Origin of the sequence: Pseudomonas sp. NPDC085632, assembly GCF_044541255.1 — a bacterium.
Classification (GTDB): domain Bacteria; phylum Pseudomonadota; class Gammaproteobacteria; order Pseudomonadales; family Pseudomonadaceae; genus Aquipseudomonas.
In genome coordinates this window covers 1-56673 of sequence record NZ_JBITSX010000027.1, presented here as the reverse complement: position 1 = coordinate 56673, position 56673 = coordinate 1, and the positions used below count along the sequence as shown (strand labels likewise).

Sequence of the window (56673 nt, the reverse complement as noted above, 5' to 3'; positions counted from 1 at the left end):
ACGCGCCAAGGCGCCGATGATTTCGGTGAACTGCGCGGCCATTCCGGAAAGCCTGATCGAGTCCGAACTGTTCGGCCACGAGAAAGGCGCGTTCACTGGCGCCAGCGCCGGGCGTGCCGGCCTGGTCGAAGCGGCGGACGGCGGCACCTTGTTCCTCGACGAAATCGGCGAACTGCCACTGGAAGCTCAGGCTCGCCTGCTGCGTGTTTTGCAGGAAGGTGAAATTCGCCGGGTTGGCTCGGTGCAGTCGCAGAAGGTCGATGTACGCTTGATCGCGGCGACTCACCGGGACCTGAAGAGCCTGGCGAAAATCGGCCAGTTCCGTGAAGACCTTTATTACCGCCTGCACGTCATCGCACTGAAACTGCCGGCCCTGCGCGAGCGTGGCGCTGACGTCAACGAAATCGCCACTGCTTTTCTCGCTCGCCAGAGTGCGCGCATCAACCGTACCGACCTGAAATTTGCTGCGGATGCCGAACAGGCGATCCGTCATTATTCCTGGCCGGGTAACGTGCGTGAGCTGGAAAACGCGGTCGAGCGCGCAGTGATTCTGAGCGAAAGCCCGGAAATCTCCGCCGATCTGCTGGGCATCGACATCGAGTTGAGCGATCTGGAAGACGACGAGTTCATCGGACTGCCGCCACAGGCGGGTAACGCCAGCAACAGCAGCCATGAGCCGACCGAAGACCTGTCACTGGAAGACTACTTCCAGCACTTCGTCCTCGAGCATCAGGACCACATGACCGAGACCGAACTGGCGCGCAAACTGGGCGTCAGCCGTAAATGCCTGTGGGAACGCCGTCAGCGTCTGGGCATTCCACGGCGCAAGACCGGGGTCGCCAGCGAGAGCTGAACGTTACCTGTCGAGTGTGCGGGTAACGCTTGAAGATGTGAAAAAACTGTTACCTCAGTCCTTTCACGTAACAGAAGCCGGGGTTATCGGTAACGAAACCCCGGCTTTTTTTCGTCCCAAGAAAACGGTTATATCGACCTAACCCTTTGTTTTACTGGGTTTCGCAAAAGTTGGCACGCCCCCTGCTATATGTTTGGTACAAGAACAATAACAAGCAATGCACAAGACAATAAAAATAAGACGAATCGACTCACGCACAATAAAAACAAGACGGCGAGAGGCGCAGCTAACTGATTCTTTTGGAGAGGCGTTGTATTTGGGGCTTGCCCCACGACCAGGCCGAGAACAACAAAAACTGTCCTAAGACAGAGCCTGTACTGGTTGGATCGAGAGATCACTGCAATTCAGCGACCAAAGCAATCCGTTTGCTCTTGGCTCCCGATTGGGAGGGTCACGAAGGAAACACTTCGTGGCGAGGGCACTCAACAAAAACAAGAAGCCCGAATCAATAATAAAAAGAGCACGCAACTACTTCTTGGGGAGCTTCGGCTCCCCTTGTAGTTTCTCCTCCGCTGCAAAATCCCCCATTTTTATCGCGCGCGATGCCTGTAGCCTGCGGCTTGCAGCTCAAATCGGCCGTGTCCTACACCATCCCCCGACTAAATGCTAGAATCTGCGCCCATCATGCGGTCATTCTTTGGTATGGCCGAACATTCCTTCAAACAGTGCATCCCATGCTGAAGAAGTTGTTCCAGTCATTCCGAACTCCCGTGCGTCGTACGCAACACATCCGCAGCACCCCTGAAGTGCTCAACAGCGGCCAACATTCGCTGCAGAAAACGCAATTCAGCCGCTATGCGGTGAATATCGTCGAACGCCTGCAAGGTGCCGGTTACCAGGCTTATCTGGTCGGCGGTTGCGTGCGTGACATGCTGCTGGGTATCACGCCCAAGGACTTCGACGTCGCCACCAGCGCCACCCCCGAGCAAGTCCGTGCCGAATTCCGCAATGCGCGGATCATCGGCCGTCGCTTCAAGCTGGTGCACATCCATTTCGGCCGCGAAATCATTGAAGTCGCGACCTTCCGCGCCAATCACCCGCAAAACGAAGACGACGAAGACAGCAATCAGTCTTCGCGTAACGAGAGCGGGCGGATTCTGCGCGACAACGTTTACGGCACTCTGGAAGAAGACGCGCAACGCCGCGACTTCACCATCAACGCCCTGTATTACGATCCGGTCAGCGAGCGCATCCTCGATTACGCCAATGGCGTACACGACATCCGCAATCACCTGATCCGCCTGATCGGCGATCCGAAGCAGCGTTATCAGGAAGACCCGGTACGCATGCTGCGGGCCGTACGTTTCGCCGCCAAGCTCAACTTCGGCATCGAAAAGCACACCGTGCAACCGATCCGTGAACTGGCACCGATGCTGCGCGAGATCCCGTCGGCGCGTCTGTTTGAAGAAGTGCTCAAACTGTTCCTCTCGGGGCACGGCGCGATCACCTTCGAAATGCTCGTCGATCTGCAACTGTTCGCCCCGTTGTTCCCGGCCAGTGCCGATGCGCTGGAACACAACCCGGAGTACACCCACACGCTGATCAGCGAAGCGCTGACCAACACCGACCTGCGCATCAAGCAGAACAAACCGGTGACCCCGGCGTTCCTGTTTGCCGCGCTGTTGTGGCCTGCTTTGCCGGCTCGCGTGCTGCGCCTGCAAGAACGTGGCATGCCGCCGATTCCGGCCATGCAGGAAGGTGCCCACGAACTGATCGCCGAACAGTGCCAGCGCATTGCGATTCCAAAACGTTTCACCATGCCGATCCGCGAGATCTGGGACATGCAGGAACGCCTGCCACGCCGCAGCGGCAAACGCGCCGACCTGTTGCTCGACAACCCGCGTTTCCGCGCCGGTTACGACTTCCTGTTGCTGCGTGAAAGCGCTGGCGAAGAGACCGATGGCCTGGGCGAATGGTGGACGGACTATCAGGACGCCAACGACAGCGAACGTCGCGACATGATCCGCGACCTCAGCGGCAAGGGCGATGACGCCAGCGGCGCACCACGCAAACGTCGCCGTAGCGGCGGTTCCAAGCGCAAACGCGCCGGCGCGCCGAGCGCTACAGGCGAATAAAGACATGGAACGCATCTACATCGGCATGGGCAGCAACCTCGCAGACCCCGCCGAACAACTGCGCAGCGCCGTCGAGGCGCTGGGGCAATTGCCGCAGACCACGCTGGTTGGCGTTTCGGCCTTCTACCAAAGCGATTCCCTGTTGCCGGGCCAGCCGCGTTACACCAACGCGGTGGCCGCGCTGGACAGCTCGCTCGCCCCGCTGGAATTGCTTGATGCGTTGCAAGCGATCGAGAATGATCAGGGCCGCGAACGCCTTGAGCGCTGGGGCCCGCGCACACTGGATCTGGATATTCTGCTGTTCGGTGATCGCTTGATCGACGAGCCACGCCTGAAAGTCCCGCATTACCAGATTCAGGAACGCGCGTTTGTGCTGTATCCGCTCGCCGAACTGGCCCCACAGGACCTGCGCCTGGCCGATGGCCGCAACCTCTCCGATCTGCTGGCAGCCTGCCCGTTCGTCGGCCTGGAACGCCTCCCGACAGATTGATTGCAATCCCCTGTGGGAGCGAGCTTGCTCGCGAAATCGGTGTGTCATTCAACACTGTGTTGGCTGATCCACCGCTTTCGCGAGCAAGCTCGCTCCCACATTGGTCTATTGCATACGCTGGATTTTGTCGGACAAAAAGTCCTCGAATCAGCCCCACCGCGCCGCTGAATCGCATCAGTAACGCCGGTAACACTCTCCTCGTAACAATGCGGTAACACACGCAATTGACTTCCTGTTGGCTCATCACGACTATAGGCGTCCCGCTGCCGCCAACCCGGCACATACGGGCGCAATCCAGGCCTTATAAGCACGACAAAAGAGCGTGCGCCTGAGTAGATGACGAATCACGCGCGTTACTCGCAGTAGTTTCCAGAGCGCCTGAACGAGGATTTTTTACATGCCAGCCATCACCCTGACCACGCTCCAGAGCCTCAAGCAGAAAGGTGAAAAGATCACCATGCTGACCTGCTATGACGCGACCTTCGCCCACGCCTGCAACGAGGCCGGTGTCGAAGTGCTGCTGGTGGGCGACTCCCTCGGCATGGTCCTGCAAGGTCACGACAGCACCTTGCCGGTGACCACCGCAGAAATGGCCTACCACACTGCTTGCGTCAAACGCGGCAACACCGATGCCCTGATCCTCGCCGACTTGCCGTTCATGGCCAACGCCACCCTCGAACAAACCATGAGCAACAGCGCCATGCTGATGCAGGCCGGCGCGCACATGATCAAAGTCGAAGGTCAGTTGTGGCTGGCCGAGTCGATCCGTCTACTCGCCGAACGCGGTGTGCCGGTGTGCGCCCACATGGGCCTGACCCCGCAAGCGGTGAACATTCTCGGCGGCTATAAAGTGCAGGGTCGCAACGAGAACCAGGCGCGGCAGATGCGTGCCGATGCGATCTCGCTGGAACAGGCCGGTGCGGCGATGCTGCTGCTCGAATGCGTACCGAGCGAACTGGCCGCTGAAATCAGCCAAGCGGTGAAGATTCCGGTGATCGGGATCGGTGCCGGTAACGCCACCGACGGTCAGGTATTGGTGCTGCACGACATGCTCGGCCTGTCGATCACGGGTCGCGTGCCGAAGTTCGTGAAGAACTTCATGCACGGTCAGGACAGCATCCAGTCTGCGCTGAAGGCTTACGTCAATGAAGTCAAAGCCACCACGTTCCCAGGCATCGAACACGGATTCTCTGCATGAACACCGTTAAAACCGTACGCGAACTGCGCGCCGCTATCGCACGCGCCCGCAGCGAAGGCAAGCGCATCGGCTTCGTGCCGACCATGGGCAATCTGCACAGCGGTCACGTTGCACTGATCACCAAAGCCACCCAACGGGTGGATTTCGTAGTCGCGAGCATTTTCGTCAACCCACTGCAATTCGGCGCCGGCGAAGACCTCGACAAGTACCCGCGCACCTTGGCGGCGGACCAGGAAAAACTACTGGAGGCGGGCTGCTCTCTACTGTTCGCACCAACTGTCGAGGAAATGTACCCCGACGGCATGGCCGGACAGACGCGGGTCAGCGTGCCGCAGTTGTCCGAAGGACTGTGCGGCGCCAGCCGTCCGGGGCACTTCGAAGGTGTCGCGACCGTCGTCAGCAAACTGTTCAACATGGTCCAGCCGGATCTGGCGATTTTCGGCCAGAAGGATTACCAGCAACTGGCGGTGATCCGCGCGCTGGTGCACGACTTGAACATGCCGATCCAGATCATCGGCGAGCCAACCGTGCGTGCCGCCGACGGCCTGGCGCTGTCGTCGCGCAATGGCTTCCTCAGCGAAGAACAACGTGCGGTGGCTCCGGTGGTTTATCGCTCGCTGAGCAACATTGCCGAATCGATCAAAACAGGCGAACGGGACTTCCCGGCGCTGATCGCGGCCCAGTTGCAGCAGCTGGAAGCGGCGGGCCTGCGTCCGGATTATCTGGAAATCCGTCATGCGCTGACCTTACGTCCGGCAACGGCGCAAGACCGTGATCTGGTGATTCTGGTGGCCGCGTTCCTCGGCGCCACACGGTTGATCGACAACCTGCACCTGAATCTCGATAGCCCGGTTTAACCAACACCGCAATATCCCTGTGGGAGCGAGCTTGCTCGCGAATGCAATCTGTCAAATGACCAAGTTGTCACTGACATGACGCTTTCGCGAGCAAGCTCGCTCCCACAGTGGTTTTCGGTGTTATGAACATTGCATTTCAAGGCGTATTGCCGCCTTAAAAGCCTTCGGGCACACTGCCCGCCGTTCGATTCCAACCCGGGAAAAACCTCATGCACGCGATCATGCTCAAGGCCAAACTGCACCGCGCCGAAGTCACCCATGCGGTGCTCGATTACGAAGGTTCGTGCGCCATCGATGGCGAGTGGCTGGACTTGTCCGGCATCCGCGAATACGAGCAGATCCAGATTTATAACGTCGACAACGGCGAGCGCTTCACCACCTACGCGATTCGTGGCGAAGAAGGCTCGCGAATGATCTCGGTCAACGGCGCCGCTGCGCACAAGGCCAAGGTTGGCGACCGCGTGATCATTTGTGCCTACGCCCATTACAGCGAAGCCGAGCTGGTCAATTTCAAGCCGCGCATGCTTTACATGGCGCCGGGCAATGAGCTGAGCCACACCAGCAACGCCATCCCGGTTCAGCTCGCCTGATCGCGAAATCGCCCCGCTCCCCCTCCGTTTGTCGGCCAGTTCCGGTCTCGATGTTAAAAAAGTACAGGGATCTGGTCAGACAAAGTCAAGACAGAACGCAGCGCGAGGTTTACTGTATTCGCCCTGTGTCCAGAAATCGTGTCGACGCAGTTGATCCCATGCCCAAACATGGCGTGCCGGGTCTGTTCAGTGTTCAAAAGGCCGTTCAAGTAAAAAGGAAAACCGCAGCGATGGCGTACTACCGCACTCCTCATGACGTTACCGCTCTGCCTGCCTGGCAAGCGTTGAAAGATCACCGCCAAGCCATGCAGGATTTCAGCATGCGCGAAGCCTTCAACGCCGATCCGCAGCGCTTCAATCAGTTCACCCTCAGCAGCTGCGGACTGTTTCTCGATTATTCGAAGAATTTGATCAACGCCCAGACCCGCAACCTGCTGGTGGGTCTGGCCAATGAAGTCGATCTGAAAGGCGCAATCAAGGCGCTGTTCGACGGCGAAATCGTCAACTCCTCCGAAGGCCGCCCGGCGCTGCACACTGCCCTGCGCCGCCCGGTAGGCGACAAGTTGTCGGTCAATGGCGTCAACGTGATGCCGGAAGTGCACAAGGTACTGAACCAGATCACCGATCTGGTCGGCCGCATCCACGACGGTCTGTGGCGTGGCTACACCGAGAAGCCGATCACCGACGTGGTCAACATCGGCATCGGTGGCTCGTTCCTCGGCCCTGAGCTGGTGTCCGAAGCGTTGCTGTCCTACGCGCAGAAAGGCGTGCGCTGCCACTATCTGGCGAACATCGACGGCAGTGAATTCCACGAGCTGACGCAAAAGCTGCGCGCAGAGACCACGTTGTTCATCGTTTCGTCGAAGTCGTTCAACACCCTCGAAACTTTGAAGAATGCCCAGGCTGCGCGCGCCTGGTACCTGGCGCAGGGCGGTTCCGAGGCCGAACTGTATCGTCACTTCATCGCCGTATCGAGCAACAACGCCGCGGCCGTGGCGTTCGGTATTCGCGAAGAGAACATCTTCCCGATGTGGGACTGGGTCGGCGGTCGTTACTCGCTGTGGTCGGCCATCGGTTTGCCGATCGCCCTGGCCATCGGCATGTCCAACTTCAAGGAATTGCTGTCCGGTGCCTACACCATGGACCAGCATTTCCAGACCGCGCCGTTCGAACAGAACATGCCGGTACTGCTGGCCCTGCTCGGCGTGTGGTACGGCAACTTCTGGGGCGCGCAAAGCCACGCGATCCTGCCGTACGACCACTACCTGCGCAACATCACCAAGCACTTGCAACAGCTGGACATGGAATCCAACGGCAAGAGCGTACGTCAGGATGGCACGCCGGTGTCGACCGATACCGGTCCGGTGATCTGGGGCGGCGTCGGCTGCAACGGTCAGCACGCTTACCACCAGTTGCTGCACCAAGGCACCCAACTGATTCCGGCCGATTTCATTGTGCCGATCGTCAGTTTCAATCCGGTCTCCGACCACCATCAGTGGCTTTACGCCAACTGTTTGTCGCAGAGCCAGGCGCTGATGCTCGGCAAGACCCTGCCGGAAGCCGAGCAGGAACTGCGCGACAAGGGCATGAGCGAAGAGCAGGTGCACAAACTCGCGCCGCACAAGGTGATCCCGGGCAACCGTCCGAGCAACACCCTTGTGGTTGAACGCATCAGCCCGCGTCGTCTTGGCGCATTGGTTGCCATGTATGAACACAAAGTGTTCGTGCAGAGCGTGGTCTGGGGCATCAACGCCTTCGACCAGTGGGGCGTTGAGTTGGGCAAGGAACTGGGCAAAGGCGTCTACAACCGCCTGGTCGGCAGCGATGAAACCACTGCTGATGACCCTTCCACCCAGGGCCTGATCAACTATTTCCGCGGACGTCACCGCGGTTGATGTGAACGGGTTGCCCACAATTCCAGTGGGCAACCCATCTCCAATGTGGGAACGAGCCTGCTCGCGAATGCGGTGTGTCATTCAGCATCTTTGTTGACTGACACACCGCATTCGCGAGCAGGCTCGCTCCCACAGTTGTTTTACACATGACTTGAACCTCTGCATCGCTCGGCGCATCTTTATTCCTGTCGCACCACAAGAATAAGGAACCGTCATGTTCGATATCAGCACGTTCCCCAAAGCCGATGCCGTCCGCCGGGCTGCGCAATTGAGTCAGGAAGACTATCGGCGCCTGTACCGCGAATCGATTGAACACCCCACTGCCTTCTGGGCCGAGCAGGCCACGCGTTTCCTCGACTGGAGCACACCGTGGCAGACCGTCCAGCGCTACGACCTGAAAACCGGTGAAGCTGTCTGGTTTGGCGGCGCCAAACTGAACGTCAGTTACAACTGCATCGACCGCCACTTGGAAAAACGCGGCGAACAGACTGCCCTGCTCTGGGAAGGCGACGACCCGGCCGAATCGGCGCAAATCACTTACAAAAAACTCCACCACCATGTCTGCCGCCTGGCCAACGTGCTGAAAAGCCGTGGCGTGAAAAAAGGCGACCGGGTGTGCATCTACATGCCGATGATCCCCGAAGCCGCGTACGCCATGCTCGCGTGTTCGCGAATTGGCGCGATTCACTCGGTGGTATTTGGCGGCTTCTCCCCAGACTCCCTGCGTGACCGCATTCTCGACGCCGACTGCCGCACGGTGATCACCGCCGACGAAGGCGTACGCGGCGGCAAGTTCGTGCCGCTCAAGCAGAACGTCGACAAAGCCCTGCAAAGTTGCCCGGACGTCAGCACCGTCGTGGTGGTCGAACGCACCCAAGGCAACGTCGATTGGCTCGAAGGCCGCGACCTCTGGTATCACCAGGCCGTGCGCGATGTCAGCGACGATTGCCCACCGGAACCGATGGACGCCGAAGATCCGCTGTTCATCCTCTACACCTCTGGCAGCACCGGCAAACCCAAAGGCGTGCTGCACACCACTGGCGGCTACCTGCTGCAAGCGGCGATGACCTTCAAGTACGTGCTCGATTATCGCGACGGCGAAGTGTTCTGGTGCACCGCTGACGTCGGTTGGGTCACCGGCCACAGCTACATCGTCTATGGGCCGCTGGCCAACGGCGCGACCACGCTGATGTTCGAAGGCGTGCCGAGCTACCCGAGCAGTTCACGATTTTGGCAGGTCATCGATAAACACAAGGTCAACATCTTCTATACCGCACCGACGGCTCTGCGCGCGTTGATGCGCGAAGGTGCCGAACCGCTGAAGGAAACCTCGCGCGCCAGCCTAAGATTACTCGGCAGCGTCGGTGAGCCGATCAACCCGGAAGCGTGGGAATGGTATTTCAACGTCGTAGGAGAACAGCGCTGCCCCATCGTCGATACCTGGTGGCAGACCGAAACCGGCGGCATCATGCTCAGCCCGCTGGTCAGCGCACAACGGATCAAACCCGGTTGCGCCACGCAACCGATGTTCGGCGTGCAACCGGTGTTGCTTGATGAGCACGGCAAGGAAATCAAAGGTGCCGGCAGCGGCGTGCTGGCAATAAAGTCGAGCTGGCCGGCACAGATCCGCAGCGTCTACGGCGACCCACAGCGGATGGTCGACACCTATTTCAAACCCTACCCCGGTTACTACTTCACCGGCGACGGCGCGCGTCGCGATGAGGACGGTGATTACTGGATCACCGGGCGCATCGATGACGTGATCAATGTCTCCGGCCACCGCATCGGCACGGCTGAAGTGGAAAGCGCATTGGTGCTGCACGACAGCATCGCCGAAGCCGCCGTGGTCGGTTACCCGCACGACGTCAAAGGTCAGGGCATCTACGCCTTCGTCACGCCCATGAACGGTGCCGAACCCAATGACGAGTTGAAGAAAGAACTATTGGCCCACGTCAGCAAGGAAATCGGCAGTTTCGCCAAACCGGACCTGATCCAGTGGGCGCCGGCCTTGCCGAAAACCCGCTCAGGCAAGATCATGCGGCGCATCTTGCGCAAGATCGCCTGCAACGAACTCGACAGCCTCGGTGACACCTCGACCCTGGCTGATCCTAGTGTGGTGCAAGGCCTGATCGACAAGCGCCTCAATCAGTAACACCCCGGGCGCGTTCAACCGGCCGCGCCCGCCCTTCTTCACTGAGTGGTCATGGAATTCATCCGCAGTCGTATTGAACACCAACTCATGAGCCTGACCGGGCTGTCCCTCGGTCAACTCGATCTGGAAAACCCCAAGGGCGATCCCGGTCTGTTTGGCCCCGACTCGATCAGTTGGCAGGTGCACGGTGATTTCAGCAGCATGTTGATCGGTGGTATCAGCGCGCTGTTGCTGCAAGCTTTGCATCCACTGGCGTTGGCCGGAGTTTGGGATCATTCGAATTTCCGTGAAGACATGCTCGGGCGCTTGCGGCGTACCAGTCAGTTTGTTTCCGGCACTACGTTCGGCTCGCGAAAGGACGCCGACTGGCTGATCGAGAAAGTGCGCACCATTCACCTGCAAGTGGTCGGCACTGCACCGGATGGTCGGCCCTATGCGGCGAGCGATCCGGACTTGCTGACGTGGGTGCATGTGGCCGAGGTCAGCAATTTTCTCGCGGCACATCTGCGCTATCGCAATCCGCAGTTGTCGGGGGCGGATCAGGATCGTTACTACGCGGAAATCGCGTTGATTGCCGAGCGCCTGGGTGCGCGGGATGTGCCGAAATCGCGGCAAGCGGTGGCGGCTTATCTGCAACGCATGCGCCCGCAGTTGCTGTGCGACGAGCGCAGCCGTGAAGTCTTGCGCCTGCTGCTCGACGCGCCGGCGCCCAGTGTTCTGGCGCGGCCGTTGGGCGATCTGATGATGAAGGCCGGCATCGACCTGCTACCGGACTGGGCCAGCGACATGTTCGATGTCCGCCAGAGTTCGCTGCAACGCCAGTTGATTCGCGCCAGCGTCAGACGCAGCGCACCGATGCTGCGCTGGGCGATGCGCAATGGCTCAGTGCAAAGAGCTAAACGCCGGATGGGCTTGCTGACCTAAAAGTTTCGCGAGCAGGCTCGCTCCCACCTTTGGAATGCATTCCCATGTGGGAGCGAGCCTGCTCGCGAAGGGCGCAACTCGATTGCCCGCCAAGCTGCTAAACTCCCGCGCCCCCATTCTCTCCAGCAAGGCGCCCGCATGTCTTCCTTGAATCAGGCGCTGCGCGCCGCCCTCGATCAACGCCAGGATCTGCTGGCCGAGTTGCACCGCCAGGGCACCGATTGCTATCGGCTGTTCCACGGCAGCCAGGAGGGCGCCGGCGGCCTGACCATCGACCGCTATGGCCCGCAACTGCTGGTACAAAGCTTTCACCAGACGCTGGAACGTGACGACCTGCTGCAACTGCATGCCATGGTCAATCAGACGCTGGGCCTGGACACCTTGCTGGTCTACAACGACCGCTCTCGCGGCAACTCGCGCATCGACCGGGATGACATTGTCTACAAAGCTGACGACGCTGCGCTCGCCGATCTGGTCGGTCACGAATGGGGCCTGAATTACCGCGTACGCGGCCGCCACGCCGGACAAGATCCGCTGCTGTTCCTCGACCTGCGCAACACACGTGGCTGGGTCAAGAATCACGCCAAGGGCAAATCCGTGCTCAACCTGTTTGCCTACACCTGCGGCGTCGGTCTTAGTGCGGCTGCCGGTGGCGCGCGTGAAGTGTGCAATCTGGATTTCGCCGAAGGCAATCTGGCGGTCGGGCGCGAAAACGGTCTGCTTAACCCGCAGTTACCGGAAATGGAGTTCATTCAGTCGGACTACTTCCCGGCCATTCGCCAACTCGCAGGTCTGCCGATCAGCCAGCGACGCGGGCAGAAACTGCCGAGCTATCAGCGTCTGGAACAGCATCAATACGATCTGGTCCTGCTCGATCCGCCGGCGTGGGCCAAGAGCGCATTCGGCACCGTCGACTTGCTGCGCGACTATCAAAGCCTGCTCAAACCCGCCCTGCTGACCACCGCCGACAACGGCGTGCTGATCTGCTGCAACAACCTGGCGAAAGTCAGCATGGACGACTGGCGCGAGCAGGTACTGCGCTGCGCCGAAAAGGCTGGCCGGCCAGTGCGCGAGTGGAGCGTGATGACCCCGGGCGCCGACTTCCCGTCCATGGACCAGCAACCGCCGCTGAAAACCCTGATCCTGCAACTATAAAAGGCCCCCCTGTAGGGGCTGCCGCAGGCTGCGATCCTTTGACGTTATCTTCTTACAAACAACATCAAAAGATCGCAGCCTGCGGCAGCTCCTGCAGGGAGTTTGTATGGGCTACGAATAGTTCCTACAGAAGAATCTGAACAATCCTGCAGCACGGCTATTACTTCGGAACCAGAATCGCGTGCCATACTCCAAGGCACTCCGATTCAGACAGATGAAGCCGCACATGCCCAAAGGATTGATTCGCGCGATTGGCGCCTTGTTGACTGCTCTGGCCCTCTACAGCCTGCTAGGGTTTCTGATTTTGCCGGGCATCGCCCTGCGTGTGGCCAATCAGCAACTGGCCAATTACGCGACGGTGCCTGCGCATATCCAGCGTATCGAGCTCAACCCGTTCAGCCTTGAAGTCACTCTGTGGGGGCTGGTCATCGGCGAGCCGGGCAAGGAACAGATTGGCTTCGGTCGCCTGTATGCCGACCTGCAAATCGACAGCCTGTGGACCAAAGCCCTGCATCTGGCGAACATCGAGCTGGACAAGCCGAAGACCGAAATTCTTTTCGCCAAAGACGGCAAGCTCAACCTGCTGGGCCTGTTCAACGTACCGGCCAGTGAGCCGACACCCGCCGATCCCAACGCCAAACCGTTCCCGCTACGCATCGACAACATCAAACTGGCTGGCGGCGTCGTGCACTTTGAGGACGTGCGCCCGAGCGAACCCATCGAGTTTCTCTACGACGATCTCAGCTTCGAACTGAAGAACCTCAGCACCTTGCCCGAAGACAGCGCCGACATGACGCTGGTCGCCATCGGCCCGGCCGGTGGCCGGATCGACTGGAGCGGCAATTTCAGCCTGATCCCGTTCACCTCCGAAGGCACCCTGAAAGTCACCGACGGCAAGATGAAAGCCTTCTGGCCTTACGTGCGTGACTCAGTGCCCTTGGTGCTTGAGGACGGCGTGATCAGTCTCAGCAGCGAATACAAACTCAATCTGTCGAAAGAAACCGAACTGCAGTTGAACAATGTGGCGGTCAGCATCGCGCCGTTCGCCATCAAGGCTCCGGACGGGCGGCCACTGGCGAAACTGGAACGCCTTGATGTCAGCGAAACCTCAGTGGACCTGGCCAAGCAACAAGTCATAGTCGGCAAGATCCGCAGCAACAAACTGGAAACCTGGGCGGCGCTCGAAGCTGACGGCCAACTGGACTGGCAGAAACTGTTCGCCAGCCAACCGTCGAAACCGGCCGCCAAAGCCGCCGCAGAACCGGCGAACACGCCAGCCGCTGCCGACTCGCCGAAAGCTGAACCAACTGCGCCGAGCAAGCCATGGCAGGTGCTGCTCAAAGACGTGCAATTGCGCAACTACACCGTGCATCTGGCCGACCGCTCGGCCCAACCGGCCGTTGCCCTGGACATCACCCCGCTGAATGTCGATCTGCAGGATTTCGACAGCCTCAACGGTTCGCCCTTCAAGCTCAAGCTCGACAGCGGCGTGGGCAAGCAAGGCAAGATCACCGCAGACGGCACCGTCAATCTCGCCCCGGTCAACGCCCAGCTTAATGTGAAAACCCAGGACATCGACTTGCGTGTCGCGCAGTCCTACATCAATCCGTTCATTCGCCTCGAACTGCGCAGCGGCATGCTCGGCAGTGACCTGAAGGTCAACCTCAAGAGCACCGAACCGCTGGCGCTCAGCGTGACCGGCCGCGCGCAGATCGATCAACTGCACACGCTCGACACCCTGAAAACCCGCGATTTCCTCAAGTGGCAGCAAGTGGTGGTCGAAGGCCTGAATTATCAGCACGGCGACAGCCTGTCGATCGACAAGATCAACCTCTTCCAGCCGTACGCGCGATTCATGATCAACGATGATCGCACCACCAACATTGATGATCTGCTGATCCCGCAGCCCGCCGACAGCGGCACAAAAACCACAGCGGCGAAACCGGCCAGCAATGAAAAAACGCTGGGCATTCACATCGGCGGTATCGCCATCAACGACGGCTCGGCCAACTTCGCCGACTTCAGCCTGACACCGAACTTCGCCACTGCCGTACAGCAGCTCAACGGCCAGATCGGCACCATCGACAGCCGTCAGGCAAAGCCGGCCAGCGTCGACATCAAAGGCAAGGTCGACCGCTACGCACCGGTGACCATCAAGGGCGCGGTCAATCCCTTCGACCCGATGGCCAGCCTCGACATCGCCACCAGTTTCAAACGCGTCGAGCTGACGACGTTGACGCCCTACTCCGGTAAATTCGCCGGGTACCGCATCCGCAAGGGTCGGCTCAACCTCGACCTGCATTACCTGATCACCAAGGGCCAGCTCAAAGCCGAAAACAAAGTGGTGGTCGAACAATTGCAGCTCGGCGAAAAAGTTGACAGCCCGGATGCCGTGAGCCTGCCACTGAAGCTGGCGATTGCCCTGCTCAAGGACGTCGACGGCAAGATCTCCATCGAATTGCCGGTGACCGGCGACTTGAACAACCCGCAGTTCAGCGTGATGCCGATTGTCTGGCAGACCCTGCGCAACCTGATCGTCAAAGCCGCTGCCGCGCCATTCAAAATGATTGGCGGACTGATCAGTGGCGGCGGTTCGGAAGACCTCGGCACCGTGTCGTTTGCACCGGGTTCAAGCGATTTGAGCAAGGATGCCGAAGCCGCGCTGGTCAAACTGTCCCAGGCACTGAAGGAACGTCCGGCACTGCGCCTGGAAATCGAAGGCACGGCCGCCAAAAGCAGTGACGGCCCGTTGCTCGCCGAGCAGCGTCTGGAACGTGAATATCAGTACAACTACTACAAGATGCTCCAGCGTCGTGGCGATAAAGTCCCGGCTCAGGCGTCGCTGCTGCAAGTGCCGGAGGGCGAGAAAGGCCCACTGCTCGAAGGCATCTACCGTACTCGTCTGAAAACCCAGCCACCGGCCGAATGGAAGGATCTGGGCAAGGAAGAACGCACGGCGAAGATGCGCGAAGGGGTGATCCAGTTCTGGAGTGGCAGCGATGTGTTGCTGCGCCAATTGGGTCAGGACCGTGCCAGCAGCATCAAGGACTACCTCGTCGATAAAGGCCAACTGGCAGACGACCGTGTGTACTTCATCGACGCCAACCTGGGCGAGGCCGAAAGCGATGGCCGCGTGGTGACGCAAATGCATCTGGATGCCGAGTGATGAAACTGCAGTGGCTGGCCTTGATCGCAATGACGTTCGCGGCCAGTCACGCCTCGGGGTCCGATACGCTGCGCTGTGGTAGCCAGTTGATCAGTCTCGGAGACCGTTCAAGCGAGGTGCTGCAGAAATGCGGTGAACCGGTCAGCCGAGATTTACTCGGCTACAAGCGCAGCGCCAATCGACGCGAAGAGTTTCAGGTCGAGGAATGGACCTACGGCCCGAACAACGGTATGTATCAATACCTGCGCTTCGACGGCAATCGCCTGCGGCAGATCACCAGCAAACGCGGTAACTGATCCAACACCAACTCCCACAATTGTTTTGTGCAGCCCCTGAAATAGAACAGGCCCCGACACTAGTGCCGGGGCCTGTAATGGTCACATCCGTGTGACCGTTCGCATGAACTCTAAAGTTGCGGCAGACGTATTGCTCAGCCCGTCTGTCGCGCCTTCTCCCGGTCCAGGCGAGAAGTCATGCCTTACTCGGCTTTCAGGCCGTCAGCGGAGACCGCTTTGACGCCTTTGATTTTCTTGGTGATGTTCACGGCTGTGGTTTTCTGAGCTTCGGTGATAGCTACGGTCGACGACAGCGACACAACGCCTTTGTTGGTTTCTACTTTGATGTCAGTACCTGGAATGCCTTTTTCGGTAACCAGGTCGCTTTTGACTTTGGTGGTGATCCAGGTATCGGAAGTAGTTTCTTTAGCCTTGGTCATTTCACCGGCGGCCAGAGTCATTGGAGCCTGGGTGGCCTGAGTGGTTTGTGCGAAAGCGCCGGTCATGGTCAGGGTCAGCGCGGTAGCAGCAGCGGCAGTGATAGCGAACTTCTTCATACGAGTAACTCCTGTTTTTCTGGAAAGTCTGCTGGATTACTTGTCAGCAGGGTTACCGAGGTAGTTGCGAACGTTGTGCCAACTTTTTGAAAGATACAAAACCTATACAAATCAATAGCTTATAGATAATGAAAAATTCCGGATTCATGCAAATTGCATGACCGGGGGAATATTCACATGCAAGTTGCGGTTTTTTGGAAAGTTCCTAAGACGCTGAAATTATTGAGACTTTTATTTTCACCGAGTAAAGAAAAATGCCCTGCGTGGCAGGGCATTTGGTCATCACACGCTAGCAATCACGTACCGGTGGCGGTACAGCCTTTTGGCGAATAATCCGCGTTAACAGTAGTGCCACAGGTCCACACACCAGAGGTATTACCGGTAGCAGCGCCGGAACGAGTGAGCGTGATGGTTTTACCCAGTACCGGTCCCGGAGCGTTGAGCAGCGTGCAACTGATGCTGCCAGCGCCCGTCGCCGCTGTGCCTGTAACCGCCAACGTACAGTTGGAGGTGGTGGTTGTACCGCCATTCACAGCGGTTATATCCGGAGCGGTACCTTGGTTGATGGTGTCCTCGAACGGCACCTTCATCGCACTGATTTCCGCCAGCCCCGCGGTCACCTTCGACCGCGCCTGATACTTGGAATACTGCGGCAAGGCGATGGTCGCCAGAATCCCGATGATCGCCACCACGATCAACAGCTCGATCAGAGTAAAACCTTGTTGTTTTTTCATAGACACGCTCCATGCATGAGTCGAAATCTCATGATCTGAAAGGGGTGCAGCATAGGCCATGCCAATGCCCCCCAGGCCCCGCCCATGGGGCCCGAACCGCCTACGACGCCATTTCCTACAACTCGCAACCGCACTATCTGACACTTTTTGTCACCTGCACCCGCCGTGTTTGGCGCTGTCACTTGACTAGGCTATAAGTCATGAACTGTAAGTGTGCGGAATTCCCATGAATGACATCGCTCTGAGCGGTCTGGCCAAGCAATTGGTGCAGGCTGAACTGCTGACAGAAAAAAGTGCCCAGCAAGCCTGGCAACAGGCCCAGCGTAATCGCTTGTCGCTGGTCAGCTATCTGGTGCAGAACAAACTGGTCAAGAGCTGGCAAGTGGCCGAGATTGCCAGCGAGCATTTCGGCATGGCGTTCCTCGATCTCAATTGCCTCGACAAGGAAACCCAGCCCAAGGGCCTGGTCAGCGAAAAACTGGTTCGTCAACACCATGCCCTGCCCTTGTGGCGACGCGGCAACAAGCTGTTCGTCGGCATCTCCGACCCGAGCAATCATCAAGCGATCAACGACATTCAGTTCAGCACCGGACTGAGCACCGAAGCCATTCTGGTCGAGGACGACAAGCTCACCGATGCCATCGAGAAATTCTTCGACACCCACGCCAGTGGCCTGGAAGACATGGCCGATGTCGATCTTGATGGCCTCGATGTCGAATCCATCGACGACAGCAAGCAGGACGCCATCGGTGGCCTCGATGCCGACGATGCACCGGTGGTGCGTTTCGTTCACAAGATGCTGCTCGACGCGATCAAGAGTGGCTCTTCCGACCTGCACTTCGAGCCTTACGAGAAAAACTACCGGGTGCGGGTACGCACCGACGGCATCCTGCGCGAGGTGGCCAAGCCACCGATTCAACTGGCCGGGCGCATCGCCGCGCGCCTGAAAGTCATGGCCAGCCTCGATATCTCGGAACGGCGCAAACCGCAGGACGGGCGGATCAAGATGCGTCTGTCGAAGAGCAAGTCGATCGATTTCCGCGTCAACACCCTGCCGACTCTGTGGGGCGAAAAAGTGGTGATCCGGATTCTCGACCCGTCCAGCGCGCAGATCGGAATCGACGCCCTCGGCTATGAGCCCGAGCAGAAGGATCTGTACATGGCCGCACTCAAGCAGCCACAGGGCATGATTCTGGTCACCGGCCCCACCGGGTCGGGTAAAACCGTGTCGCTCTACACCGGCCTGAATATCCTCAATACCGTCGACATCAACATCTCCACCGCTGAAGACCCGGTAGAGATCAACATGGAAGGCATCAACCAGGTCAACGTCAATCCCAAACAAGGACTCGACTTTGCTCAGGCGCTGCGCTCGTTTCTGCGCCAGGACCCGGACGTGATCATGGTCGGCGAGATCCGTGATCTGGAAACTGCAGAGATTGCGATCAAGGCTGCGCAGACCGGTCACCTGGTGCTCTCGACCCTGCACACCAACAGCGCCGCGGAAACCCTGACGCGCCTGCACAACATGGGCATTCCCGGCTTCAACATTGCCACCTCGGTCAGCCTGATCATCGCCCAGCGCCTGGCGCGCAAACTGTGCAGCCACTGCAAGAAACCCATCGAGATCCCCCGCGAAACCTTGATCAAGGAAGGTTTCCCCGAGGAACGCATCGGCCATTTCACGATCTACGAGCCGGTCGGTTGCGATCACTGCAACGGCGGCTACAAAGGACGCGTGGGGATATATGAAGTGGTGAAGAACACACCAGAGCTGCAACGTTTGATCATGGCCGAAGGCAACTCGCTGGAAATCGACCTGCAGATGCGCCGCGATGGCTTCGACGACCTGCGCACCTCCGGGCTGCACAAGGCCATGCAAGGCATCACCAGCCTTGAAGAAATCAACCGGGTCACCAAGGACTGAACATGGCGGTCAAGGCAGCGAAAATCAGTATTTATGCCTGGGAAGGTACAGACAGGAAAGGCAGCAAAGTCACCGGTGAACTCAGTGGACAGAATCCGGCACTGATCAAGGCACAACTGCGTAAACAGGGGATCAATCCCGGCAAGGTGCGCAAAAAATCCGCGTCGTTGTTGAGTTTTGGCAAACGCATCAAGGCCCAGGACATCGCTCTGTTCACCCGACAAATGGCAACCATGATGAAGGCCGGTGTGCCGTTGCTGCAGTCGTTCGACATCATTGGCGAAGGCTTTGAAAACCCGGCCATGCGCAAGCTGGTGGACGAGGTCAAACAGGAGGTTGCGGCCGGTAACAGCTTCGCCACAGCCCTGCGCAAGAAGCCGCAGTATTTCGACGAGTTGTATTGCAACCTGGTCGATGCGGGCGAGCAGTCCGGCGCCCTCGACACGTTGCTGGGACGGGTCGCGACCTATAAGGAAAAAAGCGAACGGCTAAAGGCCAAGATCAAAAAAGCCATGACCTACCCCACCGCCGTGGTGCTGGTGGCGGCAGTCGTGACCGGGATCCTGCTGGTTAAAGTGGTGCCGCAATTTCAGTCGGTGTTTTCCGGTTTCGGCGCTGAACTGCCGGCCTTCACCCTGATGGTGATCAGTCTGTCGGAATTCATGCAGCAATGGTGGTGGGCGATTCTCGGAGCGCTGGTCGCGGCGATCTTTGGTACCCGCCACGCACTGAAAACCTCTCAGGCATTACGTGATCGCAAAGACACCTGGCTGTTGAAACTGCCCTTGGTTGGCACGCTGATGTACAAGTCCGCCGTGGCGCGATTCGCTCGAACCCTGTCGACCACATTCGCTGCCGGTGTGCCGCTGGTGGAAGCGCTCGACTCGGTGGCCGGCGCCACCGGCAACGTAGTGTTCAAGCGTGCCGTGTTGCGGATTCGTCAGGACGTCTCGACCGGCATGCAGCTGAATTTTTCGATGCGCAGCACCGGGGTATTTCCGAACATGGCCGTACAGATGACCGCGATCGGCGAAGAGTCCGGCGCGCTGGACGAGATGCTCGACAAGGTCGCGGGGTTTTACGAAGAGGAAGTGGATAACATGGTCGACAACCTCACCAGCCTTATGGAGCCATTCATCATGGTAGTGCTGGGGGTGATCGTCGGTGGGCTGGTCGTGGCCATGTACCTGCCGATTTTCCAACTCGGCTCAGCGATCTGACATGCCTATCGACGAACTGTTTGCCCTGTATCCGCTGGCGTTTGTCTTCACCGCCCTGCTGCTCGGTCTGGTGGTCGGCAGTTTCCTTAACGTGCTGATCTGGCGCCTGCCGAAAATGCTCGAACGCGACTGGCGTCAACAGGCCCATGATGTGCTCGGTTTGCCCGGCGAGACGCCGCTGCCCACCTACAACCTGATGCTACCGCACTCCGAATGCCCGCATTGCGCCCACCGGATCCGCCCGTGGGAAAACATTCCTCTGCTCAGTTATATGTGGCTGCGTGGGCGTTGTTCAGCGTGCGCGGCGCCCATCAGCAAACGCTATCCGTTGACCGAACTGATCAGTGGGTTGCTCTCGGCCTTCATCGCCTGGCACTTCGGTTTCGGTTGGCCGGCGTGCGTGCTGATCTTCCTCACCTGGGGTTTGCTGGCGATGAGCCTGATCGACACCGAACACCAACTGCTGCCCGATGTGCTGGTGCTGCCGCTGCTGTGGCTGGGGTTGATCGTCAACAGCTTCGGCGTGTTCGTGCCGTTGCACGATGCACTGTGGGGCGCGGTGGCCGGTTACATGGCGCTGTGGTCGGTGTTCTGGCTGTTCAAACTGCTGACCGGCAAGGACGGCATCGGCCATGGTGATTTCAAGCTGTTGGCGCTGCTCGGCGCCTGGGGCGGCTGGCAGATTTTGCCGCTGACGATCCTGCTGTCATCATTGGTCGGCGCCATTATCGGGGTGATTTTTCTGCGTCTGCGCGAGCAAAAAACCTCGACGCCGATCCCCTTCGGCCCCTATCTGGCAATTGCCGGCTGGATTGCCTTGCTCTGGGGTGGTCAAATAACCGACTTCTATTGGCAGTTTGTCGGTTTGAAATGAATACCCCTGTGGAAAAACCCTGGATTCTCGGCCTCACCGGCGGCATCGGCAGCGGCAAAAGCGCGGCGGCTCAGCACTTCATTGATCTGGGTATCCACGTGGTGGATGCTGATCACGCGGCGCGTTGGGTGGTTGAACCCGGGCGTCCGGCGCTGGCGCAGATTGCCGAGCATTTCGGCCCCGGCGTGCTGCAGGCCGATGGCACGCTGGACCGTGCAGCCCTGCGCAAACTGATCTTCGAATTGCCGGAGCAACGTCGCTGGCTCGAAGCGCTGCTGCATCCGTTGATCGCCGAAGAAATCGCCCATCACCTGGCGCTGGCAAAATCGCCGTACGCGATTCTGGTTTCGCCACTGCTGATCGAGTCCGGGCAATACGCGATGACCCAACGCATCCTGGTGATCGACGCACCACAACAATTGCAGATCGAACGTACCTTGCAGCGTGACCAGACCAGCGAGCAGCAGGTTCAGGCGATCCTCAAGGCTCAGTCGAGCCGCGAAGACCGTGTGAGCCGCGCCGACGACGTGGTGGTCAACGACCGCGACCTCGCCTGGCTGCACAGCGAAGTCGAGCGTCTGCATCACTTTTACCTGACTTTATCCGGAGGCCAAGCATGAGCCAGATCCCCACCGTTGAATGCCCGACCTGTGGCGCCCCCGTGGAATTCACGCCTGAAAGCGAATTTCGACCATTCTGCTCCGCGCGCTGCAAACTGATCGACCTCGGCGCCTGGGCCTCCGAAGAACACAAAATTCCGGTTGCACCGGACGCCGAGGACGAAATGTTTTCCGGCGATTTCGATCCGCGTCACTGATCCGGTCAGGGCCGCATAAAGCCGTAGTCCTGATCGTCATCGAGGTTTTCCGCCAGAAAGCGCAACTCGTCAGCCAGGTCTTCGGCGTTGCGCACGGCCTTGCTCTGCTGCACCACGGCACTGAGCAAGGCGCGCAAACTCAACCCTGGGTCAAAGCCCACCTCCTGCGCCATGTCCAGACTCTGCCGGGTTTCCTGCCTTGCCCATTCGTAAACACTCATGCCGCCGCTCCTGAAGAGATTTGCGCGAGCATGAAATTTCCCGCGCCGGACGGGTTTGATGTGGATCAAGACTTGGGGTCGTCGTCCTTCCATGGCGCCGAAAGGTAGCGCGTGCGGTTGAAGGTCTCCAGCCATTCCGGACTGAATACCACCAGCGCACTGATGATCATGCCGTTGATGAACGCTTCGGGAAACAGCAGCAGCCACAGATAACCGACGAAATCCTCCAGCCACTCCGGCATGGCAAAGAGACCGTCGTACCACAGCAGCGTCAGGCTCAGGATCAGGCACAACAACGCTGAAAGCGCGGCGGCAAAAAAACCGGAGCAGAAGATATAAACGAACGGATTACGTGGCTGTGCGCGCTCGACGACGATCGCCACGCATTCGGTGATCAACACCGGTAACAGAATCAGCAGCGAACCATTGACCCCAATGGCCAGCAGATCCTGACGACCCAGTAGCACCAGACCGATCTGCGCGACCAGGCCACCGACAATCGCCAGCGGCCAGTCCAGCAGCAACGTTACCGCCGTCATGCCGATGAAGTGATAAGACACGCCCGTGTCGAAATCCCTGCGCACCAGCCACAACAGAAACAAGGCGAACACGGTACCAAACAACAGATGCTGACGGCGGCTGTCGCTGAACAACTCGACCCACGGCGCACGCGCAATCGCCCAGAGCAGCACCGGCACATAAATCAGCCAGCCGAGCGTCAGGCTCGCCGTCGAAAGCAGTTCAGCTCCAATCATTCCCTCACCCTCCATCGACATTCAGCTGTAGGAGCTGCCGAAGGCTGCGATCTTTTGATTTTTTTATTTAAGAGCAAGATCAAAAGATCGCAGCCTTCGGCAGCTCCTACAAGGACAAGGTGAACGGGCGGTTCAAGCAAAGCTTTCTGCTTGTCGCATTTGAACGCTAAGCTTGGGCCTATGGATGACTCAGATTATTTACGCCTGCTGACCATCGCGGCCGAGCAGGCCAACGCCTTTCTGTCCAATGCCCGCAAATGGGAGCGTGAGCGTTGGGTCTGCCAACGCCTGCTGCAAGGCCTGAACATTCCCTATCGTGCTGACGAATTCGCGCCGGCCGGCGAACCGCCGGATGTACTGTTTCGCGATGCCAATTTCGAGGTGTTCTTCGTGCTCGACGAGGGACGCCGACTAAACGACGAATGGCGCGACGAACTGCAGCGCCGCCGCAGCGCCTTTTCCCTCAGCCAACTGGTGCGCCGCGAAGCCAAGCCCAAACGCATCCCGGCCAATGAATTTCTGATGCGACTGGCGCCGACCTTGCGCAAAAAAGCCCACAACTACAAGGAACGCGGTATGGATCTGGGCGAACTGGATATCATCGCCTTCGCCAGTCTTAAACGTGAGGTGCTGGACCTGAACAGCCATTTCCCCCCGCCGACCGAATATCTGCGCCAAGGCTGGCGCTCGCTGTCACTCGTCGGCCCGACGTTTGCCCGTGTGCTGTTCGCCCACCCGGATGCGCCGGATTTTCTGCGCAGCAACCTCGGCCGCAGCATCGTCTTTGACGTCGGGATCAGCCTGTGACACCACTTCAGCAATTGATCGCCGATGTGCCGCAAACCGGCCGTGTGCGCTGGATTGGCGTGCGCCCTGAATCCCGTGGGCCGATGATCGAACTGGATGCCGTGGAGGCGCGACTTGAGGCCGGGCTGACCGGCGATCATGCACGCCCCGGTGTGCGTAATGCGCGGCAGGTAACGCTGATCCAGTGGGAACATCTGGCGGTGATCAGCGCATTGTTGGGCCGCCCCGACGATCAACCCGTCAGCCCTGAAGACTTGCGGCGCAATCTCGTTATCAGCGGTATCAATTTGTTTAGCCTCAAGGGTCGGCGCTTTCGCATCGGTCAGGCAATATTCGAAACCACGGGTTGGTGTCAGCCCTGCGCACGTCTGCAAAACAACCTTGGCCCCGGCACCTTTCAAGCCGTGCGCGGGCATGGCGGAATTACCGCGCGGGTGTTACAAAGCGGGATCATTCGCCTCGAAGATAGTGTGAGCGTCGAACCGGTTCCGGACAGCGGCTATGCTGCGTTCAACCCCGGATAAAAACCGCTGTAGCTTCTGCCCATTCAGCAACGTCTACCTGACGAGGCAAATATGACCAGCCGCCTGAACCCCGAAGACCAGAAACATGTCGAAGAGTACCTGCAACTGTCCCAACACCGAGTCGAGCGCCGGCCATTCCGGCCGTGGATGCTCCTCGTGCTGGTGCTGGCAGTGACCATTGGTCTGGGCCTGTTGAGCCGATTTATCAGTTACCTGACGCTATGAGCTGCCTGGCGCTCGCTTGGGTAACCGCACCGATTTCCTTTAAAAACCTTGCGAGTTATCCCCATGTCCCATCGTATTGTTATTGTCGGCGGCGGCGCCGGCGGTCTGGAGTTGGCTACCCGTCTGGGTAAGACTCTGGGCAAGCGCGGCACCGCCAGCGTGATGTTGGTCGACGCCAACCTGACGCACATCTGGAAACCCCTTTTGCACGAAGTGGCCGCCGGATCGCTGAACTCCTCCGAAGACGAACTCAACTATGTTGCCCAGGCCAAATGGAACCACTTCGAGTTCCAGCTGGGGCGCATGAGCGGGCTTGATCGTGCGCAGAAGAAAATCCAGCTGGCCGCCACCTACGATGAAAACGGCGTAGAACTGGTGCCGGCACGTGAAGTGCAGTACGACTCGCTGGTGATCAGTGTCGGCAGCACCACCAACGATTTTGGTACTCAGGGCGCGGCGCAACACTGCCTGTTCCTCGACACCCGCAAACAGGCCGAGCGCTTCCACCAGCAACTGCTCAACCACTATCTGCGTGCACACGCCGGGCAAACCGATGTGGTCGAGCAGATCAGCGTGGCGATCGTCGGTGCTGGTGCGACGGGCGTTGAACTGGCGGCAGAACTGCACAACGCCGCCCATGAACTGGCGGCTTATGGTCTGGACCGGATCAAACCGGAAAACATGCACATCACCCTGATCGAAGCCGGGCCTCGAGTATTGCCAGCCCTGCCGGAACGCATCAGCGGGCCGGTACACAAGACCCTGGAAAAACTCGGGGTCAATGTGATGACCAACGCTTCGGTCAGCGAAGTGACCGCCGACAGCCTGATTACTGCCGACGGCAACGAGATCAAGGCCAGCCTGAAAGTCTGGGCAGCGGGCATTCGCGCACCGGGTTTCCTCAAGGACATCGACGGCCTGGAGACCAACCGCATCAATCAACTGCAAGTGTTGCCGACGCTGCAAACTACCCGCGACGAAAACATCTTCGCCTTCGGTGACTGCGCGGCTTGCCCGCAACCAGGCACCGATCGCAACGTGCCGCCACGGGCGCAAGCCGCGCATCAACAGGCATCGCTGCTGGCCAAGTCGCTGAAGCTGCGCATCGAAGGCAAGACTCTGCCGGAGTACAAGTACACCGACTACGGCTCGCTGATTTCGTTGTCGCGTTTTTCGGCGGTGGGTAACTTGATGGGCAACCTGACCGGCAGCGTAATGCTCGAAGGCTGGCTGGCGCGGATGTTTTACGTGTCGCTGTATCGTATGCACCAAATGGCGCTGTACGGGCCGTTCCGCACGGCGATGCTGATGCTCGGCAGCAAGATTGGTCGTGGCACTGAACCGCGTCTGAAACTGCATTGATGTAAACCGGTGGGAGCGAGCCTGCTCGCGAATGCGTTGTGTCAGCTGAATTTAATGTCGACTGATACGACGCCTTCGCGAGCAGGCTCGCTCCCACATTATTTTATGTTGATTGCAAGATCTGTTTCCTAGTGTATCCCCGCCGCGCTTTCCCCACCTTTGGTTACAAACTCCCCCGCTGCGCGACACAGTCGCGATACACCGCCACCGCTTAATGGCCACACCCGAGCAACACCGCTCAGGCTTGCGTCTTTAACGTGTGGTTGCGTTGTGCAGCCCAGGAGAATCCAAATGTCCCGTACTTCGACCCTCGGTAAAAAATCCATTGGCATGATCGGCGCAGCACTGGCTGGCGGCCTGATGTTGTCCGGTTCGGTGTTTGCCGCCCAGCCACTGGCGCAGGGTTACATGGTCGCTTCAGCTGAAACCTCGGTGAAAGCGCCGGAAGGCAAATGTGGTGAAGGCAAATGTGGCGATGCCTCGATGGCCAAGACTGACAGCGATGGCGACGGCAAGGTCTCCCGCGCCGAATTTCTGAAGGTCGCGCCGAAGTCCGATTTCGACAAAATCGACACCAACCACGATGGCTTTATCGATGAGCAAGAGGCCTACAACAACGTGAAGGCCAACTTTGAAGCCAATGGCAAGAAGATGCCGAAAGGCCTGTTCGATCACCTGAAAGATCAAGACGGCGCCTGATCGGCAGTAAAAAACAAGCCGCGCTTCTCCTGAGAGAAACGCGGCTTTTTCACGTCTGCCCGTTTATAACTGGAAGCGCCGGACCATGCCCTGCAGTGCGTTGGCCAGTTGCGACAACTCATGGCTGGAGGCACTGGTCTGGTCGGCACCGGCGGCCGAGCGTACCGACAAATCACGAATGTTCACCAGGTTGCGGTCCACTTCGCGGGCAACTTGCGCTTGTTCTTCCGCAGCGCTGGCAATCACCAGATTGCGCTCATGGATCTCATGCACCGACGCGGTAATGGTTTGCAGCGCCTCACCGGCGCGCTCAGCCAACGCCAGGGTGGTCGTGGCACGCGCAGTACTCGCCTGCATCGAATCCAGCGCCAGGCTCGAACCGCTGCGCATGCCCTGGACCATCTGCTCGATCTCCTGAGTCGATTGCTGCGTGCGATAAGCCAGCGCGCGTACTTCATCGGCCACTACGGCGAAACCTCGCCCGCTCTCGCCGGCCCGTGCCGCTTCAATCGCTGCGTTGAGCGCCAGCAGGTTGGTCTGCTCGGCGATCGCCCGAATCACGTCGAGTACTTTGCCAATGTCCTGCGATTGGTTGGCCAGTGATTGCACCAACTCGCCGGTCTGTTGCACATCGCTGGCCAGTGCGTTGATGGCCGTGGCGGTCTCACTGACACGCACCTGCCCCAGATGCGCCGACTCGCTGGATTGACGGGTCGCATCAGAGGTCGACACCGCATTGCGTGCGACCTCTTCCACCGCAGCCGTCATCTGATTGACCGCTGTCGCGGCTTGTTCGATTTCGTGGTTCTGCTGTTGCAGCCCTTGCGTACTGTCGAGTGTCACCGCATTGAGTTCATCGGCAGCGCTCGCCAGTTGCGTGGCTGAACCGCTGATGCCTTGCAGCGTCTCGCGCAGGTTCTGCTGCATGGTCGCCAAGGCTTTGAGCAAACGGCTGACTTCATCGTTGCCATCAGTTTCGATCGGACGGGTCAGATCACCCTGCGCCACACTTTCTGCTGCACTCACTGCACTGCTCAGCGGTCGAACGATGCTGCGGGTGAGCATCATCGCCAGCGCCACCGTGGCCAGTGCGGCCAACGCGATGAACAAGCTGACAATCGTGCGCGAGTTATCGTAATGCGCAGCGGATTTCTGGCTTTCAGCCGCGACCTGTTTGGCGAACAGGTCTGCCAGGTCATTGAGTTGTTTGCCGGAGCCATCGACGACGGTTTTCATATCGACCAACAACAACTTGGTCAGCTCATCGCGCTTGCCCTGCTCGGCGAGGGCGAAGGATTGAGCGATGCCGCTACGATACGCGGCGAAGGTTTTTTTGAACTGATCGTATAACTGCTGACCTTCCGGGGTGTTGACCAGTTTGTCGTAGGCGGCGATTTTCTCGCTCAGTTCCTTGTCGCGGGTGTCCATCTGGCCGCGGTAGGTGGCGATATTGTTCGCATCCTGGTCCAGCGCCATGCGCAACGAGATGGTGCGAATGCGCAGCATGATCTCGCGAATCTCGTCGCCACCACGAATGCTCGGCAGCCACTGATTTTCTACCGCAACTTCACTGTCGCGAATACTCGACATCTGCCCCAGCGCAAACACGCCGAGCAAGGCGACCAACACCGCAATCAGGGCAAATCCCAAGGCAGCCCGGGGAGCAATATTCAACTGACGAAGCAACATGACGCACGCCCTTATTCTTGTATTGGCCAGATTCAAGGGGCGAAAGCCATGGCAGTCCCCTCGTGTTAGCGGGCTATCGGCCAGTTGTATGATGACTTGAAGGGAATCGTCTTTTTCGCAGGCAAAAAAAATCCCCGTATCTTTCGATACGAGGATTTTTAATATGGTCGGGGTAAGGGGATTCGAACTCCTGACATCCTGCTCCCAAAGCAGGCGCGCTACCGGACTGCGCTATACCCCGGCTTGAAATTGGCTCCGTGACCAGGACTCGAACCTGGGACCCAATGATTAACAGTCATTTGCTCTACCGACTGAGCTATCACGGAACTACATATTTCAATTTACAACGGTGAAACTTGTTGCTTCCAGTCACTCGTTCGCATCGCTGCGTTCGTGTGTCTGAGGCGCGCTATTCTACAACCTAGAACACCTCTGTCAACCCCCTAAATTGCTTTCAAGTTAATGATTTGCAACTTATTTCAGATTTCAACTCAGTGAGCTGAGACCGTCTTGGCGACTGACTGCGGGGCGCACTTTACAAGCCTTTTCCTTTGAGTTCAACAGCCTAACGAAAAAAAAGGCCCCACAAGGTGGGGCCTGCCAATTTTCATTGGCGTTTGGACTTAGTTGAAAACGATTTCGTCGTTCTCGACAGTGCCGGTCGCCGTGTCGCCTGGCATGAAATGACCCGAAAGGATCAACTGCGCCAGCGGGTTTTCGATCCAGCGCTGAATCGCCCGCTTCAAAGGGCGTGCGCCATACACCGGGTCGTAACCGACAGCGATCAGCTTATCCATCGCTTCCGAGCTCAGTTCCAGCTTCAGCTCGCGCTCGGCCAGACGACTGCGCAGACGGCCCAACTGAATCTCGGTAATGCCCGCGATCTGATCCCGCGCCAGTGGCTCGAAGATCACCACTTCGTCGACCCGGTTGATGAACTCCGGACGGAAGTGCGACGTCAGCGCATCCATGACTGCAGCGCGCTGTGCTTCACGATCACCGACCAGTTCCTGGATCTGTACCGAACCCAGGTTCGAGGTCATGACGATCACGGTATTACGGAAATCCACCGTACGGCCATGGCTGTCGGTCAGGCGACCATCTTCAAGCACTTGCAGCAAGATGTTGAACACATCCGGGTGCGCCTTCTCGACTTCGTCCAGCAGGATCACCGAATAAGGCTTGCGACGCACCGCCTCGGTCAGGTAACCGCCCTCCTCGTAACCGACGTATCCCGGTGGCGCACCGATCAGACGCGCCACGGAATGTTTCTCCATGAACTCGGACATGTCGATCCGCACCATCGCCTCTTCCGTATCAAAGAGGAATTCGGCCAGTGCCTTGCACAGCTCGGTTTTACCGACACCGGTCGGGCCGAGGAACATGAACGAGCCGCTCGGACGATTCGGATCGGACAACCCGGCACGCGAACGCCGTACTGCGTTAGACACGGCAACTACGGCTTCTTCCTGACCGATCACGCGTTTGTGCAACAGGCTTTCCATCTTCATCAGCTTGTCGCGCTCGCCTTCGAGCATTTTCGACACCGGGATGCCGGTCCACTTCGACACGACTTCGGCGATCTCTTCTTCAGTCACCTTGCTGCGCAGCAACTGGTTCTCGCTCTTGCCGTGCTGATCGACCATTTGCAGGCTGCGCTCCAGATCCGGGATCACCCCGTACTGCAACTCGGCCATGCGGTTCAGGTCGCCTTTACGGCGCGCGGCTTCCAGCTCCTGACGCGACTGTTCGATCTTCTGCTGAATCTGCGCAGAACCCTGCACCTCGGCTTTCTCCGAGTTCCAGATTTCTTCCAGATCCGAGTACTCGCGCTCGAGACGGACGATTTCTTCCTGGAGTTTCTCCAGACGTTTCATCGCTGCTTCGTCGCTTTCTTTCTTCAGCGCCTGGGATTCCACCTTCAACTGAATCAGGCGACGCTCCAGACGATCCAGCACCTCCGGCTTGGAATCGATTTCCATGCGGATGCGGCTGGCGGCCTCGTCGATCAGGTCGATGGCCTTGTCCGGCAGTTGCCGGTCGGTGATGTAGCGATGGCTGAGCTTGGCCGCGGCGATGATCGCGCCGTCGGTGATCGCCACCTTATGGTGAACCTCGTAACGCTCTTTGAGGCCACGCAGGATGGCGATGGTGTCTTCTTCGCTCGGCTCATCCACCAGGACTTTTTGGAAGCGTCGCTCGAGGGCTGCGTCCTTCTCTATATATTGGCGGTACTCGTTGAGCGTGGTCGCGCCAACGCAGTGCAACTCACCACGAGCCAGTGCAGGCTTGAGCATGTTGCCGGCGTCCATCGAGCCTTCGCCCTTACCGGCACCCACCATGGTGTGCAACTCGTCGATGAACAGAATGATCTGCCCTTCCTGCTTCGACAGCTCGTTGAGCAGCGATTTCAGGCGTTCTTCGAACTCACCGCGATACTTGGCACCGGCAATCAGCGCGCCCATGTCCAGCGAGAGCAGACGTTTGCCCTTGAGGCCGTCCGGCACTTCGCCGTTGATGATGCGCTGGGCCAGACCTTCGGCGATCGCGGTTTTACCCACGCCAGGTTCGCCGATCAGCACCGGGTTGTTCTTGGTGCGCCGTTGCAGAACCTGAATGGTGCGGCGAATTTCGTCGTCACGGCCGATGACCGGATCGAGCTTGCCGTCTTCGGCGCGCTTGGTCAGGTCGACGGTGTATTTATCCAACGCCTGCCGCGACTCTTCGTGATTGGCGTCGTTTACCGCGTCGCCGCCACGCAGGTTGTTGATCGCGTTTTCCAGGGCTTTCTTGCTCACGCCCTGGCCGAGCAGCAACTTGCCGAGCTTGCTGTTCTCGTCCATCGCGGCGAGCAGCACCAGTTCGCTGGAAATGAACTGGTCACCCTTCTGCTGGGCCAGACGATCGGCCTGGTTGAGCAGGCGCGCCAGATCCTGCGACATGTTGACGTCGCCGGTCGGGTTCTGGATTTTCGGTAATTGGTCGAGCTCTTTGGTCAGCTCTTTGCGCAAGCTGTTGACGTCGAAGCCGACCTGCATCAGCAGAGGTTTGATCGAACCACCCTGCTGTTCAAGCATGGCTTGCATCAAGTGCGCCGGCTCAATCGCCGGATGATCGTGGCCGACTGCCAACGACTGGGCGTCGGACAAGGCCAACTGTAATTTGCTGGTTAAACGGTCTATTCGCATAAGTCACCTTCCTTTTGAGCAGGCCGGACCTAAAAACCATCCTGAATAAAGAAACCTGCCAGATACCGCTATAGATGCGGTCGATTCTGCAAGATTCAAGCGTCAGAGGGTTGATGCAGATCAGACAGTTTAGCGGGTGAGCCAAACGAGGGAGGCGAACCGACCAGTGCGCGGGGCACGGCGATAAGAAAAGAAGCGAGGATCAGTCACGGTGCAGAAACCGCCGCCATAAACAGCAGTGACACCACGTTCAGCCAGACGCAGGCGAGCCAGCTTATAGATGTCAGCCATGAACTTGCCAGCATTGTGACTCGGCACGAAGGCATTTGCCGCTTCCGGCAATTGATTGATGAAGACTTCCCGAACTTCCGGGCCGACTTCAAAGGCTTTCGGGCCGATGGCCGGGCCCAGCCAGACAAGCACCTCTCCAGCAGGAACATCGAGGCTGTCGAGAGTGGCCTCAAGCACGCCCGCCGCCAGACCACGCCAACCGGCATGAGCGGCCGCGACACGAGTGCCGGCGCGATCGCAGAACAAGGCTGGCAAGCAATCCGCCGTCATCGCCGCGCAGGCGATACCCGGCGTTGCTGTCCAGCTGGCATCAGCGGTGGCGACGATGCCCGGATCGGCATGCGCCACGGCAATCCCGTGCACTTGCTGCAACCAGGCAGGCTGTATAGAGAAGTGCTCGGTCAGGCGCCGACGGTTTTCGGCAACGGCCTCAGGACGATCATCGACATGATCACCCAGATTGAGGCTGTCGAACGGCGCCTCGCTGACACCACCCTCGCGGGTGGTGACGCAGGCTTTGACGCTGGCCGGCGCAGGCCAGTCCGGCGTCAGCCAGTTCATCCGACGAACGCCTCGCGATCCTGCTTGAGCAGGGTCAGCAACCAGACGAAATCTTCTGGCAGCGGTGATTCCCAGCTCATGCGCACACCGGTCGTCGGATGATCCAGTTCAAGGAAACGCGCGTGCAGGGCCTGACGCGGGAAATGCTTGAGGGACTCAACCATCGTCGGGTTTGCCGCCGGCGGAATGCGGAAACGACCGCCGTACGCCGGATCGCCGACCAACGGGAAGTTGATGTGCGACATGTGTACGCGAATCTGGTGAGTACGACCGGTTTCCAGCTTCACCCGTACGTGGGTGTGGGAACGGAAGCGCTCCAGCACGCGATAGTGGCTGACGGCAGGCTTGCCGCCTTCCATCACCGCCATGCGCTGGCGCTGCTGACCGTGGCGACCGATCGGGGCGTTGATCTTGCCACCGGCCGTCACCACGCCAATCACGATGCACTCATAGATGCGGCTGACGCTGCGACTCTGCAATTGAGTAACGAGCTTTGTCTGCGCCTGAATGGTCTTGGCCACCACCATCAAACCGGTGGTGTCCTTGTCCAGACGATGCACGATACCGGCGCGCGGGACATTGATGATGTCCGGCACGTGGTGCAGCAAGGCGTTGAGCAGCGTGCCATCGGCGTGACCGGCAGCCGGGTGCACCACCAGGCCCGCAGGCTTGTTGATCACCAGAATGTCGTCGTCTTCATAGACGATGTCGAGCTCGATGTCCTGGGCGATCCACTCGCCCTGGGCTTCCTGCTCGGCAGTCAGCTCAAGGATGGCACCGCCGTGCACGATGTCGCGAGGGCGGATGACCGCCCCGTCCACAGTCAGGCGACCTTCTTTGATCCAGGCGGAAAGGCGCGAGCGAGAGTGCTCAGCGAAGAGTTGGGCAGCGACTTGATCGAGGCGTTGGCCGCCCAATTCGGACGGCACCTCTGCGCGAAGTTCAATTTTATCGGACATGCTCTGACTGTGCGTCGGCACAGCTTTTGGTTTCGGCTGCGCGCTTGTGGTTAAATACGGCGTCTTTTGCCCCGAGGCTTTTCAACGGGGCGCTCATCATAACAGGACGGCCCCGCCCAAGACAGCGGCCGTCATAGGGACGCAAGCCGCCATGCAAGTGAAACACCTGCTGCTGATCGCCATCCTCGCATTGACCGCTGCTTGCTCATCGAAGGAAGTCGTAGACGAAAACCTCAGCGAAGCCGAGCTGTATCAGCAGGCTCAGACTGACCTGGACAACAACAGCTACACCAGCGCCACAGCCAAGCTGAAGGCTCTGGAGTCGCGTTATCCGTTCGGTCGCTACGCCGATCAGGCGCAGCTGGAGCTGATCTACGCCAACTACAAGAACGCCGAGCCGGAAGCTGCAAAGTCCGCTGCCGAGCGTTTCATTCGTTTGCATCCGCAGCACCCGAACGTGGATTACGCGTATTACCTGAAAGGTCTGACTTCTTTCGATCAGGACGTCGGCCTGCTGGCGCGCTTCCTGCCGCTGGACATGACCAAGCGTGACCCGGGCGCCGCGCGCGACTCGTACAACGAGTTCGCCCAGCTGACCAGCCGCTACCCGAACAGCCGCTACGCGCCGGACGCCAAGCAGCGCATGATCTACCTGCGCAACCTGCTGGCCGCCTACGAAATCCACGTGGCCGACTACTACCTGACCCGTCAGGCCTATGTAGCCGCTGCCAACCGTGGCCGTTATGTAGTGGAAAACTTCCAGGAAACCCCATCGGTCGGCGACGGCCTGGCGGTGATGACTGAAGCCTATCAGCGTCTGCACCTGGATGAACTGGCGGCCACCAGCCTCGAAACCCTGAAGCTCAACTACCCGAACCACCCGAGCCTGCAAGACGGCCAGTTCGTGCCACGGGTTGCCGAAGCCGACAACCGTTCGTTCCTGAGCAAGGCGACGTTGGGTCTGATCGAGTCGCGTCCACCGCTGCCGCCGGGCGAAACCCGCGCCAACCAGGACGTGCAGAAGCAGTTCCAGGACGCGAAAGACGCGATCCCGAACGAGCTCAAGCCTAAAGACGAAAACGGTGACGTGATCGAAGAGCCGGAACCAGAGTCGAGCAACACCGACCGCTCGTGGTTCAGCTACATGACTTTCGGCGTGTTCGACTGATCACTCCGGTTGCACTGAAAAGGGAGATCTGCGGATCTCCCTTTTTTATTGCCGCGCGTTAATAGGCTGTGCGCTTGTCGGGTCCTTGGCTAAACTGCCGGATCATCAGTCGAAAAGCCGCTCATCATGCTTCGTTTATTGTTCTGGATCGTCGTGATTTTCGCCGCGATATGGCTGTGGCGTAAATTCAAGGCGCCTGCCGCGTCCAATCAATCCAATCGCGCCCCTCGCGAACAGGACGCCCCACCCATGGTGCGTTGCGCCCATTGCGGCGTGCATCTGCCGCGCGATCGTGCACTGAGCGTTCAACAACAGTGGTATTGCAGCCAGGCTCACCTTGAGCAAGGCCCGGGTGCCAGTGATCGCTGAGGCCACCCCCGCCGACAGCAAACAGGCGCAGCGCCTGCTGCGCCTTTATCATCTGTACCGCTTAAGCGTCGGCATCACCCTGGTGCTGCTGATCTCCAGCAACATGGACAACCGCCTGCTGACGTCGGCCAATGACGAATTGCTGCGCGGCGGCAGTTGGCTGTACCTCGTTCTCAACATCCTGCTCGTGGTCTTTCTTGAAAATACCCGACGCCCGGCCCAGTTGTTCAGCCTGGCGCTGGTCGATGTGCTGTTGCTGTGCGGTCTGTTCTATGCCGCCGGTGGCGTGGCCAGTGCCCTCGGCAACTTGCTGATTGTTTCAGTCGCCATCAGCAATACCTTGCTGCGTCGTCGAATTGGTCTGCTGATCGCCGCGATCGGCGCTCTGGGCATCGTTGCCTTGAGCTTTCTGCTGAGCTTCAGCCACCCCCTGAGCGCCAATGAATATTTGCAGGCCGGCACCCTCGGCGCGCTTTGTTTTGCCGCCTCGCTGTTGGTGCAAGGCTTGATCCGTCGCCTGGAGGTCAGCGAAACCCTGGCTGAGCGCCGTGCCAGCGAAGTGGTGGGGCTCGAAGCCCTCAACGCGCTGATCCTGCAACGCATGCGCACCGGCATCCTGGTGCTAGACGAGGAGCGTAGGGTGCAACTGGCCAACCAAAGCGCACAAACCCTGCTCGCGCAGTCGCACCTTCAGGGGCATTTGATCGATGATTACTCCACCGCGCTGGTCGATCGCCTGCAGTTGTGGATGAATAACCCGACCCTGCGGCCACAGAGCCTGAAAATCCCCGGTAACGGCCTCGAACTGCAACCGAGCTTCATCGCCCTCGAACAAAGCCCGAACCAGCAAACCCTGGTATTTCTCGAAGACCTCGCGCAAATCGCCCAACAAGCCCAGCAACTGAAACTTGCCGCGCTCGGCCGCTTGACCGCCGGCATCTCCCACGAGATCCGCAATCCGCTGGGCGCTATCAGTCACGCCGCACAGCTATTGGCCGAATCCGAGGAACTCGACAGCGCCGATCGGCGTCTGACGCAGATCATTCAAGACCACTCCCAGCGCATGAACCGAGTCATCGAAAACGTCCTGCAACTGTCCCGCCGCCAACAGAGTGCCCCGCAACGGCTGGATCTCAAGCCATGGCTGGAAAACTTCGTTGCCGAGAGCCGCGAACAGGCCAGCGAGCGCCAGCAGATTCATCTGCGGGTCAACTCGGGGGAGTTCATCACGCTGATGGACCCCAACCAGCTCACGCAAATTCTCGACAACCTGTTACGCAATGGTTGGCGCCACAGCGCCCTGCTGCACGATCAGGCGCAAGTCTGGCTGGCCCTGTTCATCGATCCTGACAGCCAGTTGGCGGTCCTCGAAGTGCAGGACAACGGCCCCGGCGTGCCTGCCGATGAACAATCGCATCTGTTCGAACCCTTCTTCACCACCAGCAGCCAGGGCACCGGCCTTGGGCTTTATCTGTCCCGTGAGCTGTGCGAAAGCAACCAAGCGCGCCTAGACTTTCAATCACGCCAAGGCGGCGGCTGCTTTCGCATCACCTTTGCTCACGGACGGAAACAAAGTTGAATACGAGCCCACGGCAAAAAATCCTCATCGTCGACGACGAACCGGACATCCGCGAACTCCTGGAAATCACCCTGGGACGGATGAAACTCGACACCTACAGTGCACGCAACCTGAGCGAAGCCCAGGCGCTGTTGAACCGCGAGCGTTTTGACCTGTGCCTGACCGACATGCGCCTGCCCGACGGTACGGGGCTGGAACTGGTGCAGCACATTCAGCAACGTTATCCACAACTGCCCGTAGCGATGATCACCGCCTATGGCAGTCTGGAAACGGCCATCAACGCGTTGAAAGCAGGTGCTTTCGACTTTCTCACCAAACCGGTGGACCTCACCCGCCTGCGCGAACTGGTCGGCACGGCGCTGCGCATGCCGGCGGCAGGAGGCAGCGTTACAACGATTGAACGACGCTTGCTGGGCGATTCGCCGCCGATGCGCAGTCTACGCAAGCAAATCGACAAACTCGCTCGCAGTCAGGCACCGGTTTACATCAGTGGCGAGTCGGGAAGTGGCAAGGAACTGGTCGCTCGCCTGATTCATGAGCAGGGGCCGCGCGCCAGCCAGCCGTTCGTGCCGGTCAACTGCGGGGCAATCCCCTCGGAGCTGATGGAAAGCGAGTTTTTCGGCCATCGCAAAGGCAGTTTCACTGGCGCGGTCGAGGACAAGCCCGGGTTGTTTCAGGCAGCCAATGGCGGCACGTTGTTTCTTGATGAAGTGGCGGACTTGCCGTTGTCGATGCAAGTCAAACTGCTGCGGGCGATTCAGGAAAAAGCCGTGCGCAGTGTCGGCGGACAGCAGGAAAGCGTGGTCGATGTGCGGATCCTTTGTGCCACGCACAAGGATCTCGATGCGGAGGTCGCGGCCGAACGCTTTCGTCAGGACCTTTATTACCGCTTGAACGTAATCGAACTGCGCGTACCGTCGCTGCGTGAGCGGCGTGACGACATTGAAGTGCTGGCAGCGCATATGCTCAAGCGTTTGGCCAGGGACACTGGTCAACCAGTGGCGCGCTTGCATGGGCAGGCGTTGGAAGCGCTGAAGAACTATCGGTTTCCGGGGAATGTGCGGGAGCTGGAAAACGTGCTCGAACGAGCGCACACCTTGTGCGAAAACCGCACGATCGAGGCTGAAGATTTACGTTTGAGCGAAGGTAACTGCGCGGCAGATGGCGGCGCTGCCGATCTGACCCAGATCGATAATCTTGAGGATTATCTGGAGAACGTTGAGCGGAAGCTGATTTTGCAGGCGCTGGAAGAAACGCGCTGGAATCGCACGGCGGCGGCGCAGCGGTTGAGTCTTTCGTTCAGGTCGATGCGTTATCGCCTGAAAAAACTAGGTTTGGATTGAGGCATCGCAGGCAAGCCCGCTCCCACAGTTACCGTGGTGTGCGCACAATTCGTGTACACCACAAAAACCCGTGGGAGCGGGCTTGCCCGCGATGGCGATCTAACAGACACCCAGGAATTTGAAACTAAATGCGGCCCTCAGGCGCATACGGCGCCGGATCAATAATCGGCGCCCTTCCCAGCATCACATCAGCAAACAACTGGCACGACGCCGGCGCCAGCACCAGCCCATTGCGGTAATGCCCGCAGTTCAACCACAAACCGTCGAACCCCGGCACCCGGCCAATGTACGGAATGCCCTCCGGCGAACCCGGACGCAACCCCGCCCAGTGCCCGACCACTTCGGCGTCCGCCAGCGCCGGCAATAACTCCACCGCCGAGGCCTTGAGACTTTCCAGCGCCACCTCGGTCGGCGTCTTGTCGTAGCCTTCGTGCTCCAGCGTGCTGCCGATCAGAATATGCCCGTCGCGACGCGGGATCGCATAACGCCCTTTCGCCAGCACCATGCTCGGCAGGAAGTCCGCCGCGCACTTGTAGAGAATCATCTGACCTTTGACCGGCTCGACCGGCAGTGTCAGATCCAGTGTCTTGAGCAAATCACCGCTCCACGCCCCCGCCGTCAGGACAACCTGATCGCCAGCGATGACGCCACGGCAAGTCTCGACGCCAACAACCCGACCATCTTCGCGAACAAACCCGCTGACCTCGCATTGCTCCTGAATCGTCACATTCGGCAACGCCAGCAACGCCGCTTTCAGCGACTTCACCAGACGTGGATTGCGCACGTTGGCGACATCGGCCATGTAGATCGCCCGCGAAAACCCGCCGCCGAGCACCGGCACCGCATCATGCGCCGCCGAGATATCCACAGCCCGCAGCGGACGGTTCTCCCGTTCGGCCCAGGCCAGCGCTTCAGCTTCATCATCCAGATCCAGCCAGTACAGGCCGGTGGTGTGCACTTCAGGATCGACCCCGGTGTCAGCGAACAATCGCTCGCCGAGCTGTGGATAAAAATCCTGCGACCAGTGCGCCAGTGCGGTGACTGCCGGGCTATAGCGCCACGGATACAGCGGCGAAACGATACCGCCGCCGGCCCAGGACGACTCCTGGCCGAGGTTCGAACGATCCAGCAGCACCACGCTGCGCACTTCGGAGGCGAGATTGTAGGCGGTCAGCAGGCCAATCACCCCGCCACCGACAATCACCACTTGCTGTTGCCTGGTCATGTTTGATCCAACCGTAAAAAAGACAGTGGGCGCAAAAGGCACCCGAGAGAAAGCGCCTCAGCGGCCCCAGCAATCCTTGGTGGTCAGCCCGGTGGTCGCGTTGTTCATGCTGCGGACACCGGTGTTGGTCAGGGTGAAATCCCCGCACTTGTCGGTGGCCATCGACGTACCCGTTTTACGCGTGGCGGTCAGCAGGAAGGTCTGGTCAGCGATGGTCGGGGTAAGGGTGTAGAAATCATTACCCGTGCTCAGACCGGTGATGCCGGTATAGACATTGTTCTTGGTGTAGAAACGTTCGAGGCTCTGTGCCTGCTCCGAGAGCAGCGACACCACTTCGGCGCGACGGCCCTTTTTCAGGTACTCGGTATAGCTCGGTGCGGCGATGGTGACGACGATCCCGATGATCGCAATCACGATCATGATTTCGATCAGGGTGAAGCCTCGGTTGATTCTGCGCATGCCTCAAACTCTCACTTACTGTATTTGTCGCCACATGATACGACGGCTGCCACCGCCGCCCTTTTCCACCAAGGTAGTGATGTTACCGCTGGAATCGTTAAAAATTTTGCGTGTTGCGCCGTTGACGATGGCGTTCAGGGTCGGAATGCCACCGGTAAATATCACACCACTGGAAATCGTGTCGCTGCTGTCAACCACTCCATCCCCGTTGGTATCGAACACTGCATAGTTGAGCATCTTACCGCTGAACGCATCGACCTCGGCCACTTTGCCGGTTCCGAAACTAGAACAGGGATCGGTGGTATCGACGCTGGCGGTGGTGAAGACGATTCGCCCAAGCACCAGACTGGCCTGATTGATCACGCGCTCACCGATCAGCGCGTTGTTATACACCAAGGGCAGGTACCAGCCCTTCTCTCCTGGATAAGTCGTATCGTTCTGCGTCGTTGTCACGAACTGCCCGCTACTGCCGGAGAAAACTCCCGTGATGGCCTGCGCCTGCAAACTGCTGACGGTGAGCTGCCCGGAGCCGCCATCGGCATCCCACACCGAATAGAACGCCTGCAAATCCTTGTTGGTCTTGTCAGCCGTCTCGTTGAATTTACCGGTGCCGACAAAGATCTGTTTGCCGCCCAGTGAATTGTCCGCCAGTAACGGTTGCGCCGTAATCGGTTGAGTCGCCCCGCCCGCCGTGGTGAATAGCGGTTTACCGGAAAACGCCACCCCCCAACTGTCGGTCGACGTAGCGCTCAAATCGAATTTCCATAAACGCCCTTTCAAGTCACCGCCATACGCGGCCTGCACGACATTTGAAGAGTTGACCTTGAGCTTTACCGAGGACAAGCCGTTGGTGGTTTCCGTGCTGTCGATGACGATCTTCTTGATCAGCGAACCGTCGCGTACATCCAGCACATACAGCGCGGCCACACCGGAGTTGCTGCCGTAACCGTTGGAAATAAACGCCGCCCAGCGACCGTCGGCCAAGCGTGCCACTTCCGGCCGTGCGTAGGCGTAGCCCAGATCATTAAAAGCGTTGGCGGTGCTTGCGGTCGCGGGGGCGCTGACTTCCCACAATGCGCGCAAAACGTTGCCCGCCGAAGCGTCGAACAACTGCAGCGCATAGAAAGTCTTGCCTCCGGCACCGGTGCCGCCGATGGCCAGGGTTTTCCAAGCGCCATTGAGCTGGGCGTCATACACCCCCACTTGGCCGTCGACCAGAAACTTGTGGCTGACACCGTTGATGTAATTCGGATCGGCAATCAGACGCAGCGACGGCAATACGCTGGAAGGCATATAAGCGTAACGACGGGTGCCGTTGGCCGAGTTGATGACGTTGACGAAACCGTCGTTGGCGTTCACCACCAGACTGGCATTCATATTTGCCGCTTTGGTGGTCAGGTAAGCGGTGTACGTGGTGTCACCGGATAGGTCGGAGGCGGTCTTGTCCGTCGGTGACGCCAGCACCAACGGCGAGTTGATGATGTCGCCGAGCAGCACGCTACGCACCTTGAGCCCGGTTTTGTTGGTGCCTTTGCTCCACTCCACCAGATCACTGCCGGTGATGCCGGTGGGCAGGCCTTGGCTGAGTGTCGTCTGTTGCGCGGTGGCGAAGTTGCCGTAGGCGAGCGTCACCGCGGCATTGTTCGCGGTATTCCACGATTGATAAGTTGGTGCAGTGGCTCCCGACACGATGGTCGTGTCGGTGGTCCAGAGTGCCGCCGAGGCATTCACCGCCCCGGCAGCCGTAAAACCGAAAGATTTGATCGTGCCGCGCCAGTCCTTGGGGTCGTAACTGGTCTGAAAGTAACTGGTGCCGCTCGCCAGTGTGGTGCCGCTGGTGACACCACTGCCGCCGGAACCGGCCTTGGAGGTAATATCACTCAAGGCCGACGACAACGCCGCGTTGAGCCCAACGCTGTCAGTCGCCTGGTAATACCGACCCTGTCCGTAGCTGGCCGCGTCCGACAGCATGTCGTTGTCGGCAGTAAAACCGACTGTATAGGTATTCATATTCTGCTTGGGAAAATCCACCGCGTTCCAGCTCTTGCCCGCCGCGTCAGTACCGCTCGAGCGCATGTCGATATCGAAGGCGAACTTGGCGATGTCATCCAGATACAACGTGTCGCCTTCGTTATCGCCATTAAGGTTGTTGCCGTCATTGTTGACGCCGTCCCAATTCGGCAAACGGCTGCCGCCCAACGGGTCGTTAGTCGGGAAGGTCCGGTCGAAGGTCGGCAAACCGTCGGTAATCACCACGCCATAGTTTTTCTGACAGCGGTACTGGATCGGGCTGGTATAGGTCGCCGGAGTGCTGTTGTAGTAAGGCGCCATGCCGCGCATGTAGCGGGTGATTTCGTAATAGGTTTCAGCCAATGGCGTGTTGGCCACAGCACTTAAACCATTGATCGATGAGATCAGTGCGTTGTAGTTGGTGTCTGCCTGCGCCTGAGTCACGCTGCCGGAGACCGGCGACAGATCGCTGATCGAACGGGCGATGAAACCACCGTTACCGGAGTTGTTGCTGGTGGCCGGGTTGAACGTCGACAGGCCGATACGCAACGTGCGGTTGCTGGTGACCAGCGCCGTCGAGACGTTACGCGCAACGTTGATGCGGTAGTCGTTGGGAATCGCCCCTGTGGTGAAATCGCGCGTGCCGTTGTTGATGGCCAGACCGACGACGTAGGAAATGTAATCCCCGGAATAGCGCGTGTTGCCACCGCCCACCGGATCCGGCAGTTTTAGACACAACGGCGCCAGACTGTTGTTGTAGAACGCATAGGCGCCGCCGGAACAGCCTGATGTTGGCAGGCTCGACAGAAAGATCGTGTCGCCGGTGATCGCCGTCGAACTCAGGCACAAACCGAGCAATGCGTTGCACTGCCGCGCCGGTGTGCGATCAACCGTCGGATCGAATCCGGACGCATAAATGATGCTGTTCATACTCCCCGAGTCATCGATCAGCAACATGACGTTGGGTGCCACCGCTGCTGCACTCAACAGCGGCGAATCAGACGGCGTGAACGCATACGCCGGCGCCGTCAGGTAAAAGCTCATCAGCATGCCGAACAGCAGCGACTTGTAGCGCTCAATACTTCGCATAGACACTCTCCACCACGCTACGCGAAGTGCCGGCGATACCAACGGCGGTGACCCGATACAACGTCGCCGAGGTGTTACTCGGCACGTTCACTGCCGTGAGCGTGGTGCCAATATTCTGCACACCATAGAAACCATTACCGGAAGCGATCCACGTCACACCCGAAGTTGAATTCAGCCCCGCCGCACTGACCACCGATGACTCCGCAGGCGGAGCGCATTGCGTGGTCCCGCTGCAAACCGCGAGGGTGTAGCTGTCGAGTTGCACCGCACTCTCACCCACCCGCAACGCCGCCTCGGCAGTTTGAAACGACTGATTACGCAGACTGACGCTACCGGCCATTTTTTCCTGCAGGTTGGCACTCTGCATCGACGACAGGCCGATCAGCGTCAGCAACAACAGAAACACCAGACTGACCAGCAACGCCATGCCGCGTTGCGCTTGCCGGTCATGAAGAGAAATCCGCATCGCCACGACCCTCACTGCAAACGGTTGCGCAAAGCGGCAACCACGTTGAAAGTTTGCGTGGCGACCCGGCTGTTGGGGTCGGTGAGGGTCAGGCTCAGGCGCACACTGCGAATGCGTGCCGGGTCACTGGGGTTGGCGCTGTAAGTCGAGGCCGCCACATCCGTCGCCGAACTGGCCAGACCAAACGTCACGTTGAAAGCACTGACGTTGTTCACCAATACCTGCTGGGTGGGCGTGCCGCTACCGGTGCCCATGAGAATCTGGTTGTTGCTGAAGCTGTAGATCAGACGCCGGATCGGGAAGGCAATCTGCCCGCTCGCCGCCGATCGTAAACCCGTATACGCCGTGGCGCTGTTGCGGCAATCGGAAACCACCGTCCAGGTCGGCGTGCCGCCGCCGCTGCCGATATCGGCGGTGACCAGCGTCAGTTTCAGGTTGGCGTTGTCCCAACTGATCGGCGCTATCTGCGACGCATTGAAATCCCCCGCCGAGCTGGAGTCCGTAATGGTGCCGAGGCATCCGAACATCCCTACCATGCGAATTTCCTGAATCATTTTGCTCAGCACAAAACGTGCGTCTTCCTGCATCGCCGCGGCGCTGTTCTGACTGACGTAGGTGTTTTTCGCCGCGATGAAAATCTGCACGACCCCCAGCACGATGATCAAGCCCAGTGCGAGCGCAATCAGTAGCTCGATCAGGCCGAAACCCCGCTGATGGCGCGTCATGGTGTCGCCACCGGGTCGACGGCAGCGCGGCTGGTCAGGACAAAACTGCGCTGAGCGCTGACGGTGTTGGCTGCCCGCGCATCGCTCCAGTTGATGGTAATGGTGTAAACCCGCTGATTGAGGGTGATGCTGCCGGTCGCGGTCGGCCCGCCGAAGTTGATGATATTGGTCGAGAAGTCGTAGAGATCCTGATCCCGCGCAACGCTCAAGTTGCCCGAGGTCGGTGGGGTGACGGTGTAGTCGGCGCCGGAGTTGGCGCGGATGCGGTCCATCATGTCGTAGGCGATGAAACTGGCCTGACTGGTCATCCGCGAGCTGTCGGTGTACTTCAGCGCATTGAGTTGCACCGCCGCTGCACCGAGCAGTCCGACCGTCAGAATCAGCAACGCGACCAGCACCTCGATCAGCGTCATGCCCTGCTGTGTGTGTTGACTCCCTGCCCTCATCCGCAACTTCCACCCAATTGAATTCGTCCGTTCAAACACACGTTCAGCGTCCTGCTTTGCGTTCCCAGCGTGTAGCTGATGACCACCGCCGTCGACGGCGCTGCCAGACCACCGAGATTGTTGAAATCCATTGCGGTCACTCCTGAGGGTAGCGTCAGAGTCGCGCCGCTGCTCATCGCGGGAACAACCCGCAACACATTGGCCGGAGTGCCAGTACTGTCGTAGACCGATAACTCGCCGGTCCAGACGCTGCCCCCGGCGGTCGGGCGCAGACGCAGGGTAGTGCCACGATCAATCGCTTCCAGGCGGGCGAAATTGATCGCGCGCTGCAGGTCGCCCATTTCGGTATCGGCCTTGCTGCCTTGTATCGAGCGGGTGAAGGCTGGCACTGCCAGGGTAATCAGGATCACGAAGATCGCGAGCGCGACCAGCAACTCGATCAGCGTGAAACCTTTTGTACGAAGATCCATCGATGCCCTCCGTTGCCGTCGGCTATACCTGCTTCTACACGCTAGAACATTCGACCGACCTGTGTCGGTTGATTTGCCCTGCGCGGTGCACGGAGCGCGCCGTTCATCACACTCCACGGAGGGAGTCTTCATGCCGCAACAGGGTTTCAGCCTGATCGAACTGCTTATGGGACTGGCAATTGGCGCAATTGTTCTGCTACTGGTCGGTCCGGCGTTTGCCACACTCAGAGAATCGAATCACCGGGATCAGGCTGCGCAAGCCTTGCTCGATGGCCTTCGTAACGCCCGCACCATGGCCATCACGCGCAATCAGAGCATCGTGATTCATGGCATCAACGGTGACTGGAGCCAGGGCTGGCGGATCATTCTGGATATCAGCGGCAAGGGGCCGGAGGACAGTGGCAATCCACTGCTACAAGAAAATGTGAATGGCACAGTGGTGCCGATTGTCGGCAATTGGTCGGTGAGTCGTTACGTACGTTTCAGCAGTCTGGGGCAACCACTGATGCCCGGGCGGGCGTTTCAGGCAGGGACACTTCATGTCTGCTCGACTCGCGAGCCGGTCAGCCAGCGCCAGATCGTGCTGGCGGCGACCGGTCGCGTGCGCCTGAACAGCAAAAGCGCTGAACAGGCGTTGTGTCAAAAAACCAAAAGCGTCAGATCGAACGCACGCGCAGCTCTTTAGGCATAGAAAACGTGATGTTCTCTTCTCGCCCGGCCAGTTCATCGGCACCGGTGGCGCCCCAGGCCTGCAATTGCTGAATCACACCGCGCACCAGTACTTCCGGGGCGGAGGCGCCGGCAGTGATGCCGATGCGCTCAACGCCATCGAACCAGCTCTTCTGCATGTCTTCAGCGCCGTCGATCAAGTAAGCCGGCGTGGACATGCGTTCGGCCAGTTCACGCAAGCGGTTGGAGTTGGAGCTGTTCGGGCTGCCAACCACCAATACAACGTCGCATTCGTCAGCTAGTTGCTTGACCGCGTCCTGACGGTTTTGCGTGGCGTAGCAAATGTCATCCTTGCGCGGTCCACCGATGGCCGGGAAGCGCGTGCGCAAGGCATCGATGACGCGACTGGTGTCGTCCATCGACAACGTGGTCTGGGTAACGAAAGCCAGTTTTTCCGGATTGTGCACCTGCAACTCGGCCACGTCTTTCTCGTCTTCGACGAGGTAGATTGCGCCGCCATTGCTGGCGTCGTATTGGCCCATGGTGCCTTCTACTTCCGGGTGACCGGCGTGGCCGATCAGGATGCACTCGCGACCGTCGCGGCTGTATTTCGCCACTTCGATGTGCACCTTGGTCACCAGCGGGCAGGTGGCGTCGAATACTTTCAGGCCACGGCCGGCGGCTTCGGTACGCACGGCCTGGGATACGCCGTGAGCACTGAAGATCACAATGACGTCGTCCGGCACCTGATCCAGCTCTTCGACGAAGATCGCCCCGCGGCTGCGCAGGTCTTCGACGACGAACTTGTTGTGCACCACTTCATGACGCACGTAGATCGGCGGCCCGAAGACTTCCAGAGCGCGGTTGACGATTTCGATCGCCCGGTCCACGCCGGCGCAGAAGCCACGGGGGTTGGCGAGTTTGATTTGCATGCTGTGCCTCGTGTCTTGCGCGCGAAAACAATGAATAACTACTGTGGGAGCGAGCTTGCTCGCGAAGGGGGCGTCACCTTCAACATCTCTGTTAGCTGACACACCGGTTTCGCGAGCAAGCTCGCTCCCACATTTGACCTTATACAGTCAGTTACAGCGCTTTGACGGAAATGATTTCCACGTCAAAGGTCAGCGTCTTGCCCGCCAGCGGGTGGTTGAAGTCGATGGTCACTTGCGTGTCATCGAATTCTTTCACCACGCCCGGCAGCTCAGTATTGGCCGCATCGTTGAAGATCACCAGCAAACCTGGTGACAGCTCCATATCGACGAACTGCGAACGCGGGATGATCTGCACGTTCTGCGGGTTCGGCTGGCCGAAAGCGTTTTCCGGCTCGACGGTCAGCGTACGCTTGTCGCCAGCCTTGAAGCCGAACAGCGCCGCTTCGAAACCCGGCAGCAGGTTGCCGTCGCCGACCTTGAAGGTCGCCGGGGCTTTGTCGAACGTGCTGTCGACGGTGTCGCCGTTCTCCAGGCGCAATGCAAAGTGCAAGGTGACTTCCGTGTTCTGGCCGATGCGTTGCTCAGCCAATACCTGTTCAGTCATGAACGGCTTCTCCGGTCTTTTTACTTTTGAACATATCCAGTGCCAGCATCACCGCGCCAACAGAAATGGCGCTGTCGGCGAAGTTGAACGCCGGGAAGTACCAGCGGTTCTGCCAGTGCACCAGAATGAAATCGATCACATGGCCCAAGGCAATGCGGTCATACAGATTGCCCAGCGCACCGCCCAATACCAGCGCCAGCGCGATGGCCAGCCAGGTCTCGTTGCGGCCCAGACGCTTGAGCCAGACCACCAGCACCGCACTGACCACAATCGCGATCAGGGCGAACAGCCAGCGCTGCCAGCCGGAGCTGTCAGCCAGGAAGCTGAAGGCAGCGCCAGTGTTGTAGGCCAGGGTCCAGCTGAAGTAATCGGGAATGATCACGATCTGCTGGAACATTTCGAGCTTGCCTTCAAAGTAGAACTTGCTGGCCTGGTCAATGACCAGAACCAGCAAACTCAACCAGAGCCAGCTCAACCGTCCAAAACGGCCAACGGCATTAGGCATAGTGACGAACCTCGCCAGCGCCGCTGATGTTGTCGACGCAACGGCCGCAGATTTCCGGATGTTCCGGGTTCACACCGACGTCTTCACGGCAGTGCCAGCAACGGGCGCACTTCGGGAAGGCCGATTTGACGATTTTCAGCTTCAGGCCGCTGACTTCAGTCACTACTGCATCGGCTGGAGCCTGTACGAACGGCGCAACGCTGGCCGTCGAGGTGATCAAGACAAAGCGCAGCTCGTTGCTCAGCTTGGCCAGGTCAGCGCTCAGCGCGTCTTCGGCGTACAGCGTCACTTCGGCTTGCAGGTTGCCACCGACGGCCTTGGCCGCGCGCTGGATTTCCATCTCTTTGTTCACCGCTACTTTGACCGCCATTACGCGTTCCCAGTAGTCGCGACCCAGTTCAACGTCGGCCGGCAGTTCGGTCAGACCTTCGTACCAGGTGTTGAGCATGACGGACTCATTGCGCTCGCCCGGCAGGTATTCCCACAGTTCGTCGGCGGTGAAGGCGAGGATCGGCGCGATCCAGCGCACCAGCGCTTCGGAGATGTGGAACAGCGCGGTTTGCGCCGAACGGCGGGCCTTGCTGTTGGCGCCAGTGGTGTACTGACGGTCCTTGATGATGTCGAGGTAGAAGCCGCCCAGCTCCTGCACGCAGAAGTTGTGGATCTTCGAGTAGACGTTCCAGAAACGGTATTCGCCGTAGTGCTCTTGCAGCTCGCGTTGCAGCAGCAAGGTGCGGTCAACCGCCCAACGATCCAGCGCGAGCATTTCTTCAGCCGGCAGGATGTCGGTGGCCGGGTTGAACCCGCTCAGGTTCGAGAGCAGGAAGCGTGCGGTGTTACGGATACGACGATAGGCGTCCGCACTGCGTTGCAAAATCTGGTCGGAAACCGCCATTTCGCCGGAGTAGTCGGTCGAAGCGACCCACAGACGCATGATGTCGGCGCCCAGGGTGTCGTTGACTTTCTGCGGCGCGATCACGTTGCCCAGCGATTTGGACATCTTGCGGCCGGCTTCGTCGACGGTAAAACCGTGGGTCAGCAGTTCGCGGTACGGCGCGTGATTGTCGATGGCGCAACCGGTCAACAGCGACGAGTGGAACCAGCCACGGTGCTGGTCGGAACCTTCCAGGTACAGGTCGGCACGCGGGCCGCTCTCGTGACCCATCGGGTGCGAACCGCGCAGAACGTGCCAGTGCGTGGTGCCCGAATCAAACCAGACGTCGAGGGTGTCGCTGATCTTGTCGTACAGCGGCGCTTCGTCGCCAAGCAGCTCGGCAGCGTCCATCTTGAACCAGGCTTCGATGCCTTCGACTTCAACGCGTTTGGCGACTTCTTCCATCAGCTCGACGGTGCGTGGGTGCAGCTCGCCGCTTTCCTTGTTCAGGAAAAACGGGATCGGCACGCCCCAGTTACGCTGACGCGAGATGCACCAGTCCGGACGGTTGGCGATCATCGAGTGCAAACGCGCCTGGCCCCAGGCCGGCACGAATTTGGTGTCTTCGATGGCTTTGAGCGAGCGCACACGCAGGGTGTCGCCGCTGGTTGGCTCTTTGTCCATGCCGATGAACCACTGCGCAGTGGCGCGGTAGATCAGCGGAGTCTTGTGGCGCCAGCAGTGCATGTAACTGTGTTCGATGACGGTGGTGTGCATCAGCGCACCGACTTCGGTCAGCTTGTCGACGATCGCCGGGTTGGCCTTCCAGATGAACTGGCCGCCGAAGAATTCCAGCGACGGCACGTAAACGCCGTTGCTCTGCACCGGGTTGAGGATGTCGTCGTTGACCATGCCGTATTTCTTGCAGGTCACGAAGTCGTCCACGCCATAGGCCGGAGCGGAGTGAACCACGCCGGTGCCAGCGCCCAGTTCAACGTAGTCAGCCAGGTACACCGGCGACAGACGGTCATAGAACGGGTGACGGAAATTGATCAGCTCCAGCTCTTTACCGGTGGTGGTCGCAATGACCGAGCCTTCCAGGCTGTAGCGCGCCAGGCAGGCTTCGACCAGTTCTTCAGCCAATACCAGCAGCTTGTCGCCGACATCAACCAGGGCGTAGTTGAATTCCGGGTGAACGTTGAGCGCCTGGTTGGCCGGGATGGTCCACGGGGTGGTGGTCCAGATCACGATCGAGGCAGGCTTGCTCAACGATGGCAGACCGAACGCGGCAGCCAGTTTGGCTTCGTCAGCGATCGGGAACGCAACGTCGATGGTCGAGGACTTTTTGTTCTCGTACTCGACTTCCGCTTCGGCCAGGGCCGAACCGCAATCGAAGCACCAGTTCACAGGCTTGAGGCCCTTGAACACGAAACCGCCCTTGACGATTTCGGCGAGGGCGCGGATTTCACCAGCCTCGTTCTTGAAGTCCATGGTCTTGTACGGGTTGGCCCAATCGCCCAGCACGCCGAGACGGATGAATTCGGACTTCTGCCCTTCGATCTGCTCAGTGGCGTAGGCACGGCACAGTTCGCGGGTCTTGTCCGCGCCCAGGTTCTTGCCGTGGGTCACTTCAACTTTGTGCTCGATCGGCAGGCCGTGGCAGTCCCAACCCGGAACGTACGGCGCGTCGAAGCCCGACAGGGTCTTCGAGCGGATGATCATGTCCTTGAGAATCTTGTTCAGTGCGTGACCGATGTGGATCGTGCCGTTGGCATACGGAGGGCCGTCGTGCAGAACGAACTTCGGACGATCCTTGCCAATCTCGCGCAACTTTCCGTACAGGCCAATACTGTCCCAGCGCTGCAGGATCTGCGGTTCGCGCTGTGGCAGGCCGGCCTTCATTGGGAAGGCGGTGTCCGGAAGGTTAAGCGTGGCTTTATAGTCGGTCATTTAAGGCTCTTCATTAGCGATGGGCGCTAGGTGCGGCTAGTGCACGGGCGGTGGCGACATCCGCATTGATCGCCGTTTTCAATGCCTCCAGAGAGGCGAAGCGCTGCTCTTCACGCAGCTTTTGGTGGAAAACCACCGTCAAACGCCGGTCATACAGATCGCCGGCAAAATCTAGAAGATGGACTTCAAGGTGGGCCTTGCCATCACCTTGTACCGTGGGGCGCACGCCGATATTGGCGACGCCGGGCCAGGTCTTGCCGTCGATATCGACATCCACCAGATACACCCCGGTGAACGGCACGCGACGACGCTTGAGTTGAATGTTGGCCGTGGGCGTACCCAGTTGCCGGGCCAGTTTCTGGCCGTGCAGCACGCGACCGGCGATCCGGTACGGGCGGCCGAGCAAGCGTTCGGCCAGGGCAAAATCGGCAGCGGCCAAGGCGTTACGCACCTGCGTGCTGCTGACACGAATACCGTCCAGCTCGACGGTTTGTGCCGCTTCAACGGTAAAACCGTGCATCTGCCCGGCCTGCAGCAGGAAGTCGAAATCGCCGAGACGGTCGCAGCCGAAGCGGAAATCGTCACCGACCTCCAGATGCTGTACGCCAAGGCCATCAACGAGGATGGTGTCGACGAACTCACTCGCGCTGAGCTTGCTCAAGCGCTGGTTGAAGGCCAGGCACAAGACCCGGTCAACGCCTTCGGCAGCCAGCAGTTGCAGCTTGTCGCGCAACCTTGCCAGACGCGCCGGCGCAGTCTCGGGGGCAAAAAACTCCCGTGGCTGCGGCTCGAAAATCACCACGCAGCTGGGTACGCCCAACTCGAGCGCACGCTCACGCAGTCGGGCCAGGATAGCCTGGTGACCACGGTGAACACCGTCAAAGTTGCCAATAGTGGCGACGCAGCCCCGATGCTGGGGGCGCAAGTTGTGGAGGCCTCGAACCAGCTGCATAACGCGCTTCTTGCTCATAAAGTGGTCGATTATAACCACACCCGACGGTCGACGACAGGCAACACCGTAACGCAAAGTGATCGAGCCGACAAAACTGCCGGCCCGGGCCTGTTTATAAAGGGTAAAACCTCAGCTCAAGGCCTTGCGATTGAAGTCGCGCAGGCGAAAACCGAGCAGCAGCAACATACCGAAATAAGCGACCACGCCCGCCGCGACCAATGCGCCCAGACGCAGAAAGCGCTCAAGCATGTGCCCCTGATCCCACGCTGGCATGAAATGCATGCCGACCAGAAGCACCACGGACATCACCGCCACGGCCACCACCAGTTTGAAACCGAACTTGGCCCAACCCGGCTGCGGCTGGTACATCTGCTGCTTGCGCAGCTGATAGAACAGCAGCCCGGCGTTCAGACACGCACCCGCACTGATCGCCAAGGCCAGACCGGCGTGCGCCAGCGGACCAATCAGCACCAGGTTGAACAGCTGGGTAACTACCAAGGTGAAAATTGCGATTTTCACCGGGGTACGGATGTTCTGTTGCGCGTAAAAGCCCGGCGCCAGCACTTTGATCACAATAATCCCGAGCAAACCGACAGAGTAGGCAATCAATGCCCGCTGAGTCATTTCGGCGTCGAAGCCACTGAACTGGCCGTATTGGAACAACGAAACGGTCAACGGCTCCGCGAGAATCCCCAGCGCCAGCGAGCACGGCAGCACCAGCACGAAGCACAGGCGCAGGCCCCAATCGAGAATCCGCGAATACTCGTGGCGATCTTTGCTCGCGTAAGTTTTCGCCAGTGTCGGCAACAGAATCGTCCCCAACGCCACGCCAAGCACGCCGGATGGCAACTCCATCAGGCGGTCGGCGTAATACATCCACGACACTGAGCCTGCGACCAGAAACGAGGCGAAGATGGTGTTGATGATCAGCGAAATCTGGCTGACCGACACGCCGAGAATCGCCGGCAGCATCTGTTTCATCACGCGCCATACGCCGGTATCGCGCAGATTCAGGCGCGGCAGTACCAGCATGCCAATCTTTTTCAGGTGCGGCAGTTGATAGAGCAATTGCGCCAGACCACCGACCAGCACCGCCCAGCCGAGGGCCATGACCGGCGGATCGAAGTACGGCGTGAGAAACAGCGAGAACACGATCATGCTGACGTTAAGCAGCGTCGGCACGAAAGCCGGCACCGAGAAACGGTTCCAGGTATTGAGGATTGCCCCGGCCAGCGAGGACAGGGAGATCAGCAATATATAAGGGAAGGTCACCCGTAACAGATCAGAGGTGAGCTGGAATTTTTCCGGTGTGTCGGTAAAACCCGGGGCCGTGGCCCAGATCACCCAGGGCGCGGCAATCATGCCCAGCGCCGTGACGATCGCCAGTACCAGTGTCAGCAAACCCGATACATAGGCAATGAAGGTACGGGTCGCTTCTTCGCCCTGCTGACTTTTGTATTCGGCAAGAATCGGCACAAAAGCCTGAGAGAAAGCACCCTCGGCGAAGATCCTGCGCAGCAGATTGGGCAATTTGAAGGCAATAAAGAAGGCATCCGTCGCCATCCCGGCGCCGAATGTACGGGCAATCAGCGTGTCACGAACAAAGCCCAGAATCCGGGAAAGCATCGTGATAGAGCTGACGGCGGCCAACGATTTGAGCAGATTCATTGAGGGAATTTGTGCCTGTCGATAAACAGCAGGCGAACAAAGCGCCTACTTGTGCGATACTCCGCGCCGCAGCAGCACAGAGCCAAAGCTCGCGAGTTTACAGGTCAAGCGCCGGAAATAAATATCCCGCCTCTTTATACCTACCACTTAGCGGAACGTTTCAAGTGCCCTTGACAAGACTTCAACTCATCGGCATGATTCGCGGCCTATTTTGTTTGCTATTTCCTAAAAAGTCTTTCGAGGAGCTCGACGGTGGCCAACTCACCTTCCGCCAAAAAACGTGCAAAACAGGCTGAGAAGCGTCGCAGCCACAACGCCAGCCTGCGTTCCATGGTTCGCACCTACATCAAGAATGTAGTTAAAGCCATCGACGCAAAAGACGCTGAAAAAGCTCAAGCTGCATACGTTCTGGCTGTGCCAGTTATCGACCGTATGGCCGATAAAGGCATCATCCACAAGAACAAGGCTGCTCGCCATAAGAGCCGTCTGAATGGCCACGTCAAAGCACTGAAAGAAGCTGCTTAATCCGACGTAGTCATTAAAAAACCGACCTTAGGGTCGGTTTTTTATTGCCTGAAATTCAGCCAATAAAAAATGTGGGAGCGAGCTTGCTCGCGAACGCGACCTGTCTGTTGATACTTCTATCGACTGACTGGACCTCTTCGCAAGCAAGCTCACTCCCACATTTGGGTTTGCGGTGTTATTGCTGGACAGGCACCCACGGCAGGATCGGGATGGCAGTCACGGCATTCTGCGGACTGCCTTCGATCAAGCGGTCGCTATAAACCAGATACACCAGCGTGTTGCGCTTCTTGTCGAGGAAACGCACCACCTGCATGGTCTTGAACACCAGCGAAGTGCGCTCCTTGAACACCTCATCGCCATCTTTCAGATCACCCTTGAACTTGATCGGGCCAACCTGACGGCAAGCAATCGAGGCCTCTGCGCGATCTTCAGCCAAGCCCAAACCACCTTTAACGCCGCCAGTCTTGGCGCGCGACAGGTAGCAGGTCACCCCTTCAACCTTCGGGTCATCGAATGCTTCGACGACGATCCGGTCATTCGGGCCGACGAATTTGAACACCGTCGACACCTGACCGATTTCTTCGGCCGAGGCCAGCAATGGCAGCGCCATCAGCAAGCCCAACAATCCTTTTGCTAAACGCATCGAGTTTTCCTTAGACCAGAATCAGGTTGTCACGGTGAACCAGTTCCGGCTCCGCCATGTAACCGAGCAAACCGACAATCGCATCCGACGACTGACCGATGATTTTTTGTGCCTCCAACGCGCTGTAATTGGCCAGGCCACGGGCAATCTCACGACCATCAGGCGCCACACAGACCACCATTTCGCCGCGACGGAAACTACCCTGCACCAACTTCACACCGACGGGCAGCAGACTTTTGTTGCCCTTGGACAACGCCGACACCGCGCCATCATCCAGCACCAGCGTACCGCGAGTTTGCAGATGCCCGGCCAGCCATTGCTTGCGCGCTGCAAGCATGCCGCGCTCGGGCGATAGCAACGTGCCGATGCGCTCACCCGCCTTCAGACGATCGAGCACGCGCTCAAGACGCCCACCGACGATAATAGTGTGCGCACCGGAACGCGCAGCCAATCGAGCCGCACGCAACTTGGTCTGCATGCCGCCACGACCCAGCGCACCACCCGTACCGCCGGCGACCGCATCGAGAGAAGGATCATCTGCACGCGCCTCGTAAATCATCTGCGCATCAGGGTTGTTGCGCGGATCGGCGTCGAACATGCCGTCGCGATCGGTAAGGATCACCAGCAGATCCGCCTCGACCAGGTTCGCCACCAGCGCCGCCAGCGTGTCGTTGTCGCCGAAACGGATTTCGTCAGTGACCACGGTGTCGTTTTCGTTGATCACCGGGATGACTTTCAGCTCGACCAGTGCGCGCAGGGTACTGCGGGCGTTCAGGTAACGCTTGCGGTCGGACAGGTCGTCGTGCGTCAGAAGGATCTGTGCAGTGTGCCGGCCATGCTCGGCGAAGCTCGACTCCCACGCCTGCACCAGACCCATTTGGCCAATCGCTGCAGCCGCCTGGAGCTCATGCATCGCACTGGGTCGTGCGGTCCAGCCCAAACGACTCATGCCGGCCGCCACCGCTCCGGAGGACACCAGCACCAACTCGACGCCAGCCTCATGCAAGGCCACCATCTGCTCGACCCAGACACTCATTGCCGCGCGATCCAGCCCCTTGCCATCAGCTGTCAGCAAAGCGCTGCCGATCTTCACGACCCAACGCTGCGCACCTGTCACCTTGCTCCGCATCATCTTCAACCTTAGCTTGAGGGCAGCGCGACCCAGCGCCGCCCATGACGTTATTTGTGACTTGCGATTTCCAGATACTAAAACGCCGCTCGATTGAGCGGCGCTTAAGTTTACTGCAACGAATCAGTCACGCACGTAAATGATTTCCGGACCGTCTTCGTCATCCACATCTTCTTCGTCCCAATCATCGTCACCGATGTCATGGACCGACTTCACGCCGCTGCGACGCAGGGCACGCTTGTCATCCAGCGCCTGCAACTGTGCACGCGCTTCATCTTCGATGCGCTGATCGAGATCGGCCAGCTCTTCCTTGTACGCCGGGTCGGCAGCAAGGCGATCAGCACGGTCTTCCATGTAACGCATGATGTCGTGGCACAGACGCTCGGTACCGATCTTGGCGATAGCCGAGATCACGTAAACCGGACCGGTCCACTCGAGGCGATCAACGATTTCCTTGACGCGCTCTTCGTGATCCTCTTCAAGGATCTGGTCGCACTTGTTCAACACCAACCAACGATCACGCTCAGCCAGGGACGGACTGAACTTGATCAGCTCGTTGACGATCACTTCCGCCGCATCCGGTGCGCTGGAATCATCCAGCGGCGCCATGTCGACAAGGTGCAGCAACAGACGGGTACGCGCCAAGTGCTTGAGGAAGCGAATGCCCAGGCCAGCGCCATCAGAAGCACCTTCGATCAGACCCGGGATATCCGCGACGACGAAGCTCTTCCAGCGGTCGACGCTGACCACACCGAGGTTCGGCACCAGCGTGGTGAACGGATAGTCAGCGACTTTCGGCTTGGCGGCCGATACGGAACGGATAAAGGTACTTTTACCGGCGTTCGGCAAACCGAGCAGACCGACGTCGGCCAGCACTTTCATTTCCAGCTTCAGGTCGCGCTGCTCACCCGGCTTGCCCGGCGTGGTCTGACGCGGCGCACGGTTGGTACTGGATTTGAAACGGGTGTTACCCAGACCGTGCCAGCCGCCCTGCACTACCATCAGTTTCTGGCCAGCCTTGGTCAGGTCGCCGATGACTTCCTGAGTAGCAGAGTCGATCACCGTGGTGCCGACCGGCACGCGCAGGATCAGGTCTTCACCCTTCTTGCCAGTGCAGTCGGTGCTGCCACCGTTGGAGCCACGCTCGGCATCGAAGTGCCGGGTGTAACGGTAGTCCACCAAGGTGTTGAGGTTTTCGTCAGCCATCATGTAGATGGAACCGCCGTCACCGCCATCACCGCCGTTCGGGCCACCGTTTTCGATGAATTTTTCCCGACGGAAACTCATGGCACCGTTGCCACCGTCACCAGCCTTTACGCGAATCGATACTTCATCAACAAACTTCATAACCAACGCCTCTCGCCGTACGGACGAGCCGAAAAACAATCAAGACATAAGACTCTTGCAAAAATGAGCGCAGCGACCCCAAAACACGACCTGCATCGCACGCCGACAGCCCATACAAACAGTTTTGCAAGAGACTCACCCCACAAACGAAAAAGCCCCGTCGCAAGACAGGGCTCTTCCAGCGATCGCGCAATTAAGCGGCGACAACGCTCACATAACGGCGGTTGAACGCGCCTTTTACTTCAAACTTGATCACGCCTTCGATTTTCGCGAAGAGGGTGTGATCCTTACCCATGCCAACGCCGTAGCCAGCGTGGAATTGGGTGCCGCGCTGACGCACGATGATGTTGCCCGGAATGATTTTCTGGCCGCCATACATCTTAACGCCAAGGCGTTTGGCTTCTGAGTCGCGACCGTTACGGGTAC

Annotated in this window: 53 protein-coding genes, 2 tRNA genes and 1 pseudogene (1 of these 56 only partly in view); 28 read left to right on the top strand and 28 right to left on the bottom strand. The window is 59.0% G+C overall.

All coding sequences use genetic code 11. The annotated features are described in order from the left end of the window. From ACIF4X_RS17885 to ACIF4X_RS17830, 12 genes are all read left to right on the top strand, one after another. Window positions 1-853, top strand: the 3' portion of a protein-coding gene (locus ACIF4X_RS17885; protein ID WP_277759321.1) for a sigma-54 dependent transcriptional regulator. The gene continues 581 nt to the left of window position 1, outside the view; only the last 853 of its 1434 coding nucleotides appear in the window; its start codon lies beyond the left edge, outside the window; it ends in the stop codon at window positions 851-853. 734 nt (window positions 854-1587) lie between these two features. Then, window positions 1588-2988, top strand: a complete 1401-nt coding sequence (locus ACIF4X_RS17880) for a polynucleotide adenylyltransferase PcnB (protein ID WP_397483154.1) — start codon at window positions 1588-1590, stop codon at window positions 2986-2988. Window positions 2989-2992: 4 nt separating this feature from the next. Then, window positions 2993-3478 carry a 2-amino-4-hydroxy-6-hydroxymethyldihydropteridine diphosphokinase gene (gene folK / locus ACIF4X_RS17875; protein WP_397483153.1) on the top strand — a complete coding sequence of 162 codons (486 nt, stop codon included), beginning with the start codon at window positions 2993-2995 and terminating at the stop codon, window positions 3476-3478. A gap of 397 nt (window positions 3479-3875) precedes the next feature. After that, window positions 3876-4676 (top strand): 3-methyl-2-oxobutanoate hydroxymethyltransferase, encoded by an 801-nt coding sequence (gene panB, locus ACIF4X_RS17870; protein ID WP_016983495.1) that lies wholly within the window; start codon window positions 3876-3878, stop codon window positions 4674-4676. After that, window positions 4673-5533, top strand: a complete 861-nt coding sequence (panC, locus tag ACIF4X_RS17865; RefSeq protein ID WP_397483152.1) for a pantoate--beta-alanine ligase — start codon at window positions 4673-4675, stop codon at window positions 5531-5533. The genes panB and panC overlap by 4 nt, the downstream gene beginning before the upstream one ends. A 209-nt stretch (window positions 5534-5742) precedes the next feature. Further along, window positions 5743-6123, top strand: coding sequence for an aspartate 1-decarboxylase (gene panD / locus ACIF4X_RS17860; RefSeq protein WP_003205654.1), 381 nt, complete (start codon window positions 5743-5745; stop codon window positions 6121-6123). Window positions 6124-6353: 230 nt separating this feature from the next. Continuing rightward, window positions 6354-8018 carry a glucose-6-phosphate isomerase gene (pgi, locus tag ACIF4X_RS17855; protein WP_397483151.1) on the top strand — a complete coding sequence of 555 codons (1665 nt, stop codon included), beginning with the start codon at window positions 6354-6356 and terminating at the stop codon, window positions 8016-8018. A 214-nt stretch (window positions 8019-8232) separates the two neighbouring features. Further along, complete coding sequence (gene acs / locus ACIF4X_RS17850; protein WP_397483150.1) at window positions 8233-10170, top strand: acetate--CoA ligase; 1938 nt, start codon at window positions 8233-8235, stop codon at window positions 10168-10170. A 51-nt stretch (window positions 10171-10221) separates the two neighbouring features. Continuing rightward, the gene (locus tag ACIF4X_RS17845; RefSeq protein ID WP_397483149.1) at window positions 10222-11094 is read left to right on the top strand and encodes an oxygenase MpaB family protein; all 873 of its coding nucleotides are present in this window, start codon (window positions 10222-10224) and stop codon (window positions 11092-11094) included. 138 nt (window positions 11095-11232) lie between these two features. Beyond that, window positions 11233-12249, top strand: coding sequence for a class I SAM-dependent rRNA methyltransferase (locus tag ACIF4X_RS17840; protein WP_397483148.1), 1017 nt, complete (start codon window positions 11233-11235; stop codon window positions 12247-12249). A gap of 214 nt (window positions 12250-12463) precedes the next feature. Then, window positions 12464-15415: a DUF748 domain-containing protein gene (locus ACIF4X_RS17835; protein WP_397483147.1), complete on the top strand. Its 2952-nt coding sequence runs from the start codon at window positions 12464-12466 to the stop codon at window positions 15413-15415. Then, window positions 15415-15711, top strand: a complete 297-nt coding sequence (locus ACIF4X_RS17830; protein WP_397483146.1) for a DUF2845 domain-containing protein — start codon at window positions 15415-15417, stop codon at window positions 15709-15711. Before ACIF4X_RS17835 ends, ACIF4X_RS17830 begins: the two co-directional genes overlap by 1 nt. Window positions 15712-15893: 182 nt before the next feature. On the opposite strand, the gene ACIF4X_RS17825 is transcribed toward ACIF4X_RS17830, so the two are convergent. Together ACIF4X_RS17825 and ACIF4X_RS17820 are read right to left on the bottom strand one after the other, a co-directional pair. Next, window positions 15894-16247 carry a BON domain-containing protein gene (locus ACIF4X_RS17825; RefSeq protein ID WP_064118703.1) on the bottom strand — a complete coding sequence of 118 codons (354 nt, stop codon included), beginning with the start codon at window positions 16245-16247 and terminating at the stop codon, window positions 15894-15896. A 296-nt stretch (window positions 16248-16543) separates the two neighbouring features. After that, complete coding sequence (locus ACIF4X_RS17820; protein ID WP_064118704.1) at window positions 16544-16981, bottom strand: pilin; 438 nt, start codon at window positions 16979-16981, stop codon at window positions 16544-16546. A 226-nt stretch (window positions 16982-17207) separates the two neighbouring features. Here ACIF4X_RS17820 and pilB point away from each other — a divergent pair, with 226 nt between their 5' ends. From pilB to yacG, 5 genes are read left to right on the top strand one after another with little or no spacing between them, the layout of a single operon-like run. Next, window positions 17208-18908, top strand: a complete 1701-nt coding sequence (gene pilB, locus ACIF4X_RS17815) for a type IV-A pilus assembly ATPase PilB (RefSeq protein WP_397483145.1) — start codon at window positions 17208-17210, stop codon at window positions 18906-18908. A gap of 2 nt (window positions 18909-18910) precedes the next feature. Next, window positions 18911-20128 carry a type II secretion system F family protein gene (locus tag ACIF4X_RS17810; protein WP_397483144.1) on the top strand — a complete coding sequence of 406 codons (1218 nt, stop codon included), beginning with the start codon at window positions 18911-18913 and terminating at the stop codon, window positions 20126-20128. 1 nt (window position 20129) lies between these two features. Continuing rightward, on the top strand, window positions 20130-21002 hold the full coding sequence (locus tag ACIF4X_RS17805; RefSeq protein WP_397483143.1) for a prepilin peptidase: 873 nt from the start codon (window positions 20130-20132) through the stop codon (window positions 21000-21002). Continuing rightward, entirely contained in the window at window positions 20999-21622 is a 624-nt protein-coding gene (coaE, locus tag ACIF4X_RS17800) for a dephospho-CoA kinase (RefSeq protein ID WP_277759335.1), read from the top strand. Before ACIF4X_RS17805 ends, coaE begins: the two co-directional genes overlap by 4 nt. Continuing rightward, window positions 21619-21819 carry a DNA gyrase inhibitor YacG gene (yacG, locus tag ACIF4X_RS17795; RefSeq protein ID WP_129395558.1) on the top strand — a complete coding sequence of 67 codons (201 nt, stop codon included), beginning with the start codon at window positions 21619-21621 and terminating at the stop codon, window positions 21817-21819. Before coaE ends, yacG begins: the two co-directional genes overlap by 4 nt. Window positions 21820-21824: 5 nt before the next feature. Here the strand turns inward: yacG and ACIF4X_RS17790 are convergent, their stop codons facing one another. Further along, window positions 21825-22040 (bottom strand): hypothetical protein, encoded by a 216-nt coding sequence (locus tag ACIF4X_RS17790; protein WP_007909901.1) that lies wholly within the window; start codon window positions 22038-22040, stop codon window positions 21825-21827. Window positions 22041-22105: 65 nt separating this feature from the next. Next, window positions 22106-22795 (bottom strand): energy-coupling factor ABC transporter permease, encoded by a 690-nt coding sequence (locus ACIF4X_RS17785; RefSeq protein ID WP_397483142.1) that lies wholly within the window; start codon window positions 22793-22795, stop codon window positions 22106-22108. Between the two features lie 180 nt (window positions 22796-22975). Between ACIF4X_RS17785 and ACIF4X_RS17780 the strand changes: the two genes are divergently transcribed. The 5 genes from ACIF4X_RS17780 to ACIF4X_RS17760 all read left to right on the top strand — a co-directional run bounded on the left by ACIF4X_RS17780 (window position 22976) and on the right by ACIF4X_RS17760 (window position 26412). Then, window positions 22976-23602 (top strand): DUF1780 domain-containing protein, encoded by a 627-nt coding sequence (locus ACIF4X_RS17780; RefSeq protein WP_008078503.1) that lies wholly within the window; start codon window positions 22976-22978, stop codon window positions 23600-23602. Further along, window positions 23599-24126 (top strand): MOSC domain-containing protein, encoded by a 528-nt coding sequence (locus ACIF4X_RS17775; protein ID WP_397483141.1) that lies wholly within the window; start codon window positions 23599-23601, stop codon window positions 24124-24126. The genes ACIF4X_RS17780 and ACIF4X_RS17775 overlap by 4 nt, the downstream gene beginning before the upstream one ends. A 51-nt stretch (window positions 24127-24177) precedes the next feature. Continuing rightward, window positions 24178-24351: a DUF3094 domain-containing protein gene (locus ACIF4X_RS17770; protein WP_007909875.1), complete on the top strand. Its 174-nt coding sequence runs from the start codon at window positions 24178-24180 to the stop codon at window positions 24349-24351. A gap of 63 nt (window positions 24352-24414) precedes the next feature. Then, window positions 24415-25713, top strand: a complete 1299-nt coding sequence (locus tag ACIF4X_RS17765) for an NAD(P)/FAD-dependent oxidoreductase (protein ID WP_016986237.1) — start codon at window positions 24415-24417, stop codon at window positions 25711-25713. Between the two features lie 291 nt (window positions 25714-26004). Beyond that, on the top strand, window positions 26005-26412 hold the full coding sequence (locus ACIF4X_RS17760) for an EF-hand domain-containing protein (RefSeq protein ID WP_397483140.1): 408 nt from the start codon (window positions 26005-26007) through the stop codon (window positions 26410-26412). Between the two features lie 63 nt (window positions 26413-26475). Here ACIF4X_RS17760 and ACIF4X_RS17755 read toward each other — a convergent pair whose 3' ends face one another. From ACIF4X_RS17755 to rluD, 7 genes and pseudogenes are all read right to left on the bottom strand, one after another. Beyond that, a complete protein-coding gene (locus ACIF4X_RS17755; protein WP_397483173.1) occupies window positions 26476-27339 on the bottom strand; it encodes a methyl-accepting chemotaxis protein in 864 nt (287 codons plus the stop codon). After that, window positions 27331-28101 (bottom strand): annotated as a pseudogene (locus tag ACIF4X_RS17750) (MCP four helix bundle domain-containing protein); the annotation flags it as partial. The pseudogene ACIF4X_RS17750 and the gene ACIF4X_RS17755, both read right to left, overlap by 9 nt. 164 nt (window positions 28102-28265) lie before the next feature. Beyond that, a tRNA-Pro gene (locus tag ACIF4X_RS17745) sits at window positions 28266-28342 on the bottom strand. Between the two features lie 9 nt (window positions 28343-28351). Continuing rightward, a tRNA-Asn gene (locus ACIF4X_RS17740) sits at window positions 28352-28427 on the bottom strand. A 297-nt stretch (window positions 28428-28724) separates the two neighbouring features. Beyond that, on the bottom strand, window positions 28725-31289 hold the full coding sequence (gene clpB / locus ACIF4X_RS17735) for an ATP-dependent chaperone ClpB (RefSeq protein ID WP_397483139.1): 2565 nt from the start codon (window positions 31287-31289) through the stop codon (window positions 28725-28727). A gap of 129 nt (window positions 31290-31418) precedes the next feature. After that, window positions 31419-32141, bottom strand: a complete 723-nt coding sequence (gene pgeF / locus ACIF4X_RS17730; RefSeq protein ID WP_397483138.1) for a peptidoglycan editing factor PgeF — start codon at window positions 32139-32141, stop codon at window positions 31419-31421. Further along, entirely contained in the window at window positions 32138-33100 is a 963-nt protein-coding gene (gene rluD, locus ACIF4X_RS17725; protein WP_007909858.1) for a 23S rRNA pseudouridine(1911/1915/1917) synthase RluD, read from the bottom strand. Before rluD ends, pgeF begins: the two co-directional genes overlap by 4 nt. 151 nt (window positions 33101-33251) lie before the next feature. Here rluD and ACIF4X_RS17720 point away from each other — a divergent pair, with 151 nt between their 5' ends. The 4 genes from ACIF4X_RS17720 to ACIF4X_RS17705 all read left to right on the top strand — a co-directional run bounded on the left by ACIF4X_RS17720 (window position 33252) and on the right by ACIF4X_RS17705 (window position 37559). Continuing rightward, the gene (locus ACIF4X_RS17720; RefSeq protein WP_007909854.1) at window positions 33252-34268 is read left to right on the top strand and encodes an outer membrane protein assembly factor BamD; all 1017 of its coding nucleotides are present in this window, start codon (window positions 33252-33254) and stop codon (window positions 34266-34268) included. Between the two features lie 126 nt (window positions 34269-34394). Next, on the top strand, window positions 34395-34637 hold the full coding sequence (locus ACIF4X_RS17715; protein ID WP_038361669.1) for a PP0621 family protein: 243 nt from the start codon (window positions 34395-34397) through the stop codon (window positions 34635-34637). Further along, entirely contained in the window at window positions 34627-36216 is a 1590-nt protein-coding gene (locus tag ACIF4X_RS17710; protein WP_397483172.1) for a sensor histidine kinase, read from the top strand. Before ACIF4X_RS17715 ends, ACIF4X_RS17710 begins: the two co-directional genes overlap by 11 nt. Next, window positions 36213-37559: a sigma-54-dependent transcriptional regulator gene (locus tag ACIF4X_RS17705; RefSeq protein ID WP_397483137.1), complete on the top strand. Its 1347-nt coding sequence runs from the start codon at window positions 36213-36215 to the stop codon at window positions 37557-37559. Before ACIF4X_RS17710 ends, ACIF4X_RS17705 begins: the two co-directional genes overlap by 4 nt. Window positions 37560-37683: 124 nt before the next feature. Here the strand turns inward: ACIF4X_RS17705 and thiO are convergent, their stop codons facing one another. From thiO to ACIF4X_RS17670, 7 genes are read right to left on the bottom strand one after another with little or no spacing between them, the layout of a single operon-like run. Further along, window positions 37684-38784 carry a glycine oxidase ThiO gene (thiO, locus tag ACIF4X_RS17700; RefSeq protein ID WP_397483136.1) on the bottom strand — a complete coding sequence of 367 codons (1101 nt, stop codon included), beginning with the start codon at window positions 38782-38784 and terminating at the stop codon, window positions 37684-37686. Between the two features lie 57 nt (window positions 38785-38841). Continuing rightward, window positions 38842-39243, bottom strand: coding sequence for a type IV pilin protein (locus ACIF4X_RS17695; RefSeq protein ID WP_397483135.1), 402 nt, complete (start codon window positions 39241-39243; stop codon window positions 38842-38844). A gap of 15 nt (window positions 39244-39258) precedes the next feature. Next, window positions 39259-42342, bottom strand: a complete 3084-nt coding sequence (locus ACIF4X_RS17690) for a pilus assembly protein (RefSeq protein ID WP_397483134.1) — start codon at window positions 42340-42342, stop codon at window positions 39259-39261. Continuing rightward, window positions 42329-42808 carry a PilX N-terminal domain-containing pilus assembly protein gene (locus tag ACIF4X_RS17685; protein WP_397483133.1) on the bottom strand — a complete coding sequence of 160 codons (480 nt, stop codon included), beginning with the start codon at window positions 42806-42808 and terminating at the stop codon, window positions 42329-42331. The genes ACIF4X_RS17690 and ACIF4X_RS17685 overlap by 14 nt, the downstream gene beginning before the upstream one ends. Before the next feature lie 11 nt (window positions 42809-42819). Beyond that, the gene (locus ACIF4X_RS17680; RefSeq protein ID WP_397483132.1) at window positions 42820-43533 is read right to left on the bottom strand and encodes a PilW family protein; all 714 of its coding nucleotides are present in this window, start codon (window positions 43531-43533) and stop codon (window positions 42820-42822) included. After that, a complete protein-coding gene (gene pilV, locus ACIF4X_RS17675; protein WP_397483131.1) occupies window positions 43530-43979 on the bottom strand; it encodes a type IV pilus modification protein PilV in 450 nt (149 codons plus the stop codon). The genes ACIF4X_RS17680 and pilV overlap by 4 nt, the downstream gene beginning before the upstream one ends. Then, window positions 43976-44449: a GspH/FimT family pseudopilin gene (locus ACIF4X_RS17670; RefSeq protein ID WP_397483130.1), complete on the bottom strand. Its 474-nt coding sequence runs from the start codon at window positions 44447-44449 to the stop codon at window positions 43976-43978. Before ACIF4X_RS17670 ends, pilV begins: the two co-directional genes overlap by 4 nt. A 130-nt stretch (window positions 44450-44579) precedes the next feature. Between ACIF4X_RS17670 and ACIF4X_RS17665 the strand changes: the two genes are divergently transcribed. Further along, entirely contained in the window at window positions 44580-45134 is a 555-nt protein-coding gene (locus ACIF4X_RS17665) for a GspH/FimT family pseudopilin (protein WP_397483129.1), read from the top strand. Here the strand turns inward: ACIF4X_RS17665 and ispH are convergent. The 6 genes from ispH to murJ form a co-directional block, all read right to left on the bottom strand. Continuing rightward, the gene (ispH, locus tag ACIF4X_RS17660) at window positions 45106-46050 is read right to left on the bottom strand and encodes a 4-hydroxy-3-methylbut-2-enyl diphosphate reductase (protein ID WP_397483128.1); all 945 of its coding nucleotides are present in this window, start codon (window positions 46048-46050) and stop codon (window positions 45106-45108) included. The two genes, ACIF4X_RS17665 and ispH, sit on opposite strands and share 29 nt — an antisense overlap. Before the next feature lie 151 nt (window positions 46051-46201). Next, the gene (gene fkpB, locus ACIF4X_RS17655) at window positions 46202-46639 is read right to left on the bottom strand and encodes an FKBP-type peptidyl-prolyl cis-trans isomerase (protein ID WP_178087437.1); all 438 of its coding nucleotides are present in this window, start codon (window positions 46637-46639) and stop codon (window positions 46202-46204) included. 7 nt (window positions 46640-46646) lie between these two features. Then, complete coding sequence (lspA, locus tag ACIF4X_RS17650) at window positions 46647-47159, bottom strand: signal peptidase II (RefSeq protein ID WP_397483127.1); 513 nt, start codon at window positions 47157-47159, stop codon at window positions 46647-46649. Next, on the bottom strand, window positions 47152-49983 hold the full coding sequence (ileS, locus tag ACIF4X_RS17645) for an isoleucine--tRNA ligase (protein ID WP_397483126.1): 2832 nt from the start codon (window positions 49981-49983) through the stop codon (window positions 47152-47154). The genes lspA and ileS overlap by 8 nt, the downstream gene beginning before the upstream one ends. A gap of 13 nt (window positions 49984-49996) precedes the next feature. Continuing rightward, complete coding sequence (ribF, locus tag ACIF4X_RS17640; RefSeq protein ID WP_008078544.1) at window positions 49997-50935, bottom strand: bifunctional riboflavin kinase/FAD synthetase; 939 nt, start codon at window positions 50933-50935, stop codon at window positions 49997-49999. Between the two features lie 129 nt (window positions 50936-51064). Further along, window positions 51065-52603 carry a murein biosynthesis integral membrane protein MurJ gene (murJ, locus tag ACIF4X_RS17635; protein WP_397483125.1) on the bottom strand — a complete coding sequence of 513 codons (1539 nt, stop codon included), beginning with the start codon at window positions 52601-52603 and terminating at the stop codon, window positions 51065-51067. 252 nt (window positions 52604-52855) lie between these two features. Here murJ and rpsT point away from each other — a divergent pair, with 252 nt between their 5' ends. After that, window positions 52856-53128, top strand: a complete 273-nt coding sequence (gene rpsT, locus ACIF4X_RS17630) for a 30S ribosomal protein S20 (protein WP_003228351.1) — start codon at window positions 52856-52858, stop codon at window positions 53126-53128. A gap of 175 nt (window positions 53129-53303) precedes the next feature. On the opposite strand, the gene ACIF4X_RS17625 is transcribed toward rpsT, so the two are convergent. From ACIF4X_RS17625 to rpmA, 4 genes are all read right to left on the bottom strand, one after another. Then, window positions 53304-53771 (bottom strand): CreA family protein, encoded by a 468-nt coding sequence (locus ACIF4X_RS17625; RefSeq protein ID WP_102900531.1) that lies wholly within the window; start codon window positions 53769-53771, stop codon window positions 53304-53306. Window positions 53772-53781: 10 nt separating this feature from the next. After that, window positions 53782-54900 (bottom strand): glutamate 5-kinase, encoded by a 1119-nt coding sequence (gene proB, locus ACIF4X_RS17620; protein ID WP_160060141.1) that lies wholly within the window; start codon window positions 54898-54900, stop codon window positions 53782-53784. Between the two features lie 123 nt (window positions 54901-55023). Then, on the bottom strand, window positions 55024-56247 hold the full coding sequence (gene cgtA / locus ACIF4X_RS17615) for an Obg family GTPase CgtA (protein WP_064392401.1): 1224 nt from the start codon (window positions 56245-56247) through the stop codon (window positions 55024-55026). Between the two features lie 193 nt (window positions 56248-56440). Then, the coding region (gene rpmA, locus ACIF4X_RS17610) for a 50S ribosomal protein L27 (RefSeq protein WP_397483124.1) at window positions 56441-56673 on the bottom strand (233 nt) is incomplete at its 5' end.

Excerpts from the sequence above, each read along its gene's own strand:
- murJ (WP_397483125.1), bottom strand. The coding sequence starts at position 52,603 with ATGAATCTGCTCAAATCGTTGGCCGCCGTCAGCTCTATCACGATGCTT.
- ACIF4X_RS17805 (WP_397483143.1), top strand. The coding sequence starts at position 20,130 with ATGCCTATCGACGAACTGTTTGCCCTGTATCCGCTGGCGTTTGTCTTC.
- ACIF4X_RS17685 (WP_397483133.1), bottom strand. The coding sequence starts at position 42,808 with ATGCGGATTTCTCTTCATGACCGGCAAGCGCAACGCGGCATGGCGTTG.
- ACIF4X_RS17835 (WP_397483147.1), top strand. The coding sequence starts at position 12,464 with ATGAAGCCGCACATGCCCAAAGGATTGATTCGCGCGATTGGCGCCTTG.
- ACIF4X_RS17625 (WP_102900531.1), bottom strand. The coding sequence starts at position 53,771 with ATGCGTTTAGCAAAAGGATTGTTGGGCTTGCTGATGGCGCTGCCATTG.
- acs (WP_397483150.1), top strand. The coding sequence starts at position 8,233 with ATGTTCGATATCAGCACGTTCCCCAAAGCCGATGCCGTCCGCCGGGCT.
- ACIF4X_RS17790 (WP_007909901.1), bottom strand. The coding sequence starts at position 22,040 with ATGAGTGTTTACGAATGGGCAAGGCAGGAAACCCGGCAGAGTCTGGAC.
- panD (WP_003205654.1), top strand. The coding sequence starts at position 5,743 with ATGCACGCGATCATGCTCAAGGCCAAACTGCACCGCGCCGAAGTCACC.
- ACIF4X_RS17845 (WP_397483149.1), top strand. The coding sequence starts at position 10,222 with ATGGAATTCATCCGCAGTCGTATTGAACACCAACTCATGAGCCTGACC.
- coaE (WP_277759335.1), top strand. The coding sequence starts at position 20,999 with ATGAATACCCCTGTGGAAAAACCCTGGATTCTCGGCCTCACCGGCGGC.
- proB (WP_160060141.1), bottom strand. The coding sequence starts at position 54,900 with ATGCGGAGCAAGGTGACAGGTGCGCAGCGTTGGGTCGTGAAGATCGGC.
- ACIF4X_RS17840 (WP_397483148.1), top strand. The coding sequence starts at position 11,233 with ATGTCTTCCTTGAATCAGGCGCTGCGCGCCGCCCTCGATCAACGCCAG.
- rluD (WP_007909858.1), bottom strand. The coding sequence starts at position 33,100 with ATGTCCGATAAAATTGAACTTCGCGCAGAGGTGCCGTCCGAATTGGGC.
- ACIF4X_RS17720 (WP_007909854.1), top strand. The coding sequence starts at position 33,252 with ATGCAAGTGAAACACCTGCTGCTGATCGCCATCCTCGCATTGACCGCT.
- ACIF4X_RS17770 (WP_007909875.1), top strand. The coding sequence starts at position 24,178 with ATGACCAGCCGCCTGAACCCCGAAGACCAGAAACATGTCGAAGAGTAC.
- cgtA (WP_064392401.1), bottom strand. The coding sequence starts at position 56,247 with ATGAAGTTTGTTGATGAAGTATCGATTCGCGTAAAGGCTGGTGACGGT.
- ACIF4X_RS17715 (WP_038361669.1), top strand. The coding sequence starts at position 34,395 with ATGCTTCGTTTATTGTTCTGGATCGTCGTGATTTTCGCCGCGATATGG.
- pgeF (WP_397483138.1), bottom strand. The coding sequence starts at position 32,141 with ATGAACTGGCTGACGCCGGACTGGCCTGCGCCGGCCAGCGTCAAAGCC.
- ispH (WP_397483128.1), bottom strand. The coding sequence starts at position 46,050 with ATGCAAATCAAACTCGCCAACCCCCGTGGCTTCTGCGCCGGCGTGGAC.
- ACIF4X_RS17810 (WP_397483144.1), top strand. The coding sequence starts at position 18,911 with ATGGCGGTCAAGGCAGCGAAAATCAGTATTTATGCCTGGGAAGGTACA.
- lspA (WP_397483127.1), bottom strand. The coding sequence starts at position 47,159 with ATGCCTAATGCCGTTGGCCGTTTTGGACGGTTGAGCTGGCTCTGGTTG.
- clpB (WP_397483139.1), bottom strand. The coding sequence starts at position 31,289 with ATGCGAATAGACCGTTTAACCAGCAAATTACAGTTGGCCTTGTCCGAC.
- ACIF4X_RS17755 (WP_397483173.1), bottom strand. The coding sequence starts at position 27,339 with ATGCAGCAGAACCTGCGCGAGACGCTGCAAGGCATCAGCGGTTCAGCC.
- ACIF4X_RS17765 (WP_016986237.1), top strand. The coding sequence starts at position 24,415 with ATGTCCCATCGTATTGTTATTGTCGGCGGCGGCGCCGGCGGTCTGGAG.
- ACIF4X_RS17880 (WP_397483154.1), top strand. The coding sequence starts at position 1,588 with ATGCTGAAGAAGTTGTTCCAGTCATTCCGAACTCCCGTGCGTCGTACG.
- ribF (WP_008078544.1), bottom strand. The coding sequence starts at position 50,935 with ATGCAGCTGGTTCGAGGCCTCCACAACTTGCGCCCCCAGCATCGGGGC.
- ACIF4X_RS17820 (WP_064118704.1), bottom strand. The coding sequence starts at position 16,981 with ATGAAAAAACAACAAGGTTTTACTCTGATCGAGCTGTTGATCGTGGTG.
- yacG (WP_129395558.1), top strand. The coding sequence starts at position 21,619 with ATGAGCCAGATCCCCACCGTTGAATGCCCGACCTGTGGCGCCCCCGTG.
- pilB (WP_397483145.1), top strand. The coding sequence starts at position 17,208 with ATGAATGACATCGCTCTGAGCGGTCTGGCCAAGCAATTGGTGCAGGCT.
- folK (WP_397483153.1), top strand. The coding sequence starts at position 2,993 with ATGGAACGCATCTACATCGGCATGGGCAGCAACCTCGCAGACCCCGCC.
- ACIF4X_RS17695 (WP_397483135.1), bottom strand. The coding sequence starts at position 39,243 with ATGCGCAGAATCAACCGAGGCTTCACCCTGATCGAAATCATGATCGTG.
- ileS (WP_397483126.1), bottom strand. The coding sequence starts at position 49,983 with ATGACCGACTATAAAGCCACGCTTAACCTTCCGGACACCGCCTTCCCA.
- ACIF4X_RS17680 (WP_397483132.1), bottom strand. The coding sequence starts at position 43,533 with ATGACGCGCCATCAGCGGGGTTTCGGCCTGATCGAGCTACTGATTGCG.
- ACIF4X_RS17670 (WP_397483130.1), bottom strand. The coding sequence starts at position 44,449 with ATGGATCTTCGTACAAAAGGTTTCACGCTGATCGAGTTGCTGGTCGCG.
- ACIF4X_RS17825 (WP_064118703.1), bottom strand. The coding sequence starts at position 16,247 with ATGAAGAAGTTCGCTATCACTGCCGCTGCTGCTACCGCGCTGACCCTG.
- pgi (WP_397483151.1), top strand. The coding sequence starts at position 6,354 with ATGGCGTACTACCGCACTCCTCATGACGTTACCGCTCTGCCTGCCTGG.
- pilV (WP_397483131.1), bottom strand. The coding sequence starts at position 43,979 with ATGAGGGCAGGGAGTCAACACACACAGCAGGGCATGACGCTGATCGAG.
- panC (WP_397483152.1), top strand. The coding sequence starts at position 4,673 with ATGAACACCGTTAAAACCGTACGCGAACTGCGCGCCGCTATCGCACGC.
- ACIF4X_RS17785 (WP_397483142.1), bottom strand. The coding sequence starts at position 22,795 with ATGATTGGAGCTGAACTGCTTTCGACGGCGAGCCTGACGCTCGGCTGG.
- ACIF4X_RS17665 (WP_397483129.1), top strand. The coding sequence starts at position 44,580 with ATGCCGCAACAGGGTTTCAGCCTGATCGAACTGCTTATGGGACTGGCA.
- ACIF4X_RS17690 (WP_397483134.1), bottom strand. The coding sequence starts at position 42,342 with ATGCGAAGTATTGAGCGCTACAAGTCGCTGCTGTTCGGCATGCTGATG.
- thiO (WP_397483136.1), bottom strand. The coding sequence starts at position 38,784 with ATGACCAGGCAACAGCAAGTGGTGATTGTCGGTGGCGGGGTGATTGGC.
- ACIF4X_RS17780 (WP_008078503.1), top strand. The coding sequence starts at position 22,976 with ATGGATGACTCAGATTATTTACGCCTGCTGACCATCGCGGCCGAGCAG.
- ACIF4X_RS17760 (WP_397483140.1), top strand. The coding sequence starts at position 26,005 with ATGTCCCGTACTTCGACCCTCGGTAAAAAATCCATTGGCATGATCGGC.
- ACIF4X_RS17830 (WP_397483146.1), top strand. The coding sequence starts at position 15,415 with ATGAAACTGCAGTGGCTGGCCTTGATCGCAATGACGTTCGCGGCCAGT.
- panB (WP_016983495.1), top strand. The coding sequence starts at position 3,876 with ATGCCAGCCATCACCCTGACCACGCTCCAGAGCCTCAAGCAGAAAGGT.